The 56,685-nt window shown below is 62.2% G+C and carries 53 protein-coding genes (1 of these 53 only partly in view); 28 read left to right on the forward strand and 25 right to left on the reverse strand.

Going from position 1 to position 56,685, the window contains the following annotated elements:
• Window positions 1-204: hypothetical protein (locus IFT76_RS20750; RefSeq protein WP_206758358.1), on the forward strand; the 204-nt coding region annotated here is incomplete at its 5' end.
• Between the two features lie 9 nt (window positions 205-213).
• Here the strand turns inward: IFT76_RS20750 and IFT76_RS15590 are convergent.
• Window positions 214-1,434, reverse strand: a complete 1,221-nt coding sequence (locus tag IFT76_RS15590; protein WP_192059192.1) for a CaiB/BaiF CoA transferase family protein — start codon at window positions 1,432-1,434, stop codon at window positions 214-216.
• 12 nt (window positions 1,435-1,446) lie between these two features.
• Entirely contained in the window at window positions 1,447-2,619 is a 1,173-nt protein-coding gene (locus tag IFT76_RS15595) for an acyl-CoA dehydrogenase (RefSeq protein WP_185794571.1), read from the reverse strand.
• A 149-nt stretch (window positions 2,620-2,768) separates the two neighbouring features.
• Between IFT76_RS15595 and IFT76_RS15600 the strand changes: the two genes are divergently transcribed.
• The 13 genes from IFT76_RS15600 to IFT76_RS15660 all read left to right on the forward strand — a co-directional run bounded on the left by IFT76_RS15600 (window position 2,769) and on the right by IFT76_RS15660 (window position 16,158).
• Complete coding sequence (locus IFT76_RS15600; protein WP_192059194.1) at window positions 2,769-3,701, forward strand: LysR family transcriptional regulator; 933 nt, start codon at window positions 2,769-2,771, stop codon at window positions 3,699-3,701.
• Window positions 3,702-4,095: 394 nt separating this feature from the next.
• Window positions 4,096-5,217 (forward strand): Re/Si-specific NAD(P)(+) transhydrogenase subunit alpha, encoded by a 1,122-nt coding sequence (locus tag IFT76_RS15605; RefSeq protein ID WP_122480118.1) that lies wholly within the window; start codon window positions 4,096-4,098, stop codon window positions 5,215-5,217.
• 11 nt (window positions 5,218-5,228) lie between these two features.
• Window positions 5,229-5,555, forward strand: coding sequence for an NAD(P) transhydrogenase subunit alpha (locus IFT76_RS15610; protein ID WP_043191874.1), 327 nt, complete (start codon window positions 5,229-5,231; stop codon window positions 5,553-5,555).
• Complete coding sequence (locus IFT76_RS15615; RefSeq protein ID WP_122480117.1) at window positions 5,552-6,985, forward strand: NAD(P)(+) transhydrogenase (Re/Si-specific) subunit beta; 1,434 nt, start codon at window positions 5,552-5,554, stop codon at window positions 6,983-6,985. Before IFT76_RS15610 ends, IFT76_RS15615 begins: the two co-directional genes overlap by 4 nt.
• A 497-nt stretch (window positions 6,986-7,482) precedes the next feature.
• Entirely contained in the window at window positions 7,483-7,695 is a 213-nt protein-coding gene (locus IFT76_RS15620; protein WP_122714881.1) for a DUF1127 domain-containing protein, read from the forward strand.
• A gap of 253 nt (window positions 7,696-7,948) precedes the next feature.
• Complete coding sequence (locus tag IFT76_RS15625; RefSeq protein ID WP_192059195.1) at window positions 7,949-8,266, forward strand: DUF2388 domain-containing protein; 318 nt, start codon at window positions 7,949-7,951, stop codon at window positions 8,264-8,266.
• A 127-nt stretch (window positions 8,267-8,393) separates the two neighbouring features.
• Window positions 8,394-8,681, forward strand: coding sequence for a DUF2388 domain-containing protein (locus IFT76_RS15630; RefSeq protein ID WP_185794574.1), 288 nt, complete (start codon window positions 8,394-8,396; stop codon window positions 8,679-8,681).
• A 25-nt stretch (window positions 8,682-8,706) separates the two neighbouring features.
• Window positions 8,707-9,027, forward strand: coding sequence for a DUF2388 domain-containing protein (locus IFT76_RS15635; protein ID WP_122480114.1), 321 nt, complete (start codon window positions 8,707-8,709; stop codon window positions 9,025-9,027).
• Window positions 9,024-10,985, forward strand: coding sequence for a DUF7844 domain-containing protein (locus IFT76_RS15640; RefSeq protein WP_342214294.1), 1,962 nt, complete (start codon window positions 9,024-9,026; stop codon window positions 10,983-10,985). The genes IFT76_RS15635 and IFT76_RS15640 overlap by 4 nt, the downstream gene beginning before the upstream one ends.
• Before the next feature lie 363 nt (window positions 10,986-11,348).
• Complete coding sequence (locus tag IFT76_RS15645) at window positions 11,349-12,656, forward strand: CitMHS family transporter (RefSeq protein ID WP_122480113.1); 1,308 nt, start codon at window positions 11,349-11,351, stop codon at window positions 12,654-12,656.
• A gap of 107 nt (window positions 12,657-12,763) precedes the next feature.
• The gene (locus tag IFT76_RS15650; protein ID WP_122480112.1) at window positions 12,764-13,507 is read left to right on the forward strand and encodes a TerC family protein; all 744 of its coding nucleotides are present in this window, start codon (window positions 12,764-12,766) and stop codon (window positions 13,505-13,507) included.
• 119 nt (window positions 13,508-13,626) lie between these two features.
• The gene (locus tag IFT76_RS15655; protein ID WP_192059197.1) at window positions 13,627-15,060 is read left to right on the forward strand and encodes a M16 family metallopeptidase; all 1,434 of its coding nucleotides are present in this window, start codon (window positions 13,627-13,629) and stop codon (window positions 15,058-15,060) included.
• A gap of 57 nt (window positions 15,061-15,117) precedes the next feature.
• A complete protein-coding gene (locus IFT76_RS15660; RefSeq protein WP_185794576.1) occupies window positions 15,118-16,158 on the forward strand; it encodes a DUF5924 family protein in 1,041 nt (346 codons plus the stop codon).
• Here the strand turns inward: IFT76_RS15660 and IFT76_RS15665 are convergent.
• The 6 genes from IFT76_RS15665 to IFT76_RS15690 all read right to left on the reverse strand — a co-directional run bounded on the left by IFT76_RS15665 (window position 16,128) and on the right by IFT76_RS15690 (window position 21,558).
• Window positions 16,128-17,369: a nucleoside recognition domain-containing protein gene (locus IFT76_RS15665; protein WP_192059199.1), complete on the reverse strand. Its 1,242-nt coding sequence runs from the start codon at window positions 17,367-17,369 to the stop codon at window positions 16,128-16,130. The genes IFT76_RS15660 and IFT76_RS15665 overlap by 31 nt on opposite strands.
• Before the next feature lie 214 nt (window positions 17,370-17,583).
• Entirely contained in the window at window positions 17,584-18,897 is a 1,314-nt protein-coding gene (gene gltP / locus IFT76_RS15670) for a glutamate/aspartate:proton symporter GltP (RefSeq protein ID WP_122480108.1), read from the reverse strand.
• A gap of 620 nt (window positions 18,898-19,517) precedes the next feature.
• The gene (locus IFT76_RS15675; RefSeq protein ID WP_192059201.1) at window positions 19,518-19,988 is read right to left on the reverse strand and encodes an inhibitor of vertebrate lysozyme family protein; all 471 of its coding nucleotides are present in this window, start codon (window positions 19,986-19,988) and stop codon (window positions 19,518-19,520) included.
• Window positions 19,989-19,990: 2 nt separating this feature from the next.
• On the reverse strand, window positions 19,991-20,155 hold the full coding sequence (locus IFT76_RS15680; RefSeq protein ID WP_043191899.1) for a DUF1328 domain-containing protein: 165 nt from the start codon (window positions 20,153-20,155) through the stop codon (window positions 19,991-19,993).
• A gap of 60 nt (window positions 20,156-20,215) precedes the next feature.
• Entirely contained in the window at window positions 20,216-20,500 is a 285-nt protein-coding gene (locus IFT76_RS15685) for a hypothetical protein (RefSeq protein WP_192059204.1), read from the reverse strand.
• Window positions 20,501-20,682: 182 nt separating this feature from the next.
• The gene (locus IFT76_RS15690; protein ID WP_192059206.1) at window positions 20,683-21,558 is read right to left on the reverse strand and encodes a BON domain-containing protein; all 876 of its coding nucleotides are present in this window, start codon (window positions 21,556-21,558) and stop codon (window positions 20,683-20,685) included.
• Between the two features lie 210 nt (window positions 21,559-21,768).
• Between IFT76_RS15690 and algB the strand changes: the two genes are divergently transcribed.
• Together algB and IFT76_RS15700 are read left to right on the forward strand one after the other, a co-directional pair.
• Window positions 21,769-23,115: a sigma-54-dependent response regulator transcription factor AlgB gene (gene algB / locus IFT76_RS15695; protein WP_192059207.1), complete on the forward strand. Its 1,347-nt coding sequence runs from the start codon at window positions 21,769-21,771 to the stop codon at window positions 23,113-23,115.
• On the forward strand, window positions 23,112-24,899 hold the full coding sequence (locus IFT76_RS15700) for a KinB sensor domain-containing domain (protein WP_122480104.1): 1,788 nt from the start codon (window positions 23,112-23,114) through the stop codon (window positions 24,897-24,899). Before algB ends, IFT76_RS15700 begins: the two co-directional genes overlap by 4 nt.
• Before the next feature lie 26 nt (window positions 24,900-24,925).
• Here the strand turns inward: IFT76_RS15700 and IFT76_RS15705 are convergent, their stop codons facing one another.
• From IFT76_RS15705 to IFT76_RS15725, 5 genes are all read right to left on the reverse strand, one after another.
• The gene (locus IFT76_RS15705; RefSeq protein ID WP_192059209.1) at window positions 24,926-26,545 is read right to left on the reverse strand and encodes an EAL domain-containing protein; all 1,620 of its coding nucleotides are present in this window, start codon (window positions 26,543-26,545) and stop codon (window positions 24,926-24,928) included.
• 88 nt (window positions 26,546-26,633) lie between these two features.
• The gene (locus IFT76_RS15710) at window positions 26,634-27,407 is read right to left on the reverse strand and encodes an N-acetylmuramoyl-L-alanine amidase (RefSeq protein WP_192059211.1); all 774 of its coding nucleotides are present in this window, start codon (window positions 27,405-27,407) and stop codon (window positions 26,634-26,636) included.
• A 130-nt stretch (window positions 27,408-27,537) separates the two neighbouring features.
• Window positions 27,538-29,487, reverse strand: coding sequence for a GGDEF domain-containing protein (locus IFT76_RS15715; protein WP_192059213.1), 1,950 nt, complete (start codon window positions 29,485-29,487; stop codon window positions 27,538-27,540).
• A gap of 83 nt (window positions 29,488-29,570) precedes the next feature.
• Window positions 29,571-30,206 carry a thiol:disulfide interchange protein DsbA/DsbL gene (locus tag IFT76_RS15720; protein WP_192059215.1) on the reverse strand — a complete coding sequence of 212 codons (636 nt, stop codon included), beginning with the start codon at window positions 30,204-30,206 and terminating at the stop codon, window positions 29,571-29,573.
• A gap of 200 nt (window positions 30,207-30,406) precedes the next feature.
• Entirely contained in the window at window positions 30,407-31,012 is a 606-nt protein-coding gene (locus IFT76_RS15725) for a c-type cytochrome (RefSeq protein ID WP_192059218.1), read from the reverse strand.
• A gap of 178 nt (window positions 31,013-31,190) precedes the next feature.
• Here IFT76_RS15725 and yihA point away from each other — a divergent pair, with 178 nt between their 5' ends.
• Entirely contained in the window at window positions 31,191-31,829 is a 639-nt protein-coding gene (gene yihA / locus IFT76_RS15730) for a ribosome biogenesis GTP-binding protein YihA/YsxC (protein ID WP_122480098.1), read from the forward strand.
• A 415-nt stretch (window positions 31,830-32,244) separates the two neighbouring features.
• On the opposite strand, the gene polA is transcribed toward yihA, so the two are convergent.
• Complete coding sequence (gene polA / locus IFT76_RS15735; RefSeq protein ID WP_192059220.1) at window positions 32,245-35,010, reverse strand: DNA polymerase I; 2,766 nt, start codon at window positions 35,008-35,010, stop codon at window positions 32,245-32,247.
• Between the two features lie 89 nt (window positions 35,011-35,099).
• Between polA and IFT76_RS15740 the strand changes: the two genes are divergently transcribed.
• Together IFT76_RS15740 and IFT76_RS15745 are read left to right on the forward strand one after the other, a co-directional pair.
• Window positions 35,100-35,387, forward strand: coding sequence for a DUF2782 domain-containing protein (locus IFT76_RS15740; RefSeq protein ID WP_122480096.1), 288 nt, complete (start codon window positions 35,100-35,102; stop codon window positions 35,385-35,387).
• A 63-nt stretch (window positions 35,388-35,450) separates the two neighbouring features.
• Window positions 35,451-36,401: a homoserine kinase gene (locus tag IFT76_RS15745; RefSeq protein ID WP_185794585.1), complete on the forward strand. Its 951-nt coding sequence runs from the start codon at window positions 35,451-35,453 to the stop codon at window positions 36,399-36,401.
• A gap of 110 nt (window positions 36,402-36,511) precedes the next feature.
• On the opposite strand, the gene IFT76_RS15750 is transcribed toward IFT76_RS15745, so the two are convergent.
• The gene (locus tag IFT76_RS15750) at window positions 36,512-37,441 is read right to left on the reverse strand and encodes a zinc ABC transporter substrate-binding protein (protein ID WP_446731107.1); all 930 of its coding nucleotides are present in this window, start codon (window positions 37,439-37,441) and stop codon (window positions 36,512-36,514) included.
• Between the two features lie 57 nt (window positions 37,442-37,498).
• Here IFT76_RS15750 and IFT76_RS15755 point away from each other — a divergent pair, with 57 nt between their 5' ends.
• Genes IFT76_RS15755 through znuB form a run of 3 tightly spaced genes read left to right on the forward strand, consistent with a single transcriptional unit; the run spans window position 37,499 to window position 39,526 of the window.
• Window positions 37,499-37,981 (forward strand): Fur family transcriptional regulator, encoded by a 483-nt coding sequence (locus tag IFT76_RS15755; RefSeq protein WP_122480095.1) that lies wholly within the window; start codon window positions 37,499-37,501, stop codon window positions 37,979-37,981.
• Window positions 37,981-38,751 (forward strand): zinc ABC transporter ATP-binding protein ZnuC, encoded by a 771-nt coding sequence (gene znuC / locus IFT76_RS15760; protein WP_122480094.1) that lies wholly within the window; start codon window positions 37,981-37,983, stop codon window positions 38,749-38,751. The genes IFT76_RS15755 and znuC overlap by 1 nt, the downstream gene beginning before the upstream one ends.
• Window positions 38,744-39,526, forward strand: coding sequence for a zinc ABC transporter permease subunit ZnuB (znuB, locus tag IFT76_RS15765; protein WP_122480093.1), 783 nt, complete (start codon window positions 38,744-38,746; stop codon window positions 39,524-39,526). Before znuC ends, znuB begins: the two co-directional genes overlap by 8 nt.
• A 24-nt stretch (window positions 39,527-39,550) precedes the next feature.
• On the opposite strand, the gene IFT76_RS15770 is transcribed toward znuB, so the two are convergent.
• Together IFT76_RS15770 and relB are read right to left on the reverse strand one after the other, a co-directional pair.
• Window positions 39,551-39,817 carry a type II toxin-antitoxin system RelE family toxin gene (locus IFT76_RS15770; RefSeq protein WP_192059222.1) on the reverse strand — a complete coding sequence of 89 codons (267 nt, stop codon included), beginning with the start codon at window positions 39,815-39,817 and terminating at the stop codon, window positions 39,551-39,553.
• Entirely contained in the window at window positions 39,801-40,028 is a 228-nt protein-coding gene (gene relB / locus IFT76_RS15775; protein ID WP_192059223.1) for a type II toxin-antitoxin system RelB family antitoxin, read from the reverse strand. Before relB ends, IFT76_RS15770 begins: the two co-directional genes overlap by 17 nt.
• Window positions 40,029-40,210: 182 nt before the next feature.
• Between relB and IFT76_RS15780 the strand changes: the two genes are divergently transcribed.
• Window positions 40,211-40,918 (forward strand): PA5502 family lipoprotein, encoded by a 708-nt coding sequence (locus IFT76_RS15780; RefSeq protein ID WP_192059225.1) that lies wholly within the window; start codon window positions 40,211-40,213, stop codon window positions 40,916-40,918.
• Here IFT76_RS15780 and katE read toward each other — a convergent pair.
• A complete protein-coding gene (gene katE / locus IFT76_RS15785; RefSeq protein WP_192059227.1) occupies window positions 40,915-43,053 on the reverse strand; it encodes a catalase HPII in 2,139 nt (712 codons plus the stop codon). The two genes, IFT76_RS15780 and katE, sit on opposite strands and share 4 nt — an antisense overlap.
• 283 nt (window positions 43,054-43,336) lie before the next feature.
• Here katE and IFT76_RS15790 point away from each other — a divergent pair, with 283 nt between their 5' ends.
• The 3 genes from IFT76_RS15790 (at window position 43,337) to IFT76_RS15800 (ending at window position 45,865) form a co-directional block, all read left to right on the forward strand.
• Window positions 43,337-44,344, forward strand: coding sequence for a methionine ABC transporter ATP-binding protein (locus IFT76_RS15790; RefSeq protein ID WP_192055222.1), 1,008 nt, complete (start codon window positions 43,337-43,339; stop codon window positions 44,342-44,344).
• A complete protein-coding gene (locus IFT76_RS15795) occupies window positions 44,344-45,015 on the forward strand; it encodes a methionine ABC transporter permease (protein ID WP_122480089.1) in 672 nt (223 codons plus the stop codon). Before IFT76_RS15790 ends, IFT76_RS15795 begins: the two co-directional genes overlap by 1 nt.
• Before the next feature lie 76 nt (window positions 45,016-45,091).
• Window positions 45,092-45,865, forward strand: coding sequence for a MetQ/NlpA family ABC transporter substrate-binding protein (locus IFT76_RS15800; protein ID WP_122480088.1), 774 nt, complete (start codon window positions 45,092-45,094; stop codon window positions 45,863-45,865).
• Between the two features lie 28 nt (window positions 45,866-45,893).
• Here the strand turns inward: IFT76_RS15800 and IFT76_RS15805 are convergent, their stop codons facing one another.
• Entirely contained in the window at window positions 45,894-46,526 is a 633-nt protein-coding gene (locus IFT76_RS15805) for an SCO family protein (protein WP_192059229.1), read from the reverse strand.
• Window positions 46,527-46,700: 174 nt separating this feature from the next.
• Between IFT76_RS15805 and IFT76_RS15810 the strand changes: the two genes are divergently transcribed.
• Entirely contained in the window at window positions 46,701-47,348 is a 648-nt protein-coding gene (locus tag IFT76_RS15810) for a hypothetical protein (protein WP_192055216.1), read from the forward strand.
• Between the two features lie 65 nt (window positions 47,349-47,413).
• On the opposite strand, the gene IFT76_RS15815 is transcribed toward IFT76_RS15810, so the two are convergent.
• From IFT76_RS15815 to IFT76_RS15830, 4 genes are all read right to left on the reverse strand, one after another.
• Window positions 47,414-48,943 carry a SulP family inorganic anion transporter gene (locus IFT76_RS15815; RefSeq protein ID WP_122480085.1) on the reverse strand — a complete coding sequence of 510 codons (1,530 nt, stop codon included), beginning with the start codon at window positions 48,941-48,943 and terminating at the stop codon, window positions 47,414-47,416.
• A gap of 186 nt (window positions 48,944-49,129) precedes the next feature.
• Window positions 49,130-49,837: a carbonic anhydrase gene (locus tag IFT76_RS15820; protein WP_043191935.1), complete on the reverse strand. Its 708-nt coding sequence runs from the start codon at window positions 49,835-49,837 to the stop codon at window positions 49,130-49,132.
• Between the two features lie 407 nt (window positions 49,838-50,244).
• Window positions 50,245-51,579: a glucarate dehydratase gene (gene gudD / locus IFT76_RS15825; RefSeq protein ID WP_244647050.1), complete on the reverse strand. Its 1,335-nt coding sequence runs from the start codon at window positions 51,577-51,579 to the stop codon at window positions 50,245-50,247.
• Window positions 51,580-51,672: 93 nt separating this feature from the next.
• Window positions 51,673-53,019 (reverse strand): MFS transporter, encoded by a 1,347-nt coding sequence (locus IFT76_RS15830; RefSeq protein WP_446731035.1) that lies wholly within the window; start codon window positions 53,017-53,019, stop codon window positions 51,673-51,675.
• A gap of 267 nt (window positions 53,020-53,286) precedes the next feature.
• Between IFT76_RS15830 and IFT76_RS15835 the strand changes: the two genes are divergently transcribed.
• On the forward strand, window positions 53,287-53,973 hold the full coding sequence (locus IFT76_RS15835; RefSeq protein ID WP_185794595.1) for a FadR/GntR family transcriptional regulator: 687 nt from the start codon (window positions 53,287-53,289) through the stop codon (window positions 53,971-53,973).
• 201 nt (window positions 53,974-54,174) lie between these two features.
• On the opposite strand, the gene IFT76_RS15840 is transcribed toward IFT76_RS15835, so the two are convergent.
• Both IFT76_RS15840 and IFT76_RS15845 read right to left on the reverse strand, forming a co-directional pair.
• Complete coding sequence (locus tag IFT76_RS15840) at window positions 54,175-55,488, reverse strand: c-type cytochrome (protein ID WP_192059230.1); 1,314 nt, start codon at window positions 55,486-55,488, stop codon at window positions 54,175-54,177.
• 11 nt (window positions 55,489-55,499) lie between these two features.
• Window positions 55,500-56,685 carry the 3' portion of a GMC family oxidoreductase gene (locus tag IFT76_RS15845; protein ID WP_192059232.1) on the reverse strand. 599 nt of this gene lie beyond the right edge of the window, so only the last 1,186 of its 1,785 coding nucleotides appear in the window; its start codon lies beyond the right edge, outside the window; its stop codon occupies window positions 55,500-55,502.

A 56,685-nucleotide genomic window follows, 5' to 3' on the forward strand; every position in this document is an offset into this window, starting at 1 on the left:
CTGTCAACTGCCTTTTTCACCGCTTCCGACCTTGACGATCGAAACCTTTCCGAACCTTCTGAAACGGCCAACTCATTGATTAACAAGGAGTTTATCGTTTCGGCTGCGCCGGAAGTGGGGCGAATTATAGACACTACAGATCTGCCGTCAACCCCCAATTCGAAAAACCGTCATAACTCCGCGTCCAAGCGTTCTTCTCTATAAGAAGAACGACTACACCACACCTGCAGCGTGAAGCTGGTGATAGGTAAGGGCGTCCATGTTCAGCAGCTGCTGCAGTACTTCCTTGGTGTGTTCGCCCAGCAGAGGCGGCGCATGTCGGTACTCCACAGGGCTGGCACTGAGCCGCAGGGGACTGGCAACCGTAGGCACGGTGCCAGCCAGCGGATGCTGCATATGGATCGCAAGCTCCCTGGCCACTACCTGAGGGTCGGCGAATACCTGGGACAGGTCATTTATAGGCCCACAGGGCACACCGGCCACTTCGAGCTCGGCCACCCACTGCTCGGTGGTCTTGAACACCGTTGCCTGCCGGATTAGGGGGATCAGCTGCTTGCGGTTGGCGACTCTCTGCTGATTTGACGCGAATCGGGGATCGCTTGCCCATTCCGGATGACCCGCCACCCGCGCGAACTTGGCGAATTGGCTATCGTTGCCCACGGTCAGGATGAAGTCGCCATCGGCCGTGGGGAAATCCTGGTAAGGCACGATGTTCGGATGGGCATTGCCCAGACGCTCAGGCGCCACCCCTGTCGTGAGGTAGTTCATCGCTTGGTTGGCCAGGCAGGCTACTTGCACATCCAGCAGGGCCATGTCGATCTGTTGTCCACCGCCGCCCTTGTCGCGATGCGCCAGCGCGGCCAGCATGGCAACGGTTGAATAAAGGCCGGTGAGGATATCGGTCAGGGCCACGCCCACCTTGGCAGGCCCGGCTCCGGGTTCGCCGTCCGCCTTGCCGGTGAGGCTCATCAGGCCACCCATGCCTTGCACCATGAAGTCATAACCGGGGCGCGCTGCATAGGGGCCGGTCTGGCCAAAACCGGTGATGGAGCAGTAGATCAGTTGCGGGTTCACAGCGCTGAGTGATGCGTAGTCCAGGCCGTAGGCGGCGAGTCCGCCTACTTTGAAGTTTTCGATCAGAATGTCGGAGCCTGCAGCAAGGTCACGTACCAACTGCTGACCTTCGGGTCGGGTGAAGTCGATGGTGACCGAGCGCTTGTTGCGGTTGGCCGACAGGTAATAGGCGGCTTCACCCGTACTGTTGCCAGCGTGGTCGGCAAGGAACGGTGGCCCCCAGGCTCGGGTGTCATCACCCCGGCCTGGGCGCTCGACCTTGATGACCTCGGCGCCGAGGTCGGCCAGGATTTGCCCGGCCCATGGCCCGGCGAGTACCCGCGACAGGTCGAGAACACGAAGATGCGAAAGGGCGCCCATGACGACCTCCTATCAATAGAAGGCTTGCAGGCCGGTTTGCGCCCGGCCCAGGATCAGGGCATGTACGTCGTGAGTACCCTCGTAGGTATTGACCACTTCCAGATTGACCAGATGACGGGCGACGCCGAATTCATCGGATATACCGTTGCCGCCCAGCATATCCCTGGCCATGCGCGCGATATCCAGGGATTTGCCACAGGAGTTGCGCTTCATGATCGAGGTGATCTCCACCGCCGCCGTGCCTTCATCCTTCATGCGGCCCAAACGCAGGCAGCCTTGCAGGGCCAGAGTGATTTCGGTCTGCATGTCAGCCAGCTTTTTCTGGATGAGTTGGTTGGCTGCCAGTGGCCGACCGAATTGCTGGCGATCCAGGGTGTACTGCCTGGCGGTGTGCCAGCAGAACTCTGCAGCACCGAGCGCCCCCCACGAGATGCCATAGCGTGCCGAATTGAGGCACGTGAAGGGCCCCTTGAGACCACGTACATCGGGAAACATGTTTTCTTCCGGCACGAATACGTTGTCCATGACGATCTCGCCGGTGATGGACGCGCGCAGCCCGACCTTGCCGTGGATCGCAGGTGCACTGAGCCCGGCCCAGGCTTTTTCCAGAATGAAGCCGCGGATGTCTCCCGCATCGTCCTTGGCCCACACCACGAATACGTCGGCAATCGGACTGTTGGTGATCCACATCTTGCTACCGCTCATGCGGTAGCCGCCTTCGACCTTGCGCGCTCGCGTGACCATCGCCCCTGGATCCGAGCCATGGTCGGGCTCGGTCAGGCCGAAGCAGCCGATCCACTCACCGCTGGCCAATTTGGGAAGGTATTTCTGCTTTTGCGCCTGGGTACCGAATTCATTGATCGGCACCATGACCAACGACGACTGCACGCTCATCATCGAGCGATAGCCAGAGTCCACCCGCTCGACCTCACGGGCAATAAGGCCGTAGCACACATAGTTCAGGCCACTGCCGCCGAACTCTTCGGGGATGGTCGCACCGAGCAGACCCATCTCGCCCATCTCGCGAAAGATGGCAGGGTCGGTGGTTTCGTGGCGAAAGGCCTCCAGCACTCGCGGCATCAGCTTGCCTTGAGCGTATTGCTCGGCAGAGTCGCGCACCATGCGCTCTTCCTGCGTCAGTTGTTGGTCCAGCAGCAGTGGGTCGATCCAGTTGAAGCTTGCCATGTGCGCGTCCTCGGAAAAGCTGTATAGCCCGAGGGTAGGTGCTCATGCGCTGGTGAGCAAAGGAGTATTACGCATGAGCTTGTGATAATTTCTCACTTCAAGAACCTGCGCCAGGCAACATAGCCGGCAGTGATGTGAGGAACAGTTACATGCGTAGACGAATTCCCAGTACGGCGGCACTGATCTGTTTCGAAGCGGCGGCACGCCATGAGAGCTTTACCAAGGCGTCCCTGGAACTGTTCCTGACTCAGGGCGCGGTGTGTCGACAGATTGCCAACCTCGAGGAGTTTCTCGACGTGCGCCTGTTCCGGCGTTCGAAGCGTGGCGTGAAGCTAACCGAGGCTGGGCTGTCCTACAGCCGCCGGGTGGCCGCGCAGCTCGATGCTGTCGAGCGCGAGACACTGGCGGTGATGGGGCAGCAAGGTGCCAGCACCTTGGAGTTGGCGGTGGTGCCGACCTTCGGTACGCAGTGGCTGTTGCCACGCCTGAAGGACTTCCAGCGGCATCATCCGCAGATCACGGTCAACCTGACCAACCGAACTCGACCCTTTCTGTTCGCCGATACCGACTTCGATGCGGCGATCTACTTCGGTGATGGTGATTGGTCGGGGACGCAGACCAGCAGGCTGATGGAAGAGCATCCTGTCCCGGTATGCAGCCCGGCGCTGCTGCAGGGGCAACCAGCGCTGGCGCCAACACGCATTGCCGAGCTTGCGCTGTTGCAGCAAAGCACACGCCCCTATGCATGGCGGCAATGGTTTGCCAGCCTTGAGCTGAACGTGTCCCGCGACCTCAGTGGGCCGCGCTATGAACTATTCTCCATGCTGGCCCAGGCGGCGGTACATGAGATGGGGCTGGCGCTCATTCCTCCGTTCCTGATCCAGCGCGAGTTGCGCGAGGGCAGCCTGGTCATTGCCAACGCCCACGAATTGCGCAGTAGCAAGGCCTACTACCTTGCCGTGCCAGAAAGGCATCGCGAGCTGGCGGCGCTGCGGACCTTTCGCGACTGGTTGATGCAGCAGTCAGAGGATTATCGCCAACCCCTGCCACATGGACTGGAAATCGGTAGTGGCGAACGGTAGCAACCTACAGATGTACGTTTCTGGCGCGTTATTGAAAGCTTTGATAAACCGCGGTATTTCCGCTACAGCCGTTGAACTGCCTGCATCTGGCAGGTTTTTGACACGCTATCGCCCGCAGCCGATAAATATTTCGCAAAATATTTCGAGAAGCCCAGCCTCGCCTGCAACGCCCGTACTAGAAGGGCGGAAGCAGGAATGCTGTGACATTCGGTCACAGCATGACTTGTAGTGCCCAGAGTGTATCGCTCCATAACCTGTTGAAGCCGCTCGTCGGGGCCTGCAAAATGCCGCGGCCCGCCGCTCTCAGGCGGTATCGCGCTGATGGCGCTCTGGCACGATGGCCATAGCCAGGGCTTGGGTACGACCAGGAAAAAGATCCAGCAGGAGATATAACGTGCACATTGGTGTTCCTCTCGAAACGCAGCAGGGCGAAACACGTGTAGCCGCTACCCCGGAAACCATCAAGAAGCTGGTCGCTCAAGGCCATGCGGTGACGGTCGAACGTGGTGCGGGGGTTCTCGCCAGCGTGACCGACGATGCCTACCAGGCCGCTGGCGCGACCATTGGCAGTGCTGCCCAGGCATTTGCCACGCAACTGGTGCTCAAGGTCAATGCGCCCAGTGACGCAGAGCTGCAGCAGATGGCTGCCGGTACGGTGCTGCTGGGCATGCTCAACCCGTTCAACAACGAAGTGATCGCCAAGATGGCCGCGCGAGGCATCAGCGCCTTTGCCCTCGAGGCGGCTCCGCGCACTTCACGCGCACAAAGCCTGGACGTACTGTCTTCGCAAGCCAACATTGCCGGGTACAAATCGGTGTTGCTGGCCGCGCACCACTATCCGCGCTTCATGCCGATGCTGATGACTGCCGCCGGTACCGTCAAAGCTGCTCGCGTGCTGATTCTGGGTGCTGGCGTGGCGGGCTTGCAGGCCATCGCCACCGCCAAGCGCCTGGGCGCGGTGATCGAGGCCTCCGACGTGCGCCCGGCAGTCAAGGAGCAGATCGAATCGCTGGGCGCGAAGTTTCTCGATGTGCCGTACGAAACCGACGAAGAACGTGAATGTGCCGTCGGTACCGGCGGCTATGCCCGCCCCATGCCCGCCAGCTGGATGCAGCGTCAGGCGCAAGCGGTTCACGAGCGCGCCAAGCAGGCTGACATCGTCATCACTACCGCGCTGATTCCCGGGCGCAAAGCACCCACGCTGCTTGGCGCCGAGACGGTGGCGCAGATGAAGCCAGGCTCGGTGGTCATCGACCTGGCGGCGCTGCAGGGCGGCAACTGCCCGCTGACCGTGGCCGATCAGATCGTGGTGCACAACGGCGTGACCATCGTGGGCCCGACCAACCTTCCGGCGCAGGTGGGTGCCGATGCGTCGGCCTTGTATGCACGCAACCTGCTGGACTTCATGAAGCTGCTGTTCGACAAGGACGGGCAGTTCACCATCAACCTGGAAGACGACATCGTCGCCGCATGCTTGATGTGCCGCGATGGCCAGATCGTGCGCAAGAACGGCTGAGGACAATAACAATGGAAGACATGCTGATTTCCCACGGTATCTACAACCTGATCATTTTCGTGCTGGCCATCTATGTTGGCTACCACGTGGTCTGGAACGTGACACCCGCGCTGCATACTCCGCTGATGGCCGTGACCAATGCCATTTCGGCCATCGTCATCGTCGGCGCCATGCTCGCCGCAGCGCTCACCGTGACGCCACTGGGCAAGACCATGGGTACGCTGGCCGTTGCGCTGGCAGCGGTGAACGTATTCGGGGGGTTCCTGGTAACCCGGCGGATGCTGGAGATGTTCAAGAAGAAAGCACCGAAAGTGAAGGATGAGGCATCCAAACAATGAGCATGAACCTGGTTACGCTTCTTTATCTGGTGGCATCGGTCTGCTTCATCCAGGCGCTCAAAGGCTTGTCCCATCCGACCACGTCCCGGCGCGGCAATCTGTTCGGCATGCTCGGCATGACGCTGGCGGTGCTCACCACCGTCGGTCTGATCTACAAGCTGGGCGCAGAACTGGCCACCGCCGGGATTGGCTACGTGCTGGTCGGGTTGCTGGTTGGCGGTACTGCCGGGTCGATCATGGCCAAGCGCGTGGAAATGACCAAAATGCCGGAACTGGTGGCGTTCATGCACAGCATGATCGGGCTGGCAGCGGTGTTCATTGCCATTGCCGCCGTGGTCGAGCCGCAATCCCTGGGCATCGTCGCGCAGCTGGGCGATCCGATCCCGACCGGCAATCGCCTGGAGCTGTTCCTCGGCGCGGCAATCGGCGCCATCACTTTTTCCGGTTCGGTGATCGCCTTCGGCAAGCTGTCCGGAAAATACAAGTTCCGCCTGTTCCAGGGTGCCCCCGTGCAGTTCTCCGGGCAGCACAAGCTGAACCTGCTGATGGGTCTGGGCACCTTGCTGTGTGGCGTGATCTTCATGTTCACCGGCAGCTATGCCGCTTTCGGCCTGATGCTGGCACTGGCGTTCGTGCTGGGCGTGCTCTTGATCATCCCGATCGGCGGCGCGGACATGCCGGTGGTGGTGTCGATGCTCAACAGCTATTCGGGCTGGGCGGCGGCGGGCATCGGCTTCTCGCTCAACAACTCGATGCTGATCATCGCCGGATCGCTGGTGGGCTCCAGCGGCGCAATTCTTTCCTACATCATGTGCAAGGCCATGAACCGTTCGTTCTTCAATGTCATCGGCGGAGGCTTTGGTGCCGTTGCAGACGCAGGTCCGGCTGGCGCCAAGGAAGCGCGGCCGGTGAGATCGGGCTCGGCGGATGACGCCACGTTCCTGCTGACCAACGCCGACACCGTGATCATCGTGCCGGGTTACGGCCTGGCAGTGGCCCGCGCGCAACATGCGCTGAAAGAGCTGACGGAAAAACTGACCCACGCGGGAGTGACCGTCAAATATGCGATCCACCCGGTGGCTGGGCGCATGCCGGGGCACATGAACGTGCTGCTGGCCGAGGCCGAGGTGCCTTACGACCAGGTTTTCGAGATGGACGACATCAATTCCGAATTCGGTCAGGCAGACGTGGTACTGGTGCTGGGTGCCAACGACGTGGTCAATCCTGCCGCCAAGAACGATCCGAAGTCGCCCATCGCCGGCATGCCGATCCTGGAGGCGTTCAAGGCCAAGACCATCATCGTCAACAAGCGCTCGATGGCCAGTGGCTACGCGGGACTGGACAATGAGTTGTTCTACTTGGACAAGACCATGATGGTGTTCGGTGATGCGAAGAAGGTCATCGAGGACATGGTAAAGGCCGTGGAATAGCATTCCGAGCCCATGCACCTGATGGGCTGCCGTACTGAAAAACCCCGCCCCATGGCGGGGTTTTTCTTTAGGGAGGGAGAACAGATGGCAGAGCTGAACGAGCACTGCGGACCCGTAGGCGCTCGGCACTGCAATGGCGCACCGATCTACGTGAAATCAGTACCGGGTTGCACACCCACGCATACAGTTGCAGGCTGCAGCGACTGAGCTTTTGTGCAACGTGATCAGAGATCGCAGCGAATAAATTTAACTGTACTACTGTACTGGTAAAGAAATGAGAATCGAGGCACCCCAGAGCACTGGATTGACGATAAATGCATTAAATTGGTGCAGGCCCATACAGTTGCCTCATTCGAGAGCAAGACAGTTTGGTTTCACAGCTAACTGACTGCACACAATACAGGTGAACTGTGCCTACTGTTATGGACGGCGAGCGTGGAAAATGGGTACCAGATAAACCACTACTCAGCCCCGCCACAAGCGGAAGGATGTACATCATGGAACGTACCCTCAGTTCCGACCTGTTCCAGGCCAACACCCAAACCGCGCAAACTTCGGCTCCTCTGCGCTTCTTCGCCAACCTGATGCTCTGGCAGCGCCGTATCGCCAGCCGTCATCAACTGGCTCGTCTGGACGCTCGTCTGCTGGCCGATGCCGGTATCAGCGAAGCCCAGCGTTGCGAAGAGTTGAGCAAGCCGTTCTGGCGTTGATGCAACGCCCCGCTGGTAACAGAGCCTGAAGGCCGAACCAGCACCGAATTCAAGAAACCCGTCGCGGTCTACGCTGACGGGTTTTTTTTCGCCTGCGTGAAACAGGACAAGTACAGTTTTTGGTTATTAATTTATAACCATAACAGTTGAGTCATTGCGCTGCCGGTGTGGTCGGAGTGCTGGCGCCCGAGGCTTCCAGGCGCTCTAATAAGCTTTATTGCGCTCAAACCTCGTTCAGACCTGGAGATTCATCATGATCCGTAATCATTTGCTCAGTGCCGCCGTACTGTTGGCTCTGGCCAGTGGCGCACAGGCTTCAAGCTTCGTTGTCACCACCGATGCGCTGGTGCGTGGGGTCAACGCGTCGACCAACGCCACGTCGGACCTGTCTTCCTCGCTGCGTGACGACAAGATCGTCCGTGAAGCGCGCGATGACGCTGCAAGCTTCGTGGCCAGCCAAGGCGACATCCGCGGCGTGAAGCTGGAAAGTGCCTTTGCCCATATCCGCAAGGTTGCACCTCAGATGCAAGCCAGCGACACCCAACTTGCCCAGGCAATCCTTGCCATCTGATACGTTGCAGCGCGTGCTGCTCCAGATGAAAGAACCGGCAGGCTACCGGCTGCCGGACATCGGAGGTGGCTCTTGCGCAGGCGTTGGGCTAGCCTTGCCGTCCCAATTGCTCGACACCTGAAGCCCGATGCGTTATTTGCCATTCTTGCTTGCCCTCTGGGCGTCGTCGGCTGCGGCCTTCGATGTGAGCCTGCAGTCGTCGGTAATCACCTTGTATGTGACCAGCCAAGTCACCACGGCACCGTTCGATCGCAAGTTGATTCTGTCTGCCCGGGACGATGCTGCCTGCTTCGTCGCCAGCGGCGGCCAATGCCGCGGCGCACGGCTCGAAGCGGCCATGGCCGTCATTCGCCAGGCGCACCCTCGAATGGCTGCCGGCGACCTTGAACTGGCGCAGGCGATACTCGTCCAATAAACACCTCGTATTACGGAGAAGCTCCATGCGTACCCCGCTGATTGCCGCTACCCTCGGCCTGTTCCTGCTGGCCGATGTGGCCCAGGCCCAAACTGTCGTGGCCACCAGTAATATCATCGTCCGTGCATTTGGCCGGTCGATCGATTTCACTTCCGACACCACGACCTCGATCCGCGACGCCAAGGTGGTCCTGGAAGCGCGGGACGACGCGGCCAGCTATGTGGCCAGCCAGGGCAACATCCGTGGCGCGCAGCTGGAGGCCGCCTTCAATGCGCTGCGTGAGCGCGTTCCACAGGCGCGCACCGCCAGTGACCAGGACCTTGCCGAAGCCATTCTCGCACTGTGAGGCGATTGGCCCGCTGGCTGCTGACAGCAGGCCTTCTGCTGACGGCTGCGCAGGCTTCTGCCAGCCTGCAGCTGGTGCTTGACCGCAGCGGGCTGGATGCCCGGCAGGCCGATGCCAGCCAGGCACTGCTCGACGATGCGATGGCCGCATTGCCACCACAGTTCGTCGCGCAGCTGGACCGGCGTATCGACGTCAGCTGGTCATCGCGCATGCCCGACAATGCCTATGGCCAAGCGTCTCTGGTATCCAGCCTGGAATTGAACCTCAATCAATTGCAGGGGCTGGCCGACGGCTCTTCCGCTCAGCGGCAGACCAACCGTCCTCATGGCACAGTGCGCGAAGAGCTGTTGGCCACCGTGCTGCACGAACTCACGCATATCTATGATCGGGCGCGCCTGTGGACACCTGCGGACCGTGCACTGATCAACCGCTGCAACCGTCAGAATGCCAGCCTTGGCAAGATTGGCTTGCCCGATGAGTGCCGTGGCCAGGGTATGCGGCGCTTTACCCTGAGCGACGACCCGCGCCTGCTGGACCTGGCCGGTTGGCAGCAATACGTCGGACGCCGGGGCGAGCGCGAAGAGCAGAACCGTCAGATCGTACGCAGTCCCGACATCTACGAAGTCAGCAGTCCGAAGGAATTCGTCGCGGTCAACATGGAGTACTTTCTCCTCGACCCGGCTTATGCCTGCCGTCGGCCGGCATTGTTCGACTACTTCAAGGCGCGTTTCAACTGGGCGCCGGCGCGCCAGCAAAGCTGCGCCGAAGGCCTGCCTTACCTGAATGCCGGCAGCGACTTCGGCAAGACACCCTTGGGCAAGATCGATCCGCAACGTGTCTACGCGGTGGACTACCTGCTTGCCGAAGCCAATCAGAACCTCGCCAGCCGTTGGGGGCACAGCATGCTGCGCCTGGTCATCTGTGCCCCGGGACGTCCGCGGGGGCCGGACTGCCGACTGGATCTGGAGCAGCACCTGGTGCTGTCGTACCGGGCATTCGTCAATGATGTGCAGCTGTCCACATGGGGCGGTCTGATGGGGCAATACCCGTCGCGACTGTTCGTGTTGCCGCTGTCCCAGGTGATCGACGAGTACACCAAGACCGAGTTGCGCAGCCTGGCGTCGGTGCCGCTCAAGCTGGACCGCGCCGAGATCGAGTCGCTGGTGCGGCATGCCGCGGAAATGCATTGGAGCTACGACGGCAGCTATTACTTCCTGTCCAACAATTGTGCAGTGGAGAACCTCAAGCTGCTGCGTAGCGGTACCCATGATCCGAGGCTCCAGGGCATCGACAGTATCTTGCCCAACGGTTTGCTCGAGGTGCTGGAAGGGCGCGGGCTGGCCGATGGCAGTGTGCTCGATGATCCGCGTGAAGCATTGCGGCTGGGGTATCGGTTCGATTCCTATCGCGATCGTTACCAGGCCATGTTCGAGGTGCTGCGCAAGCATCTGCCCATCCCGCAGCAGACCGTCGAGGATTGGTTGGCGCAGACCGCTCAGCAGCGACGGCCCTGGTTTGCCCAGGCTGACCTGCGCACCAGTGCTGCGCTGTTGCTGCTGGAGCAGGCCAGTTACCGGCGCCAGTTGCTGTTGGCGCAGGATGAGGTGAAGCAACGCTATCTGGGCGCCCGCGAGTTGGGGGATGGCAGCGTGGCCAACGCCAATCAGATGCTGCAGGAAATACTGGCCAATAGCGGTTTTCTCAGCCGACCGGCGGAACTGCTCGACAACGGTGGCTACGGGTTGCCGCAGACGGCGGAGTGGCAGCGGCTGGAATCGGAAAGCAGTCAGCGCCAGCAACGGTTGCAGCGCTTGAGTACCGACTTGGACAAGGAGGTGAGGGCGCTGCTGACCCCTGAGCGGGCTGCGGAGATTGCGGCCAGTGAAGCGAATCTGAAGCAGGTGGGGGAACACCTGCGCGAGTTGCACAAGGCGGCGGGTGGGTTGGTATTGCCTTGAGATCGAGGGGGCGCCATTCGCGGGCAGAGCTCGCTCCCACAGGGGACGGTGTCGTTTTGAGGAGCAGGGCATGAGCATTCGCGAGCAGCGCCCGCTCCCACAAGGACAATTGTATCGTTTTGAATGGCGAAAGGTTGTTGAAAGCTTGCCGACATAGGATCGACTCACCCCCGGCGTAAGACCGGCCGGCCAGATGGCAGCACTCAGGTGCGCTTTCGGCCTCTTGAACAACAACAATGGTGAAACCGATGTCCCTGATTATCCCAAACCGCAGTGCCACCCTTCCCATACTCCCGGCTCGTGCCATTCCTCGCTGAACCTTCCGTTCTTCGTCCTTAGCCGCGCTGTGCCTGGAGTATTCCCATGCTGACATTCCTTGGCTTTGCCATGGTCATCACGTTCATGTTCCTGATCATGACCAAGCGCCTTTCTGCGCTGATCGCCTTGATCATCGTGCCTATCCTGTTCGCTCTGTTCGGTGGTTTCGCACCGGAAATCGGCCCGATGATGCTTGCGGGCATCACCAAGCTTGCGCCGACCGGCGTGATGCTGATGTTCGCCATCCTGTATTTCGCCCTGATGATCGATTCGGGGTTGTTCGACCCGGCAGTGCGCAAGATCCTCAAGCTGGTCAAGGGCGACCCGCTGAAAGTGTCGGTCGGCACGGCCGTACTGGCGTTGATCGTTTCGCTGGACGGTGACGGCGCGACCACCTACATGATCTGCGTTGCCGCCATGCTGCCGCTGTACCAGCGCATCGGCATGAGCCCAAGGATCATGGCCGGTTTGATCATTCTGGCAGGCGGGGTCATGAATATGACGCCGTGGGGTGGTCCGACCGCGCGCGCTGCTAGTGCCCTGCATGTCGACCCTTCGGACATCTTCGTGCCGATGATCCCGGCCATGGCGGTCGGTGTGGTCGCCATCCTGGTGATTGCCTACATGTACGGCAAGCGCGAGCGCGTTCGTCTGGGCGAGCTGCACCTGCCTGGCGACGAGATCGACCACAGCGAAATCAGCGTGTCGCAGTTCCCTGACGCACGCCGGCCCAAGCTGATCTGGTTCAACGGCGGCTTGACCCTGCTGCTGATGATCACCCTGATCATGGGCCTGCTGCCTCTGCCGGTGCTGTTCATGGTCGCGTTCAGTATTGCCATGATCGTCAACTACCCGTGCCTGGAAGCACAGAAGGAACGTGTCGCGGCCCACGCCGGCAGCGTTCTGGCCGTGGTCGGATTGATCTTCGCCGCCGGTATCTTCACCGGCATCCTGACCGGCACCGGCATGGTCGATGCCATGTCCAAGAGCCTGCTGGCCGTGATTCCGGATGCCATGGGCCCGTACCTGGCCGTGATCACCGCGCTGGTCAGCATGCCGTTCACCTTCTTCATGTCCAACGATGCCTTCTACTACGGCGTATTGCCGGTACTGGCCGAAGCCGCGGCGCACTACGGCATCTCGCCGGTGGAAATGGCCCGTGCCTCGATCGTCGGACAACCCGTACACCTGCTCAGCCCGCTGGTACCCTCTACCTACCTGCTGGTTGCACTGGCCGGTATCGAGTTCGGTGACCACCAGCGCTTCACCCTCAAGTGGGCAGTACTGGTTTGCCTGTGCATAATGTTCGCCGCGCTGGCAATGGGGATCTTTCCTCTGTTCAGCAGTCTATAAATTCTATTCGCGAGCCAGGCCGGACGCCGTCGCGCCGCTACCCCATGGTAGCGGCGCTTTAGCATCCGGCCTTGCGCCGCCCTGACATTCAACACGAAGGACTTCACATGGAATGGTTCACCAACCCGGAAATCTGGGTTGCTTTCTTGACCCTGACGGCACTTGAAATCGTGCTGGGCATCGACAACATCATCATGATCTCGATTCTGGTGAGCCGCATGCCCAAGCACATGCAGGCACGCACACGGATTTTCGGCCTGGCGCTGGCCATGGTCACGCGCATTCTGCTGCTGCTTTCGATCACCTGGGTCATGCGCCTGACCGCCGACCTGTTCGTAGTGTTCGGCCAGGGTATCTCCGGACGTGACCTGATTCTGTTCTTCGGTGGTCTGTTCCTGTTGTGGAAAAGCTCGCAAGAGATCTACCACGGCATGGAAGGCGAAGAAGAGGGCGGTGACGAGGTTGCAGGCAAGGGTGGCAACTTCATCTACACCATTATCCAGATCGCCATCATCGACATCGTGTTCTCGCTGGACTCGGTCATCACCGCGGTGGGCATGGTGTCCCATGTACCGGTCATGGTCGCTGCCATCGTCGTTGCGGTATTGGTGATGATGGTCGCTTCGGGCACCATCAGTCGCTTCATCGACCAGCATCCATCGCTGAAGATGCTGGCGTTGTCGTTCCTGTTGGTGGTCGGTACCGTACTGATCGCCGAAGCGTTCGACGTGCATGTACCCAAGGGCTACGTCTATTTCGCCATGGCGTTCTCGTTGGCTGTGGAAGCCGTGAACATCAAGATGCGTACTGCCATGGCCCGCAAGCGTCGCGAGTCCCAGGAAGAGTCCTGAGCCTGGAAAGCCGCGCGTTGCACTGGCAGCGTGCGGTAGTGGCCAGCAATGTGCTATGAACGACTGACCGGCCAGGGGGTCTGTTCCATTGACTTGGTCGATTTCAATGGAAGGGATTCATGCACGAGCGGGTGAAAAGCGCTCCCGGCACACAGCATCGTCTGCTGTGCCTGTGGCTCCTGGCGGCGACGCTGTTGTGCGCCGGCCGTGAAGCCGTGGCGCTGGACCGCTTCCAGGTCGAAGGGTATCTGTTGCCCAACGGCCTGCAACTGCTGCTCAAACCTGGCGACGAGCGTGCCCACGTGTCGATTCGCCTGGTGGTTGGCGTTGGTTTCGACGACTTCTCCTGCACTGATCAAGAACTGCCCCACCTGCTCGAGCATCTTCTGTTCAGCGGTATCGACGAGCACGGCGAAGGCGGTCTCGAAGAACGCATGCAGGCGCTGGGCGGCGAATGGAATGCGTTCACCAGCAGTGCCGACACCACCTTCGTCATCGAAGCGCCAGCGCACAACCAGCGCAAGGTACTCGACCTGCTGCTGGCTGCCGTCACTCGGACCACCATCGACGAAAAAGCCCTGGCCAGCGCCAAGCGCATCATCGAGCACGAAGACGGCGGCCATCATTCCCACCTGCAGCGCTTGCTCGACAAGCCCGCTCGGGACAGCGATGCCAGCAGTCAGTTGGCTATCGAGTTGGGCCTCAAGTGTCCGCAACCCGCCGAAGTCGCCGACCTCACGCTGGCGCAGGTACGTGATGTCCGGCAAAACTGGTATGCACCGAACAACATGAGCCTGATCGTGGTAGGGGGCTTGGATAAGCTGCTGCCGGCCTATCTGGAGCGTACCTGGGGTGCGCTGGATGCGGTGGAACCCAGCGACCATCAGGACCTGCGTTCGGTCACCCATGCGGCCGAGCCGCAGGCTGAACTGACCCGCGGTTGGCTGGGCGAGGACGCCAAGCTTCATCTGTACTTCGTCGAACCGGTGCTTGAAACCGCGCATCCCGCTACCCTGGACCTGCTGCAGATGTATCTGGAATGGGAGCTTTACCGCGAACTGCGGCTTGCCCACGGCCTGTCGTACGGACCCTGGGTGGCCCGCGAGTCGTACGGCGACAGCGGCCTGCTGAGCCTGAACGCCGATGTGGATCGAGCCGATATCGGTCAGACCGGCCTGGTCATGGGGCAGATGATCGCGCGTCTGCGCGACAACGGTGTGGACGCGGAGACCTTCAAGCGCCTGAAGAATCTTGCGATCGCCCGGCAAGCCTGGGCGGCGCAAGGCAACGTGGCGCTGGCCGACTACTATTGGGGAGCACTGGCCGACTATACCGACGGCCGCTTCGCCAGCCCGGCGCGGCAGTTGGCTCAGGTCACCGTCGAGGACGCCAACACTGCCTTGCGTCAGATGGTAGGGACGCAGGGGTATATCCGTGTCGAAAAACCCCTGCTCAGCTATGACGAGCTCTATCGGATCGCCTGGGCGGTGTTGATCGGCATGGCAGCATTGCTGGTGGGGCTGATCGTCTGGCGGCGCGCGAAACGACGTTGATCGCTGCCGAGGCGGTATCCTGAATACCGTTTCATTGTCTATTTTCTATGGAAGACCATGCCGTACTTCGTTCAGCGCCTCATCGACCTTATCAAACGCTACCCGGGTGTGATCGCACTGGGCGGCTTCCTGTCCGGCATCGGCAGCTTCGTGCTGGTCGATCGCCAGGCCGGCCTGGCCAGCTGGATCGCAGTGGTGATGCTGCTGACCTGGATCTGGTTGATGCTGGAGAACACCTTCACCCAGTTGTTCACCCGCTTGTTCAAGCGTGAGATACCCACGCCGGTGCTGCGCTACGCGACCCAGATGATCCACCAGGAAAGCCTGTTCTTCGTTCTGCCTTTCTTCTATATCACCACCACCTGGAACAGCGGCCAGCTGGTGTTTACCGGCCTGCTGACGCTGGCCGGGCTGGTGTCGATCATCGACCCGCTGTACTACAAGTGGGTCGCGCCCCGGCGCTGGCTGTTCATGGCGCTGCACACTTTCACACTGTTCGCGGCGTTGCTCACGGCGCTGCCGATCATCCTGCACCTGACCACCGATGAAAGTTTCAAGCTGGCGCTGGCCACCGCCATGCTGCTGGCCTTTCCGAGCCTGGCCGTCAGTTTCCCGATCAACCATTGGCGTCGCGGCGTGGCGCTGGTCTTGGCGACCTTGATGATCGGCGGTGCTGGATGGCTGCTGCGCTCCTGGGTGCCGCCGGCCACGCTATGGCTGACCGAGGTGGCGGTGACCACCGAGCTGGACAACCGCAGCCGCACCCATGGCGACAGCCTGGATACGGTCAGCGCGGCACAGTTGCGCAGCAGCGGGCTGTACGCCTACACCGCCATCAATGCTCCACGAGGCTTGGACGAGCGTATCTATCATGTGTGGCAGCAGAACGGCACCGAGGTCGATCGCATCGCCCTGGACATCCACGGCGGGCGCAAGGAGGGCTATCGCGCCTGGAGCCACAAGCAGAATTTCCCCGGCAACGTCGCGGGGAAATGGCAGGTGCGGGTGTTGACCGAGGATGGTCAGATCGTCGGCGTGCTGCGCTTCACGGTGACCGACGACGCGGTTCAGGCCGCCGTGGCACCGAAGAACCAGTAGCAGACCACGATGGCGGCGATGACTCCGGCCAGGTCCGCCAGCAGTGCACAGCCGACCGCATGACGCGCACGCTGGATGCCCACGGCACCGAAGTACACGGCCAGCACATAGAACGTGGTCTCGGTGCTACCCTGAATGGTCGCCGCAACCAGGGCCGGAAAGCTGTCCACGCCATGGGACTGCATGGTCTCGATCAGCATCGCGCGCGCGGCACTGCCGGAAAACGGCTTGACCAGCGCGGTCGGCAGGGCGTCGACGAACCGGGTGTCCATGCCCAGCCATTCGACCAGGTGACGAATACCGTCCAGACCCAGCTCCAGGGCGCCCGAAGCGCGCAGCACACCTACCGCGCAGAGCATGGCGACCAGATACGGCAGCAGGCTCTTGGCAACGTCGAAACCTTCCTTGGCGCCTTCCACGAAGGCCTCGTAGACCTGAACCTTGCGCAGCGCGCCGATGACCAGAAACAGGATGATCAGGCCAAACAGCGTGAGGTTGCCCAGGATCGAGGACAGCCCCGCCAGGGCTGTAGCCGAGAGGGTGCCCAGGAACGCCATGAACACGCCAAGCAGCAGCGCACCGGGAATCAGATAGGCCAGCACCACTGGATCCCACAGCCGCAGACGTTGCATCACGGCCACTGCCAGCAGCCCGGCGAGGGTACTGGCCGAGGTGGCCAGGAGAATCGGCAGGAACACCAGGGTCGGGTCGAGGGCGCCTTGCTGGGCGCGGTACATGAAGATCGATACCGGCAGCAGGGTCAGCGACGAGGCGTTGAGTACCAGAAACAGGATCTGCGCGTTGCTGGCGGTGGTCGCACTGGGGTTGAGTTCCTGTAGCGAGCGCATGGCCTTGAGGCCGATCGGGGTTGCGGCGTTGTCCAGGCCCAGGCCGTTGGCAGCGAAGTTCATGGTGATCAGCCCCAGTGCCGGATGGCCGCGTGGCACCTCGGGCATCAGTCGGCTGAACAGCGGCCCCAGGACCTTGGCCAGCCAATCGACGATACCGGCCTTCTCGGCAATCTTCAGGAAGCCCAGCCACAAGGTGAGGGTGCCGAACAGCAGGACCATTACTTCTACCGACAGCTTGGCCATGGCGAACAGGCTTTCGACCATGGCCGCGAAGATGCCAGCGTTGCCCCCTACCAGCCATTGGCCGAAGGCCGAAATCGCGGCGATCAGAAAGAAGCTGAGCCACAGGCCGTTCAGCATGGGTATTCCCTCGTTCGAAGATGCGCGGATGATAGCCCAAAGCGAGGTTGGATTCTGCCCCGCAGGGCAGCGTGGTGTGTCAGGGTTTTCGCGTGAGGCCGGACGTGGCTTGCACCGCTGCTACAGGGTACGAGCCGCGTCGCCGGGTAGGCTGCGGATGCAGGTATCATCGCGGCGCGCCGCCGCGGGCAGAGCCCGCTCCCACAGAGCCGCGTCAGGGGGCGACGCGGTCTTTGCTGCGCCAGTGCGGCAGGGAGTTCCAGTAGCGCTCGCCCTTGGCATCGTCGTACATGCCTTCCCAACGCGAGATCACCAGCACGGCCAAGGCATTGCCGATGACGTTGAGCGCGGTACGGGCCATGTCCATGATGCGGTCGACGCCGGCTATGAAGGCCAGGCCTTCAAGCGGAATGCCTACGCTGCCCAGGGTCGCCAGCAAGACCACGAACGACACGCCCGGCACGCCTGCAATGCCTTTGGAAGTGACCATCAGGGTCAGTACCAGCATCAGTTGTTGCCCGATCGACAGGTCAATGCCATACAGCTGGGCAATGAACAGCGCCGCGATGCTTTGATAGAGGGTAGAGCCGTCGAGGTTGAACGAGTAGCCGGTGGGCACCACGAAGCTGCTGATGGCCTTCGGTGCGCCATACGCTTCCATCTTCTCGATCACGCGCGGCAGGACGGTTTCCGAACTGGCCGTGGAATACGCCAGTACCAGCTCGTCCTTGAAGATGCGGAACAGCTTGAAGACCGAGAAGCCGAACAGGCGCGCGATGACACCGAGCACGACGATGGCGAAGAACAGGATCGCCGCATACACCAGCACCACCAGTTTGGCCAAGGGCAGCAGTGAAGCGAAGCCAAAGTTGGCCACCGTGACGGCAATCAGCGCGAAAACCCCGATTGGGGCGTAGTTCATGATCATGTGAGTGACCTTGAACATGCTTTCCGATACGCCCTGAAAGACTTTGACCAGAGGCTCCCGGGTTTCACCTGGCAGACTCGACAGGCCCAGGCCGAACAGTACCGAGAAGAAGATGATCGGCAGCATGTCGCCGCGAACGATCGACGCAAAGATGTTGGACGGAATCAGGTTGAGCAGGGTGGCAACGAACGCATGGTCATGCTGCACCTCAGCCGTGGTTTTCTGATACTGCGAGATATCCACGGTGCCCAAGGTACTCATGTCGATACCCAGTCCAGGCTGGAACAAGTTGGCAAGGCCCAGGCCAACCAGAATGGCAATGGTGGTCACCACTTCGAAATAGAGGATGGTCTTTACGCCAATGCGGCCGAGCTTTTTCGCATCGCCCACGCCGGCAATGCCGACGATCAGAGAAGAGATCACGATGGGGATCACGATCATCTTGATCAGGCGGATGAAGATGTCGCCTGCGGGCTGCAGGATATTGCCGATCCACCAGGCCTTCTCGGCACTGAAGTGGTTGAGCACTGCACCCAGTGCGATGCCCAGTACCAAGCCGATGAGTATTTGCCAGGCGAGGCTCAGTTTTGCCTTCTTCATGTCGTTACCCTTTTTCCAAGTCAACTCGTGATGCCTGTTCGCAAGCCGAACGGTCATCCGTAGAGGTTTCTTCACGCCGTGGTGAAACGCTTTGGCGAACGAAAAAAGGCGCAACTATTCCGATGCACTGCGGCAGCGTCTAATGCCGGATGCGACTACCCTATGCAAACTCGGCATAACGCGATTGAGTGATCTACTGCCTTTGATATGTGCGTTCGGATAGACGACTGGCCATGCCGAAGCAATTGGCAGGTTTGCCGAAAAGGGGGTGCAGAAAAACCAACGACGTTCGCGAAACCGAACGCGGGGAATTTTCTGCTGGAAAAAGATGAAACAAGATGGAAGGCAGCTCGACGCTGCAAAGATAGGCTCTGCGCAAGCCGGGCACGTAATGATCGTACACCGCTTGCGCAGCAGCTGTTGCCTGACCCGGCCCGGTTCGGAGGTCCTCCCTGTACCCCTAGGTCACTCCGAACCGACTGCATTCAGAACAACCCGACCCCATGGTCATGACCGCCACCTTCTGAGTGCCGGCCATTCGGACCAGGATGACCCGGTCCAATCTGTAGATCTTTGACGCACTGCCGTGATGGCGCAAACCATCACGGCATCACAGGAAGTCAGTACCAGTCAGGGTCTTTCTTCAACTGCTCCATGAGCATCTGCTGCATGCCCTCGTCGGGCTTGCCGAGAAAGCGATAGGTCGCGTGACGCGTCGGCGACTTATCGGCAGGCAAGCCGGCAGGTACCTGGACATACAATGCGTAGGCATCTTCCTTGTCCATGCTGAAGGCTACGAGCAGTCGCCCGCTTTTGCAGCTCTCAGCGGTTTCACACAGCGGCCCCACCAGGTAATTGTCGCCGTCCTCAGGGACTGCAGACATCTGCTGGGGCGAAACGCCTGACAGATTGATGATCCAGTCCGGAACACGTTCCTCGGACTTGATCACCGACTGCCAGGTATCGCGGTACTCGGTGCTCGAACCCAGTAGCTCGCTGACGCGAGCCTGACCGTCATTGGCGGCCATTGCCATGCTGCTGCCGACCAGCGACAGCGCCATGCCTATACCCTTGAGGGTCATGCTGGTCATGGTCAGCCTCGACCGCGACGGCCAAAGATGAACGAGACGACGAACAGCACCAGGAATACTACGAACAGGATCTTGGCGATGCCTGCTGCGGTGCCGGCGATACCACCGAAGCCCAGGACGGCGGCGATGATGGCGATGATCAGGAATGTGACTGCCCAACTCAGCATGGTGTATCTCCTTTACGATTTGTCGTGTTTTATCGGTTGATCAGATGCGTTGCCAGTACCTCAGAACACCCAACTGCGAATGTGTTCAACCGGCTCGTTCGCTTGTACGCGTTCAATGTTTCCAGATTGCTGACGCCCGACCCAATGCGCACTGGCTGGATTGAGGTGCGCGGTGTCGACCAGACGCTCCTGAGGTGGCAAAAGAAGTTCCTGCTGCTGGGCAGATGCCCAGCCTGCATACAGCTGCACCGCCAGCAGGGTCACCAGCGTCGCCAGAACCAGAAACAATGCTTGGCGCATCGATTGGGACAGGGCGGACGCTTGAGCTGCTTGAGGACGGTTCATCCGGAAACTCCTTGCACTGGGATAACGACTGAATACGTGTTCTTGAAACAAGTATTGCAGCCTGCATGCCAACCTCTTATCTCCGATTAAACTCTTTAAAATCAGTAGGTTGCATTAATAGACGTTCAATACTCAATAGCAACCTGCACGATAACGCGCCTGGGCTCGGGCGATTTGCACGATCACAGTATTGGCTTGGACACTTTCAACAGATCGGCATCCACGCCACGGACACCGCGGATGTTGCGTGCCACCTCGACCGCCAGGGTTTTCTGCTCGGAACTGGCGACGTCACCTTTGAGCGCTACCATGCCCGTGCGCGTCTCGACATCGATGCTCAGCCCGTCCAGATCGCGATTGAGCAAAAGGCTCGCCTTGATCTTGCTGGTCACCCAAGTATCGCTCAAGGCTTCTTCGGTCTTCTTGGCCTTGGTCTCGGCCCGCGTCGTCGCCGTATCCGCTGCACCCAGGCTGATCAGGTTGTTCACCTGATAGACGCCATCGGTATTGGTCGCCAGGCTGCCAGCCAGTTGCTTGGCATCGGCAGTCTGCGCCTGGCCCTTGAGCGTCACGACACCGTCGCTGGTGGTGACGACGATATCCAGTGCCTGGGTACTGGTGTTCCACAGCAACTTGGACTTGACGATTGCCGTGAGCGTGGCGTCTTCCAGATGCTGGGCGAATTGCTGACGCTGATTGACGTGCTCAACCAGTTCCGGATTGAGGGTCAGGCGGTTATCGACCTTGTCGATGCCTTGGGTATTGAGGGCTACCTGCTCGGCAAGCTCGCGGTCGACCTGGTCTTCCACAGCGCCGGTCAACGTAGCGGTGCCCTCACGGACCTGCACGCCGAACTCGAAGCCGTTGAGCTGTCGATTCAAAGCCAGCGCCGTCCAGATGGAGCCCTCCTGGCGTGCTGCCTGCAGCCTGCTCTCGAGGCTGGATGATTCACCATCGTGTTTCTCGAGATTGGCAGGGGTGGCTGCCGAGACCAATGTCGACAGGCCTACCAGACCTGCGATGACGCTTGCCAACGTGAGTCGCTTGATACCGCGCATTCCTACTCTCCTCCCATTGAAGACGATCGGTTGATATCGCAAGGCATATGCCAAACTTTTTACTTACTGAAAGCTCAGATATTTCATACAGTTAGAAATGTAATCAGCTAATAGCTACCATGCAGCCTGCCGAATCAATCAGAATCGACCATGCAACCTGCCCGATTTGTCCGGGACTAACCAAGAATTTTCTCTGAGGAGCGTAGGAACATGGAATCTGGCACGGAGCATAAAGGCCGCATTCTGCTGGTGGACGATGAGTCCGCCATCCTGCGTACCTTCCGCTATTGCCTGGAAGACGAAGGCTACAGCGTGGCGACGGCCAACAGCGCGAATCAGGCAGACACCTTGATGCAGCGGCAGGTGTTCGACCTGTGCTTCCTCGACCTGCGCCTGGGCGAGGACAACGGCCTGGATGTACTGGCACAGATGCGTGTGCAGGCACCATGGATGCGTGTGGTGATCGTCACCGCGCACTCGGCGGTGGATACCGCCGTCGATGCAATTCAGGCCGGCGCCGCCGACTATCTGGTCAAGCCCTGCAGCCCCGATCAGTTGCGCCTGGCGACCGCCAAGCAATTGGAAGTACGTCAATTGTCGGCTCGGCTCGAAGCGCTCGAAGGCGAGGTGCGCAAGCCCAAGGACGGCCTTGATTCACACAGCCCCGCCATGATGGTCGTGCTGGAAACCGCGCGCCAGGTGGCGGTGACCGATGCCAACATCCTCATTCTTGGCGAATCGGGTACCGGCAAGGGCGAGCTGGCACGCGCCATTCATGGCTGGAGCAAGCGCGCCAAGAAAAGCTGCGTAACCATCAACTGCCCGTCGCTGACTGCCGAGTTGATGGAAAGCGAACTCTTCGGCCACAGTCGCGGTGCTTTCACCGGTGCCAGTGAAAGCACTTTGGGTCGCGTCAACCAGGCCGATGGCGGGACTCTGTTTCTCGACGAGATCGGCGATTTTCCCTTGACCTTGCAGCCCAAGTTGCTGCGTTTCATTCAGGACAAGGAATACGAGCGGGTAGGTGACCCCGTGACGCGGCGCGCCGATGTGCGCATCCTGGCGGCGACCAACCTCAACCTCGAGGACATGGTTCGCGAGGGCCGTTTTCGCGAGGATCTGCTGTACCGCCTGAACGTGATCACCCTGCACCTGCCGCCGCTGCGCGAGCGCAGCGAGGATATCCTGACCCTGGCCGATCGTTTTCTCGCGCGCTTCGTCAAGGAGTACGCGCGGCCAGCAAGAGGCTTCAGCGAGGAGGCACGGGCGGCGCTGCTCAACTATCGCTGGCCGGGAAATATCCGCGAGCTGCGCAACGTGATCGAACGGGCGAGCATCATCTGCCCTCAGGAGCGCGTCGAGGTCAGCCATCTGGGCATGGCCGAGCAGCCCGTCAACAATGCACCGCGCATCGGCGCGGCGCTGAGCCTGGACGAACTGGAAAAGGCCCACATCGGTGCCGTCCTGGCCACCAGTGATACCTTGGATCAGGCCGCCAAAACCCTGGGTATCGATGCCTCGACGCTTTATCGCAAACGCAAACAGTACAACCTATGAAACTGGCCATGAAGCTGCACACCCGGCTGTTTCTCAGCATCTCGGCGCTGATTACAGTCGCGTTGCTGGGGCTGGTGTTGGGTCTGGTCAGCGTGATGCAGATGGCTGCTTCGCAGGAAAGCATGCTGCGCAGCCACTTCACCACGCTGGACCTGGGGCTCAAGATGCGCCAGAGCCTGGGCGATCAATTGGTCATGATGCTGGAGCCCGATCCGGACGTCGCGGGCATCGGCCAGTCACAGGAGCAATTCAAAGCGCTGCTCGATGAAGGCATCGCCCATGAGCAAAGCCACAATGCTCACTACGGATTTCTCCAGTCCGCCGAAAACTTCCAGGCCTTTGTCGAGCAATACCGGGCCACGGCCACGCAACACCTGCCGTTGAGCCATAACCCGCCGCTGAGCCAGGCATTCAATACCCTGCGCACGAGCCTGATCGATTCGTACAAGAACACCCTGCAAAGTATCGCCGCGCTGGAGCACGAGTCCCACCAACGGGCGATGTGGGTATCGGGTTTGCTCGGCCTGGTGGGCCTGGCGGTGCTGATCGTCGGCTTTTTTACCGCACACGGTATCGCGCGCCGTTTCGGCGGGCCCATCGAGGCCTTGGCCAAGGCGGCGGACGACATCAGCCAAGGCAATTTCGATGTGCAGCTACCCGTTTCACCGGCAGCAGAACTGAATCGGCTGGCCAGCCGCTTCGCCACCATGGCCCACGCGCTGCGTCAGCATCAGGCCACCAATGTCGATGAGCTTCGCGCTGGGCAACAGCGCCTGCAAGCGGTGCTGGACAGCATCGACGACGGCCTGCTGATGATTGATCGACAAGGCCAGCTGGAGCATTTGAACCCGGTTGCGCAGCGTCAGCTGGGCTGGGAAGACCACCGCCTGGGCCTGGGGCTGGGCGAAGCGCTTGGCAGGCCCGATCTGGACGAACAACTGAATTTGATCCTGCGCGGTGGCAGCCTGGAGCGTGCGCTGGACGACCTGAGCTTCGAAGTCGATGGTGAAGCGCGTCTGCTTTCGTACAGCCTGACGCCGGTGACCCATACCCAAGGCAATATCCTCGGCGCGGTCATGGTGCTGCACGATGTAACCGAGCAGCGCGCATTCGCACGCGTACGCAGCGAATTCGTCCTGCGCGCCTCCCACGAGTTGCGCACGCCGGTAACGGGCATGCACATGGCCTTTGGGCTGCTGCAGGAGCGCGTGCATTTCCCAGAGCAGAGTCGCGAGGCCGATCTGCTCATGACGGTCAACGAAGAAATGCAGCGTTTGATGCAACTGATCAACGACCTGCTCAACTTTTCGCGTTACCAGAACGGCCTGCAGAAGCTGGTGCTGGCGCCGTGTGCGCTGGATGACCTGTTGCAGCGCGCCTACGAGCGCTTCGCCAGCCGCGCCCATGAGCTGGGTATCCAGCTGACCATCGAGTTGGCCGAAGGGCTGCCACGCCTGCACGTGGACGCAGGGCAACTGGATCGGGTGCTGGACAACTTGCTGGAAAACGCCCTGCGGCACACAGCGGAAAATGGCCATATCCGCTTGCAGGCACGCCGCCATGCCGAGCGCGTGATCATCAGCGTCGAGGACAACGGCGAAGGCATCGCCTACGGCCAGCAGGGGCGTATTTTCGAGCCTTTCGTACAGGTCGGGCGCAAGAAGGGCGGTGCCGGACTGGGCCTGGCGCTGTGCAAGGAGATCGTGCAGTTGCACGGTGGCCGCATGGGGGTCTACTCAAGACCCGGCCAGGGCACCCAGTTCTATATGACCCTGTCGATCTAGCGCGATGGCCTGGGTGCCTTGCGCCCTCAGGCCTCGTCGCCGGCGCGCCGACCAGCGCGGCGCCGGCCCTTGGTGATCAGTTCCTTGAACTGTCGCGCATTCAGTGCCTGCGCGAACAACCAACCCTGACCGTAGTCGACGCCCTCGCTTTCGAGCAGCAGCGCTTGCGCCTCGTGCTCGATGCCTTCGGCGATCACCCGCAGATCCAGAGCATGAGCCATGCGAATGATATGGGGCGCCACGCCACTGCTTTCGACGTCATCGCCCAGGGCATCGATGAACGCCTTGTCGATCTTGAGGCAGTCCACAGGCAGGCTTTGCAGGTATGCCAGGCTGCAGTAACCGGTGCCGAAATCATCGATCAATACCGTATGGCCCACGTCGCGAAGGGCCTGAAGGTTTTCCCGCGCCACGTCGACGTCGATCAGGGAACGTTCGGTCACCTCGAAGGCGATCTGCTCGGGCGCCACGCGGTAGATGGAGAGCAGCCGGGCCACCACCTCGCCGATGCGCGGCACGGTGACATCGCACGCCGCCAGATTCACTGAAATGTACAAATGCGGGTTGGCTCGCAAGAGGTGGCTGAGCTGCTCGAGCGACTGCTGCAGGACGAAGTCGGTGATCTGGCGGATCTGGCCGCTGTGTTCCGCCAGCGGAATGAACAGCTCCGGGCTGGTGAGCGTACCGTCGGGGCGACGCCAGCGCACCAAGGCCTCGGCACCGACGCAGCGACGATTGCTCAGGTCGAAGATCGGCTGGTAGAGCACCTGCAGTTCGCCCCGACGCAACGCACCGTGCAGCTCGCCGCCCATCGAGCGGCGCTGGGTGATCAGTTGCAGAACCAGCCAGCCGATGCACAGGGCCACCACCAGGCTGACAGGAAACAGCAGCCACAGCGGGGTATCGAATATGGGCAGTTCCTTGCTGCGCGGAGCGATCAGCACCAACTGGAAGTCCGGGGACTTGGTCGACATGCGGTAGATCAACCGGTCCGAAGTGACCTGCAGGGCATCGACCGCATCGGCACGCCAACCCGATACCGGCGGCCATGGCTGCTCTGAACCCAGCACCGGGATCGCCCGGCGCCCCTGGTCGAGCACCACCAACAGGCTGCCACCGGCGGGCAGGTCGACCACGTCGCTCAGATGCCCCCGCGAGGTCGAAACCCGGAACGGCCCGCGGCCAAGCATCAGCGCGGCCCAGTTGTCATTGCGCTGAGTGGTGGTGTTGAGCCAGTAACTGTAGGTAGAACCCTGGATGTCCGGCGGTCGACCCAGGCTGGCGACGTCCCTGCCGCGGCGGTTGGAGCAGCGCTGGGCGCCGTCGATGAACGCGGCTTCGAAGACGAAGCGGTTGTCGAAGCCGATCTTTTCCAGGGCATCCATCATCTGCGGGCCGCAATGGCGCACAGGTTGAGCCTGCAACGCATCGACCCCCTCGCGCAGCTGACCGAACACCTGCTCCAGGCGGATCAGGAAGCGTTCGCCGCTGGCATTCATCTGCTGCCGTTCGTTGAGCTGAACCTGGTGCATGATCAGCGCGAAACTGGCCGCGAACAGCAGCAGCGCGCTGGCCAGGGCGGCAAGCGTTGCCAGCGCCCAGGGGCGGTACAGAAGACTGCGGAGCTGCGGGAAAACGGCGGCCATCGAGGATCATCCAGTCGGGGGCATCAATGTATAGCAACCAGATGGCGATTGGCCCGCGCTTTCGAGCATATCGACGTGAAATCGGTTGTTACCTGCTGATGAGCGCCTGCAGGATTGCGGCGCTTTGTGCATCGGGCTCGCCGTCGAAGCGTTGCGGACGAAAGTGCATCTGGAAGGCTGCAATCACGTGTCGCGTGGCGACGTCCAGCTCGCCGCTCTGGACCACCTCGTAACCCACTCGGGCCAACTGCTGCTGATACCAGGCGATACTCGGCGGGCTGACCTGGAAGCGCGCCTGGTAGCGTGCCACGGCCTTCGCGTCGGGCCACATGCCCAGACCGTGTTCGGCCAGGCGTTGCCAGGGAAACATCGGCCCCGGATCGGTCTTGCGCAGCGGCGCGATGTCGCTGTGGCCGATGATGTTGCGCGGCGCGATGCCGTTGCGCTGGACGATATCCTTGAGCAGGGCGATCACGGCCTGGATCTGCGCTTCGCTGTAGGGGTACCAGACCCGGCCGTTCGGGGTGTCCTTGTAGCCGGGGTTGACGATTTCGATGCCGATGGAGCTGGAGTTGAGCCAGGTGCGGCCGTCCCATTGGCTTTCGCCGGCATGCCAGGCACGGCGGCTCTCGTCCACCAACTGGTAGACGGTGGCCGGCTGGTCGCCGATCAGGTAGTGGCTGCTGACTTCACCATGAGTGAGCAATTGCAGCGAACGCGGCAGATCGGCCGAGGTGTAGTGCAGCACCACGAACTGCACGCGGTTGTCATGGTTCGCGGACGGGTGACTGCGATCGATGCTCAAGCCGTTGGAGCAACCGGCCAGTACCAGCAGGGAGAGGGCGACAAGGAGCAACTTCATAGGGAGATCACATGCAGGTTCGGGAACAGGGCATCAGCATAGCGTAGCCGGTTGTCTGGATTCAGCGGGCATGCGTTACGTCGCGTTGCCGAATGTTGCGCGCGCGTCCGCGGCGGGATGCGCGGGATCCTCAGGGAGCCGGTTCGATCTGGTTGCGTCCCGCTTCCTTGGCGCGGTAGAGCGCCTGATCCGCGCGCTTGAGCACCTGACTGGCATTCTCACCGGGTTTGAACACCGCTACGCCAGCCGACATCGTCACGCTCACGCGCTCGCCCTTGAAATGAAAAGGGCATTGTTCGACGGCAGCACGCAGGCGTTCGAGCAGACGGCTGCCGCCGCCCAGATCGCTGCCCGGCATCAGCAGGGCGAACTCTTCGCCACCGAAGCGGGCGATGAAATCGTCACCGCGCAAGCCTTTGCGCAGCACGTTGGCGATGATCTTCAAGACCTTGTCGCCGGCCTGATGACCAAAGGTGTCGTTGATCGACTTGAAGTGATCGAGGTCAAGTATGGCCAGCAGCAGGCCATTGCCGGTCTGCTGCGAGCGGACATGCTCCAGGACCAGTCGCTCGCTCCAGGCAGCTCGGTTAGGCAGGCCGGTGAGCGGATCGAGCAAGGCCTTGTTGCGCTGCTGCTCGAGCTTGTCGCGGTAGTCGAGGGCCTCGCGTTCCATGCTCGTCACACGCTCGCCCAAGCCCTGCAGGCGCGCGGTGATTTCCTGTTCGCGTGCCTCGCGCTGCAGGCGGTGCTGCTCCATGCTGGCCAGCAAGCCCTCGAGCCGGCTTTCCAGCACCTGCTTGAGGCCGTCGATATCGACAGCGCCACGCATGCTCGTCTGCAACCCGTCGACGTGTTCACGCAGCACGTCGTCCAATGCCAGGGCGGCGTTGCGCGAGTCGGCATGGTCGCCATGGGTCAGCTGCAACTGACGCTGGAAATTCTCCAGGCGCTGGTTGAGCTGTTGCAGGTAGCGTTCGAACTCCTGCTGACTGCCGTCGTTGACGGCCAGCATCAATACGGCGAGCTCATCGAGCACCGGCAGCAGCTCGTACCAGTTCAGCCCGCGCTGGATGCGCGCGTGCATGGCCTGGGCCTGGGCCATGTAGCGCTCGGGCAAGGTCAACTCACTGAGCAGCTCGAGCAGGGTGGTTTCGATATGGCTGGCAACGCTGCTGTACGGCGGTTCAAGGCTGGCCGGCAAGGCATAGAAAGCCTGTTCATCGGTCAGGCCGCTGTCGAGCACCTGCAGCTGTTCAGCGGGCTTCTCGGTGGGCTGCTCGACCAAGGGCGATGCCACGGGGTCTGCAGCGCCAAGCGCGGGTGCTTCACTGGCAGTATTGCTCGCTGGCAGGCGCAGGTCGGCCACTGCCAAGGCAACAGCGAGCGGGGCAGACTGCGGCGCCGGCTCGTCTGCAATGGCTACGGGGGCCGCGTGAGCGTCGGACACTGCAGTGTCAGATTCCGCAGTGACAGGATCAGGCGTCGAGCCGGCCATTGCCGGTGCATCCTGCGCTGCGGGCACGGGCATGGACTGCACAGGGCTGGCGTCGGCCGGATCGGGGCTGCCGAACAAGCGCTGCAGCAGGCCCGCCCGCTGCGCGCGCAAGGGTCGGTCGAGGGTATTGAGCGCCTGCTCCTGCAAACCACTGAGCTCACTGAGCAGCAAGGGCATCTCGCGCGCCTGTCCAGCCCGCTCTTCAAGGCCCTGGGCGAGCTTTTTCAAAGGTTTGCTGACATCGCGCGGCAGCGGCAGCGACTGCAGTTGCGTAACCAGAGCCCCCAGCGCGGTGCCTATCTGCTGCACCCGGGACTGTCGGCGCTTCTCGGACTCCAGCACGGCAATTTCCAGACGCGGAATCAGCGCCGCCAGCCGAGCGTCCATGTCGTCGCCACGCAGCACCTCGCGCATCTCCTTCATGCAGACATCCACCGCCCGGTCGCTGCCTTCGGCCGCAAGGCTGCTGCGCACCAAGCCTCGACGCAGCAGGTCGAGACGGGCGTTCCAGCGCCGCTCGAGCTTTTCCTGCTGGTCAATGCTTTGCAGGTATTTCTCTTTCCAGCGCTGGCTGTCGTCACTCATGACAAGGATTGCTCGTTGACCTGCAGCTCACACCCACCCGCGATGGGTGCGCTGCGAAAACGTCGTATCGCGGGTGATGCCGCTTACTTGGCGGCACGTTCCTTGGCAATCAGCTGGTCAGCCACGCTCAGGGTCTGCTCGGGACCGCCGGCGGTGCCCAGGTCAAAGCGGTACTTGCCGTTGACGATCATGGTCGGCACGCCGGAGATTTCATACTTCTTGGCCAGCTCCTTGGCCTTGGCGATCTGGCCCTTGATGGCGAAAGAGTTGAAGGTCTGCAGGAATTTTTCCTTGTCCACGCCCTGGGTGGCGACGAATTCGGCCATGTCCTCGGGTTTGATCAGCGGCTTGTGTTCCTTCTGGATGGCATTGAATACGGCGTTGTGGACCTTGTGCTCCACACCCATGGCTTCCAGGGTCAGGAACAGCTGGCCATGGGCATCCCACGGGCCGCCGAACATGGCTGGAATACGGACGAAATTGACGTCGGCCGGGAGCTTCTCGACCCAAGGGTTGATGGTCGGCTCGAACGCGTAGCAATGCGGGCAGCCGTACCAGAACATCTCGACGACTTCGATCTTGCCGGGCTCGGCGACGGCTACCGGGCTGTTCAGTTGAACGTAGGTCTTGCCGGCTTCCAGCGGCACATCCGCCGCCTGGGCGGTCACGCCCATGGCACTGGCGACAACGAGGAAGGCGCCGAAAATCAGATTACGCATGCGTGACTCCTGAGCAGTTTCATACAAGGGACGGATCGGTGCCAGCACCGGACCTGCCTGATCGAGGTGGCTAGTGTAACGGCAGTGATGTCAAAAAAGGGTGGACGAGGAGGGCCTTTGCGCTATTTTCATGGCCCAATAGATGTAACCAGGCGTAAGCCGCCCGCGAAGGCCCGCACCTGGCCAAAGCTTGAACGTGTTCAGCGCAGGGCCTGAATATAAGTGGCCAGGGCTGCAATATCGTCATCGCTGAGCCTGCCCGCAATGTCGTGCATGATCGCGGCAACATCGCCCTCTTGGCGAAAAGCGGTCAGCCGCTTGATCAGGTACGGTGCATGCTGACCCCGCAGCTGTGGAAAGCCGGCCAGTGCGGTACCGGCACCCTCGGGAGCGTGGCAGCCGCTGCAGGCAGGTACACCCAGCGCCGGGTCGCCACTGCGGTAGAGGTCCTGCCCACGCTGCGCCAAGCCGGCGTCGACTTCCGTGGGGGCGGGCGTCTGCTCGGCGTACCAGGCGGCGATGTCGAGCAGATCCTGGTCGCTCAGCTCAGCCAGCGTGCCGGCCATTTCCGGGACCACGCGACGGTTTTCGCGGATGTCCAGCAACTGCTCGTTCAGGTAGCGCTCGCCCTGGCCGGCCAGCTTCGGAAAGATCGGCACCAGGCTGTTACCGTTCGGGCCGTGGCACGCCGCGCACAGTGTCGTCAGTGGCTGCCCTCGGGCGCTGTCGCCCGTCGTGCCGGCAGCACTTGCCGCGCTGCTGGCCAGCAGCGCGCAGAGCAGGCCCATCACACGCATTGCGCTCATCGACTGATCCAACCAAGGTGAAGTTCTCGACCTGCCGCACCGTACGGCCGGCCTGGGCGCATTATGCCCGCACGCAGGCCATTGCCGGCAAAATCACCCACATATTGTCCAGCCCTATATACTTCGCTGCATCGTTCTTGCGGCTGCTGCATCGGGCCCTGCCTCTACCGGAAATCACATGCAACTCAAAAACCCCATCCTGGGCCTGTGCCAACAGGCTACCTTTTCGCTCAGCGCCGCCAAGGTCGAGCAGTGCCCCGATGACGAAGGGTTCGAGGTCGCGTTCGCTGGCCGCTCCAATGCCGGCAAGTCCAGCGCCTTGAACACCCTGACCCACGCCAGCCTGGCACGGACCTCGAAAACCCCAGGGCGCACGCAGCTGCTCAACTTCTTCAATCTGGACGAGGAGCGGCGCCTGGTCGACTTGCCCGGCTACGGCTACGCCAAGGTTCCGATCCCGCTCAAGCTGCACTGGCAGCGCCACCTGGAAGCGTATCTGGGCAGTCGTGAAAGCCTCAAGGGGCTGATTCTGATGATGGACATCCGCCATCCGATGACCGACTTCGACCTGTTGATGCTCGACTGGTCGGTGGCCAGCCACATGCCCATGCACATTCTGCTGACCAAGGCCGACAAGCTGACCTACGGCGCAGCCAAGAATACCCTGCTCAAGGTTCAGGCCGAGATCCACAAGGGGTGGGGCGACGCCGTCAGCATCCAGCTGTTCTCCGCGCCCAAGCGCCTTGGCCTGGAAGATGCCTACACGGTGCTGGCACGCTGGATGGAGCTGCCGGACAAGAACACCGCCGAGGCCTGAGCCCGGAGTGAGAAAATCCGGGCAAAAAAAACCCCGGACTTCGTATGGGGAGGGGGAAGTCTGGGGCTCAAGGTCCGAACCGCTGAGGGTCCGGATATCTGCCAACACTTAACACAACATAGGAGCATCGAAAGGCTTCACTAGCCAATCCCAACGTCTGACTGGGACAGGCCGGGGGAGTTCCTTGGCAGATGCAAACTATTTGCGATAAGTCGTTGGTTTCATGTGGGGTTCAGGTTTCTCATCTGGCGTGGATTCAGCGTGTGCCCCTTCGCGGCCGCTGACCGCTCCTACAGAAAGCATGAGCATCCGTAGGCATGGTCGGCGACCGCGAAGCAGCAACACCGCGCCGAACCAGTGCGCAAAAGTCCGTAGGAGCGGTCAGCGGCCGCGAAGCCGTCAACCCGGCTTCGAATCAGTGCGCCTCGTCCCAGTTGGAACCCACGCCGACTTCCACCAGCAAGGGCACGTCGAGTTGCGCGGCGCCGCTCATGTACGGGCGGATCTGGGTGCCGATCTGCTCGACCAGGTCCTCGCGCACTTCCAGCACCAATTCATCGTGCACTTGCAGGATGACGCGTGCGTCCAGCCCGCTTTCGGCCAGCCAGTTGTCCACCGCAACCATGGCGCGCTTGATGATATCGGCAGCCGTACCCTGCATCGGCGCGTTGATCGCGGTGCGTTCGGCCCCGCGGCGCAGGGCGGGGTTCTTGGCGTTGATGTCCGGCACGTACAGGCGACGCCCGAACAGGGTTTCGACGAAGCCCTGTTCGGCGGCCTGGGCGCGGGTGCGCTCCATGTACTCGAGCACGCCCGGATACTGGGCGAAATAGCGGTCGATATAGGCCTGCGACTGCTTGCGGTCGACGCCGATCTGCTTGGCCAGGCCGAACGCGCTCATGCCGTAGATCAAGCCAAAGTTGATCGCCTTGGCACTGCGCCGCTGGTCGGTGGTGACCTGCGCCAGGTCTACCCCGAACACTTCCGCAGCCGTGGCCCGGTGCACGTCCAGATCGTTCTGGAAGGCATGCAGCAAGCCTTCGTCCTTGGCCAGGTGGGCCATGATGCGCAGCTCGATCTGCGAGTAGTCGGCCGCCAGCAGGCGATACCCGGGCGCCGCGATGAAAGCCTGACGGATGCGCCGACCCTCGGCCGTGCGGATGGGGATGTTCTGCAGGTTCGGGTCACTGGACGACAGGCGTCCAGTGGCGGCGACCGCTTGATGGTAGGACGTGTGGATGCGCCCGGTGCGCGGGTTGATCTGCTCGGGCAGGCGGTCGGTGTAGGTGCTCTTGAGCTTGCTCATGGAACGGTACTGCATGAGCACCTTGGGCAACGGATAGTCCTGCTCGGCCAGTTCGGCGAGCACCGCTTCGGCCGTGGAGGCTTGGCCCTTGGCTGTCTTGGAGATGATCGGCAAGCCGAGTTTCTCGTAGAGAATCACCCCCAATTGCTTGGGTGATCCCAGGTTGAATTCCTCGCCGGCGATCTCGAACGCTTCGCGCTCCAGGGCAACCATCTTTTCACCCAGTTCCACGCTCTGGATACCCAGCAGCTTGGCATCGACCAGCGCGCCCTGGCGCTCGATCCGTGCCAGCACCGGCACCAGCGGCATTTCGATGTCCTGCAGCACGGGCAACAGGCTGGGCACTGCATCCAGCTTGGCCTGGAACAGTTGATGCAGGCGCAGGGTGATGTCGGCGTCTTCGGCGGCGTAGGGGCCGGCCTGTTCCAGCGCGATCTGGTCGAAGGTCAGCTGCTTGGCGCCCTTGCCTGCGATGTCGGCGAACTTGATCGTGGTGTGGTTCAGGTACTTGAAGGCGAGGCTGTCCATGTCGTGCCGAGTGGCGGTGGAGTCGAGCACGTAGGATTCGAGCATGGTGTCGAAGGCCACGCCCCGAACCTCGATGCCGTTGTCCTGGACGCCGCCGATGGCACAGTTGGCGAGGATGTTGATGTCGTACTTGGCGTGCTGGCCGACCTTGAGCTTGCGCGGATCCTCGAGCAGCGGCTTGAGCGCCAGCAGCACGGTATCGCGGTCGAGCTGTTCGGGCACGCCCATGTAGGAGTGCGTGAGCGGAATGTAGGCGGCTTCGTGGGGTTCGACCGCGAAGGAGATGCCTACCAGCTGCGCGCGCTGGGCATCCAGGCCGGTGGTCTCGGTGTCGAAGGCGAACAGGCTGGCCTGTTCGAGCTTCTGCAGCCAGACATCGAAGCGAGCCTGGTCGAGAATCGTTTCGTAGCGTACTTCGATGGCCGCGACCGGCTCCTGCGCCGGCGCCAGTTCTTCGCCGGCGCGCCGGGCTTCACGCTCGACGTCTTCGATCCAGCTGCGGAACTCCAGCTCGCTGTAGATGGCAAGCAGTGCATCGCGATCCGGCTCGCTGCACATCAGTTGGTCGACTTCCACGTCCAGCGGTACGTCGATCTTGATGGTGGCCAGTTCATACGAGAGGAAAGCCATTGCCCGGTGCTCTTCCAGCTTGGCGGGCAGCGCCTTGGCGCCGCGAATGGCCAGGGCCGGGACCTTGTCGAGGTTCTCGTAGAGTTCCTTGAGGCCGCCGCCGATGCCGGTCAGCAGGCCCTGAGCGGTTTTTTCGCCCACGCCCGGCACGCCGGGGATGTTGTCGACCTTGTCACCCATCAGGGCCAGGAAGTCGATGATGTGCTCGGGACCGACGCCGAACTTCTCCTTGACGCCGGCGATGTCCAGCACGCTGCCGGTCATGGTGTTGACCAGGGTGATGTGGCCGTCGACCAGTTGCGCCATGTCCTTGTCACCCGTGGAAATGACCACCGGGCGATCGGCTGCCGCGCTGCTGCGGGCCAGGGTGCCGATGACGTCGTCAGCCTCGACGTTATCCACGCACAGCAATGGATAGCCCAGGGCCCGGACGCAGGCGTGCAGTGGCTCGACCTGTACCCGCAGGTCGTCGGGCATGCTCGGGCGGTTGGCCTTGTAGTCGCCGTAGAGGGCATCGCGGAACGTCCCGCCCTTGGCGTCGAAGACCACCGCGAACGGGCTGTCCGGATACTGCCGACGCAGGCTCTTGAGCATGTTCAGCACGCCCTTCACCGCACCCGTGGGCATGCCCTTGGAGGTGGCCAGCGGCGGCAGTGCGTGGAACGCCCGGTACAGATAGGAAGAACCGTCCACCAGGACGAGAGGAGCTTTGCTCATGAGCAGAATCAACCTTTTCGGCGAGCCCGGCGTTAGAATGCCCGGAGCTGTGACAACGAGAACTGTGACAACAAAGGGACAAGGTTATCATGCGTAACGTAAAACACCTGTTGCTCGCGGCTCTGCTGCTGACCAGCCCGCTGATGACCCTGGCTGCGGACGACGCGCCTTCGGCCGATCCGGACGTGACCATTCGCCAGGACGGCGACAAGACCATCCAGGAGTATCGCCAGAACGGCTTCCTGTATGCGATCAAGATCACTCCGAAGCACGGCAAGCCGTATTTCCTGGTGCGTGCCGATGGCACCGATGACAATTTCATCCGCTCCGACCAGCCGGACATGCTGATCCCGGCCTGGAAAATCTTCGAGTGGTGAGGCTGTAACCTTCAATTCAACCGGGCGCCGCCCTTGCGGCGCCAGTATGGGCAAATCTACGACATGTCTGTGTTTACACCCTTGACCCGCGCCGAGCTCGAAACCTTTCTGGCCCCCTATGGCCTTGGCCGTCTGCGGGACTTCCAGGGAATTGCCGCCGGTACCGAGAACAGCAACTTCTTCATCAGCCTGGAGCAGGGTGAGTACGTGCTGACGCTGGTCGAGCGCGGGCCGACCCAGGATTTGCCGTTCTTCATCGAACTGCTCGATGTACTGCACGACGCTCGGCTGTCGGTGCCCTATGCCTTGCGCACCACCGAGGGCGTGGCGCTGCGCACGCTTGCAGGCAAGCCGGCCCTGCTGCAGCCGCGCCTCGACGGTCGCCATGTGCAGGCGCCGAACAACCAGCACTGTGTGCAGGTGGGCGAGTTGCTGGGGCACATTCACACCGCCACCCTCGACGCACCGTTGGTGCGCCGCACCGACCGTGGCCTGGACTGGATGCTAGAAGAGGGCGAGAAGCTGGTCGCCGACCTGGATACTGCAGCCGCGGCGTTGCTGCGTCCGGCCCTGGCCGAGATCCAGGCGCATCACGCACAGATTCTGGCACTGCCACAGGCCAACCTGCACGGCGACCTGTTCCGTGACAACGTGATGTTCGAGGGCACCCACCTGACGGGTGTGATCGACTTCTACAACGCCTGCTCCGGGCCGATGCTGTATGACCTGGCGATTACCGTGAACGACTGGTGCTCGGATGAGCACGGTACCCTCGATGCGCCACGCGCGCGGGCATTGCTGGGTGCCTACGCAGCCCTGCGGCCATTCACTGCGGCAGAGGCACAGCTGTGGCCACTGATGTTGCGTGTGGCGTGCGTGCGGTTCTGGCTGTCGCGCCTGATCGCGGCGCAGTCGTTTGCCGGGATGGATGTGTTGATCCATGATCCCAAGGAGTTTCAGGACCGGTTGGCGCTGCGGCAGAAAGTTGGGGTGCCGTTGCCGTTTGCTTTTTAGGGCTTGAGACCGTGGGGCGGCCTTCGCGGGCAGAGCCCGCTCCCACAGGAACCTGCGTCTAGCCTGAACCTTCTCTCACAGGGCAGGGGTTCAGGCATGTGGGAGGAGCTTCAGAGCTTTTCCAGGCAGCCGGCGAGGTTGTCGGCCAGATTGCCCAGCAGGGTTTCGTAGCCGGTTGCGGTGGCTTCTTCGAAGCCGCCCAGAGCGTCCAGCTCGGCCAGGGTCACCGGCAGCCCGGCAGTCAGGGTCTGCGCCAGCTTGGGGCGCATCGGCGGCTCGCTGAACACGCACGTCTTGCCCACTTCCTGCAGGCGCTGACGCATCGCGGCAACATGCTGTGCGCCGGGTTGTACTTCGGCGGCCACGGCGAATACACCCGCATGTTTGAGGCCGTAGGCCTCCTCGAAATAATCGAACGCCTCGTGGAAGACGAAGTAGGGCTTGCCCTGAATGCCAGCCACCCGAGCGGCCAGACGTTTGTCCAAGGCCTGCAGGCGTTGCGTGAAGGCGGTCAGGTTGGCCTGGTAGCGCGGCGCATTGGCAGGGTCGGCAGCGGACAGGTCGGCGGCCATGCGCGTGGCGATCACCCGGGCATTGACCGTCGAGAGCCACAGGTGGGCGTCCAGGGTGCCCGGGCGATGGTCGTGATCGTGGTCCGATGCTTCCTCGTCATGGCCGTGGCTGTCTTCGGCAAAATGCCGCAGGTGCATGCCCGGCAGCGTCTGGATCGAGACCGTCGGCTTCTGCCGAGTCTGCAGCACGCGCGGCAGAAAACCTTCCATGTCCGGGCCGATCCAGTACAGCAGATCGGCGTCGGCCACCCGCCGCACGTCCGATGGCCGCAGGGCGTAATGGTGCGGCGAGGCACCGGGCGGCAGCAGCACTTCGGGCTGGCCGACACCGTCCTGCACGGCGGCCGCAATCAGCTGCACCGGCTTGATGCTGGTCAATACCCGCACTTGCGCCTGTGCCGGCAGGGCGGTCAGGCACGCGGCGAGCAAACCGATGGAAAGAGCAAAAATACGAACCACAATGAACACTCTCGGGGGCAAGAACAGGTAACATAATAACGTCTCTATCAGAATTCGTCGCCGCTCATGTCCAAAACACCGCTGGCCAGCCGTCCCCACGACCACTCACATTGCGTGCACCACGCACTGAGCGAAGCCGATGCCTTGTGCCTGAAACAAGGCCTGCGCCTGACCGCCTTGCGTCGTCGCGTGCTGGAACTGGTCTGGCAAAGCCACAAGCCACTGGGTGCCTACGACATCCTCGCCGTGCTCAGCGAACAGGACGGCCGCCGCGCAGCGCCCCCCACGGTCTACCGCGCCCTGGATTTTCTGCTCGACAACAACCTGGTGCACCGCATTGCCTCGCTCAACGCCTTCATTGGCTGCAACCATCCCGAGCATGCGCATCAGGGCCAGTTCCTGATCTGCCGCGCCTGCCACGTGGCCGTGGAGCTAGAGCACAAGACCATCAGCGACGCCATCGTCGAAAGCGCCCTGGGTGTCGGCTTCGTCGTCGAGGGGCAAACCGTGGAAGTGGTCGGCCTGTGCGCGGCCTGTCAGGGGGCGTGATGAGCGAAGCCTTGATCCGCCTGGACCAGGTCACGGTGGCATTCGCCGGCCAGCGGGTGCTCGATGACATCCACTTGTGCGTGCAGCCCGGCGAAATCGTGACGCTGATCGGCCCCAATGGCGCCGGCAAGACCACCCTGGTGCGTGCCGTGCTCGGGTTGCTCAAGCCCGATTCGGGCAGCGTGTGGCGCAAGCCGCGACTGCGCATCGGCTACATGCCGCAGAAGCTGCACGTGGATCCGACCCTGCCGCTGTCGGTCCTGCGCTTTTTGCGCCTGGTGCCGGGTGTGGACCGTGCCCGCGCTCTGGCGGCGCTGGAAGAAGTAGGCGCCGCGCAGACCATCGACAGCCCGATCCAGACGGTGTCCGGCGGTGAGATGCAGCGGGTGCTGCTGGCCCGGGCACTGTTGCGCGAGCCGGAACTGCTGGTGCTCGACGAGCCGGTGCAAGGCGTCGACGTGGCCGGCCAGGCCGAACTGTATGCCCTGATCACGCGCCTGCGCGAACGCCACGGCTGCGGTGTGCTGATGGTTTCCCACGACTTGCACCTGGTCATGAGCACCACCGACCAGGTGGTCTGCCTGAACCGGCATGTCTGCTGCTCCGGGCACCCTGCGCAGGTCAGCGGTGATCCGGCGTTCGTCGAGCTGTTCGGCAGCCACGCTCCCAGCCTGGCCATCTATCACCACCATCACGACCATGCCCATGACCTGCACGGCAGCGTGGTCAGTGACACTCATGTACACGGAGACAGCTGCAAGCATGGCTGATTTTTTACTGTATGCCTTGCTGGCGGGGCTTTCCCTGGCAGTGGTGGCGGGACCGCTGGGCTCGTTCGTGGTGTGGCGGCGCATGGCCTATTTCGGCGACACCTTGTCCCACGCGGCCTTGCTGGGCGTGGCCCTGGGCTTCGTGCTCGACATCAGCCCGGCACTGGCGGTCACGGTAGGCTGCCTGCTGCTGGCGATACTGCTGGTGACCCTGCAGCAACGCCAGCCGCTGGCCTCGGACACGCTGTTGGGGATACTCGCGCCCAGCACCCTGTCGCTGGGTCTGGTGGTGCTGAGCTTCATGCACGACGTGCGCATCGACCTGATGGGTTATCTGTTTGGTGACCTGCTGGCGATCAGTCCGACCGATTTGTATTGGATCATCGGTGGCAGTGTGGCCGTGCTCGCGCTGTTGATCGCCCTGTGGCGGCCGTTGCTGGCAATCACCGTTCACGAAGAGCTGGCACGGATCGAAGGACTGCCCGTGGCGGGCCTGCGCATGGCCTTGATGCTGCTGATTGCGGTGGTGATCGCGGTGGCGATGAAGATCGTCGGGGTGTTGCTGATCACCTCATTGCTGATCATCCCGGCGGCAGCCGCACAGCGGCATGCGCGCTCCCCCGAGCAGATGGCGCTGGGTGCCAGTGTGCTGGGGGTGATCGCGGTGTGTGCCGGGCTGGCGCTCTCGTGGTTCAAGGACACGCCGGCCGGGCCATCGATCGTGGTCAGTGCGGCGCTGTTGTTTCTGCTGAGTTTTGCGTTGCCCAAGCGGTAGTGGAGTGGCTGGCGCGAGTCGCTGTTATCTGTACACCTCGCGTCGATTGCCCAGCTGTACGACCAGCACTCGCAGCGCTCCGTCCTGGATATCGCAAACCACTCGGAAATCCCCAATCCGATATCGCCACAAACCGCCCAGCGGACCCGTCAGCGCTTTGCCCGTGCTGCGCGGGTCATCCCGACCGCCAATGCGCTCGTCCATGAAGTCGAGGATTCGCCTGGCTGTCTGTTTGTCGAGTTTGCGTAACTGGGTTCTGGCCGTATCGGTGTAATCAATCGTCCAGGCCAAGGTCTTTCCTTACGTCCGCTGACGAATGCACGGTTTCCCGACCTTTGCGAACCCGCTCCAAGACTTCCGCCGCAAGATAGTAGTCCTCAAGGTCACTCAGGCCATTGTCGATGATTTGACGCAAGTAATAGGCTTTGGTCCGCCCAGTGCTGCTCGCCAGGAAATCGAGACGCTGCTCGGTTTCAGGGGCAAGGCGAATGGAAGTTGCCATGTCGAGGGCTCCTGTGTAATACCTGTATTCACTGTATCACAAAGCGGTGTCTGGACACGGCACAGACCCCGCTTGCTTCTGCCAAAGAGTCGTGGCTCTAGCGATTTTCGGCGTCCATATTTTCGCCGACATCCCCACGGTGTAGACTTGGCCGTTTTTTGGGCAAATAGAGAGTCGTAGCAATGAAGCCGTTCGTCTCCCGTTACCTGCTACTTGCCACACTTTCCCTGGTGTTGACCGCTTGCCAGACCTCACCGGCCGACCACGCCGCTGATGCGGGTCCGGATGCCTGGCAGCAGCTGGAAACGAACATTGCCAGCAGCGAACTGGCCACGGCCGAGGATCAACTGGTCAAGCTGCAGGCGCAGGCCCCGCAGGACCCGCGCCTCACCGAGGCGCAGCGGCAGCTGGCTGAAGCCTACCTGCAGCGCAGCCAGGTGATGCTGCAGAAAGGTGACGTCAACGCTGCCGCCACTGCGCTGGGCCGTGCCCGCGTGCTGATGCCCCAGGCACCGGCGCTCACCGGTGGCGTCAACGGCGCCATCGCCCAGGCGCGCAAGTCTGAACTGGAGAAAGCCGAAGCCGCCCTGAAAGCTGCCGAAGCCAGGCCCAAGGCCCTGGTGCTGGATCCGAACGCCAGCGTTTCAGCGGTGCCGTTGAAGATGCACAGCGCGCCGCAGCTGCGCGCGCAGATGCGCGACATCGCAACCGACGTCGTTCATTACCAATGCGATGTGATCATTCAGGTGGCCCAACCGGGCGAATATCGCCGGCTGGAAGCGCTGCTCAAGCAGCGCGTCAGCGAACAGTTGCCAGAGATGCAACTGAAGGTCGGTCGCCGTGTGGTCCACGGACAACCGACCCAAGTGGTGCTTATACCGCGCCGTTAAGCCGGAATGGCTTTGGCGGCCGGCTCGCGATCCCACACGCGGTGCTTGGCGATGGCGGCGATGAACGCCTTGATGGTGCTGTCATCGTCACCTACCAGCAGCCCGGCATCTTCCTTCAGGCGCAGCGCTTCGAGCAGCGCCTTGCCATCCTTGCTGATACAGATTGCCTTGAGGTGCTTGTAGGCCTCGAGCAGGTAGTGCAATGCCACGCCATCGGCGCTCAGCGCCTTGATCGAATCGGCGCCGCCCGGCACCCACACCGCATCGAAAGCCACCGAAGGCAGGCCTTCCTGGGAAGCGTCGACGGCCAGGGTCTTGCCATCGGCCGTCTTGACCGGTGCGCTGGTAGGGCCCAGCACCTTGGCATGCGCGCCTTCGGCCTTGAGCGCCTTCTGCAGCGCAGCGACTGCATTGCCGTCCACGCCGTTGGCAACCAGAATGGCGACCTTGCGGCTCTTGATGTCGCCGGACAACAGGTTCATCTGGCTCAGCGCAGGCGATTCCTTCAGCGAGGAAGGCTTGACCGATACGGTGCCCTTGGTAGGCGCCGGCAGACCCAGGTTGGCCGCAACGCGCGAAGCCAGTTCCAGATCGATGTTGGCCAGAATCTCGTTGACCTGACGGGCACGGATGTACTCGCGCTCGACCTTGCCCAACTCGAAGCTGTAGGCCGCGATGATGTGCTCTTTCTCGGCATGGCTCATGCTGTTGAAGAACAGCGTGGCCTGGGAGAAGTGGTCGGAGAACGATTCGCTGCGCTCGCGGACCTTGTGCGCATCGACACGCTCGGGATAGGTCTCGAAGCCGCCGTCGATGGGTGCCGATGGGGTTTCCTTCGGCCAGCCGCCGTCGATCGAGTTCGGCTCGTAGGAAGCACGGCCCTTGTCGATACGGGTGCGATGCTGGGCATCACGCTGACCGTTGTGGTTCGGCGCGATCGGGCGGTTGATCGGGATCTCGTGGAAGTTCGGCCCACCGAGGCGGCTGATCTGGGTATCGGTGTAGGAGAACAGACGGCCCTGCAGCAGTGGGTCGTTGCTGAAGTCGATGCCAGGCACGATGTGGCCCGGGCAGAACGCGACCTGTTCGGTCTCGGCGAAGTAGTTGTCCGGGTTGCGATCCAGCACCATGCGGCCCAGTGGAGTGACCGGGACCAACTCTTCGGGAATGATCTTGGTAGGGTCGAGCAGGTCGAATTCGAACTTGTGCTCGTCTTCTTCCGGCACGATCTGCACGCCCAGTTCCCATTCCGGGTAGTCGCCCATCTCGATGGATTCCCACAGGTCACGGCGGTGGAAATCGGTGTCCTTGCCGGCCAGTTTCTGCGCCTCGTCCCAGACCAGCGAGCAGGTACCGAACTTGGGCTTCCAGTGGAACTTGACGAATGTGCCTTTGCCCTCGCCATTGACGAAGCGGAAGGTATGGATACCGAAGCCCTGCATGGTGCGCAGGCTTTTCGGAATGGCGCGGTCGGACATGGTCCACAGCACCATGTGCGCCGACTCAGGCACCAACGAGACGAAGTCCCAGAAGGTGTCGTGGGCGGAGCCGCCGGTCGGGATCTCGTTGTGCGGCTCAGGCTTCACCGCGTGGACGAAGTCGGGGAACTTGATCGCGTCCTGGATGAAGAAGATCGGCATGTTGTTGCCGACCAGGTCGAAGTTGCCTTCGTCGGTGTACAGCTTGACCGCAAAACCACGCACGTCGCGCACGGTGTCGCCCGAGCCACGCGGGCCCTGCACGGTGGAAAAGCGCACGAAGACCGGGGTCTTTTTCGACGGGTCGCGCAGGAAGCCGGCCTTGGTCAGCGCCGAGTGGTCTTCGTAGGTTTCGAAGAAACCGTGGGCCGCGGTGCCGCGGGCGTGGACGATACGCTCCGGGATGCGTTCGTGGTCGAAGTGCGTGATCTTCTCACGCATGATGAAGTCTTCGAGCAGCGACGGACCGCGCGGGCCAGCCTTGAGGGTGTTCTGGTTGTCGCTGATTTTCACGCCATGGTTGGTGCGCAGCGCCTGTCCGGTGCCATCGGCACGGAACTGCTCGAGCGATTCGAGCTTGGCGTTGGTGTTCTGGCGATCCAGGGTATCGGTGCCAGCGGCTTCGCTCTTGCCGGTAGGGGGGGTCTTGTTGCTCATCGGGCCTTAACTCCTTGGTTCACGGCAGTCCGTGGACGGACTCTGATAAGTACCCTCACCTGATCACGGCAGGCATGGGCCAGGGATACTCAGCAAGTGACCGGACGAATTGCGTGGACGTTCCTTTTTTTTCGCGAACGGTGGGTGGGCGAGCCTTTAGTCGCGTTATTGCCAAATCGCAGGTCGCCGCGAAAATAAATGCTAAATGCCACGGGATGCCTGGGCTAAAATGCGCGCCCGGCTACCCGCTGCCCCCATTCATGCGCCCCACAAGGTTCGCTACGTGATCGAGTTCCAAGATGTCCACAAGACCTACCGCGTGGCCGGTAGGGAAATTCCCGCGCTGCACCCCACCCGGCTCACGGTGCCGGCAGGCCAGGTGTTCGGCCTCATCGGCCACTCGGGCGCGGGCAAAAGCACGCTGCTGCGCCTGATCAACCGTCTGGAGAACCCCAGCGGCGGCACCATCATCGTCGACGGTGAAGACGTCACTGCCTTCGACGCCGACGCCCTGCGCGGTTTCCGGCAACAGGTCGGCATGATCTTCCAGCATTTCAATCTGCTGGCGTCCAAGACCGTCGCCGACAACGTGGCGATGCCGCTGAACCTGGCCGGCCGTCTGTCGCGCAAGGAAATCGACCAGCGCGTGGCCCAGTTGCTCGAGCGGGTGGGCTTGTCCGACCACGCACGCAAATACCCGGCGCAGCTATCGGGCGGACAGAAGCAGCGCGTCGGCATCGCCCGCGCCCTGTCGACCAACCCGAAGATCCTGCTCTGCGACGAGGCCACCAGCGCGCTGGACCCGCAGACCACGGCCTCGGTATTGCAGTTGCTGGCCGAGATCAACCGCGAACTGCAATTGACCATCGTGCTGATCACCCATGAAATGGATGTGATTCGCCGGGTCTGCGACCAGGTCGCGGTGATGGACGCCGGGCGCATCGTCGAGCAAGGCACGGTGGCCGACGTGTTCCTGCACCCGCAACATCCAACCACGCGTCGCTTCGTCCAGGAAGACGAGCAGGTCGACGAGAACGAGCAGCGCAGCGACTTCGCTCATGTGGCGGGGCGGATCGTGCGCCTGACGTTCCAGGGCGAGGCCACCTATGCGCCGCTGCTGGGCACGGTGGCACGCGAGACCGGTGTCGACTACAGCATCCTGGCCGGTCGTATCGACCGCATCAAGGATACCCCCTATGGCCAGTTGACCTTGGCTATCACGGGCGGCGACATGGAAGCGGCCTTCGCTCGCTTCACCGCAGCCGACGTTCACATGGAGGTGCTGCGCTGATGGACCTGATCAACTTCTTCGCCAGTGTCGACTGGAGCGAAATCTGGCAGGCCACCCTGGATACGCTGGTGATGCTCGGCACCTCGCTGCTGTTCACCATCCTGCTGGGGCTGCCGCTGGGTGTCGTGCTGTTCCTCACCAGCCCACGGCAGATGTTCGAAAAGCCACGCTTGTACGCGGTGCTTTCGTTCATCGTCAACGTGGTCCGCTCGCTGCCGTTCATCATCCTGATCATCTTGCTCATCCCGGCCACGGTGGTGTTGGTAGGCACCTCGCTGGGGGTGGCCGGTGCAATTCCGCCATTGGTCATCGGCACCGTGCCATTCTTTGCCCGCCTGGTTGAAACCGCCCTGCGCGAGGTCGACCGCGGCATCATCGAGGCGACCCAGGCCATGGGCGCCACGACGCGGCAGATCATCACCCGGGCGCTGGTGCCCGAGGCCATGCCGGGGATCATCGCGGCCATCACCGTGACGACCATCACTTTGGTGTCCTACACCGCGATGGCCGGTGTGGTGGGCGCCGGAGGCCTGGGCGACCTGGCGATTCGCTACGGCTACCAGCGCTTTCAGGACAACGTGATGTACGTCACGGTGATCATTCTGATTCTGATGGTCCAATTGCTGCAGATGCTCGGCGACCGTCTGGTCGTGCATTTCTCGCGCAAATGATTCATGCCTCGCACCTCATTCATGCCTGGTAAATAGTTCACAGTCAGGCCCGCAGGGGCCGACAAGGAAACCGAAGATGAAAAGACTACTGGCCGCCATGGCCGCCGTCGCTGCACTGTCCGTCCAAGCCAACGAAACCCTGAGCGTGGCAGCCACTGCAGTGCCTCACGCGGAGATTCTCGAGTTCGTCAAACCGCAGCTGGCCGAACAGGGCGTGGACCTCAACATCAAGGTGTTCACCGACTACATCCAGCCCAACGTCCAGGTGGCGCAGAAAGCCATGGACGCCAACTTCTTCCAGCACCAGCCTTACCTGGATGAGTTCAACAAGGGCAAGGGTACCGACCTGGTCGCCGTGACCGGCGTCCATCTGGAGCCGCTGGGCGCCTATTCCAGCAAGATCAAGACCCTCGACGAGCTGGGCAACGGCGCCAACGTAGTGGTGCCCAACGACGCCACCAACGGCGGCCGCGCGCTGCTGCTGTTGCAGAAGTACGGGCTGATCCGCCTCAAGGACCAGAGCAACATCCTGGCGACCACCAAGGACATCGTCGAGAACCCCAAGGGCTTAAAGATCCGCGAGCTGGAGGCAGCGACCATCCCGCGCGTGCTGACCCAGGTCGACCTGGCCCTGATCAACACCAACTATGCCCTGGAAGCCAAGCTGGATCCGTCCAAGGACGCGCTGTTCATCGAAGGCAGCGATTCGCCGTACGTGAACATCCTGGTGGCACGCCCCGACAACAAGGATGCGCCGGCCATGCAGAAGCTGGCAGCCGCGCTGCACAGCCCCGAGCTCAAGCAATTCATCACCGAGAAGTACAAGGGTGCAGTATTGCCGGCCTTCTAAGCCCGTGACGGCTTGACTCGCGCGTCCCTCAATCGCCCGCGACCAGCCCTGGAAGCTGGGCGATCATCTTGGCATTGTCGATCGGCCCGCGGATGAACCCACGTTGGCGCCCATCCGGCCCGATCAACGCCAGGTTGGCACTGTGCTCCACCAGGTAATTGGGCTTGCGCGTGTCGGCCGCGATGAATGGAATGCTGATGGCCCTGGCCAGTGTCTGCAGAGTGTCGACCGGCGCCACCCACCCCTGGAATCCCGCCTTGAAATAACCCAGGTATTGCTTGAGCCGCTCGGGCGTGTCGCGGTGCGGGTCGACGCTGATCAGCACCACTTGCAGGCGCTCGCGCGTGGCGTCCGGTAGCTGGTTCTGCACATCGCGCAGGTTGGCCAGCGTGGTGGGGCAGATATCCGGGCAGAACGTGTAGCCGAAGAACAGCAGCGACCATTTACCCTGCAGCCGGGTCAGGTCGACCACCGATCCGTTCTCGTCGGTCATGTGCAGGGCAGGCATCGCGCGGCTTTGCGCCAACAGGATGATGCCCGCATCGACCAGCCCGGCGCGGTCGGGTTGACGCTGTCCACTGAGCAGTTGATGAACGCTCAGCCCGATCAGCAGGGCAAGGGCGCCGGCAAGGGTAAACACGATTTTCTGCGTTCGGGTCATGGGCCTGGGATCGAGAGACGTTGGAGGAGGCGACGTTATCAGGCGAGCCGCAGCGAGGGTAGTGGTCAAGCGCCGTTATGAAATGTGTCCTGATTATGACAAATGCGTCTTAGCCTTCCCGATGGGCCAGCTATCGTTCCCACTTCACTTGCGTGACACTCGCCTGGAGCCTTCATGAACACCGCCGCATTGCGCGAGCAGATTCAACGTGCAACCGAACACGAGGCCGCTACCGGCCACCTGCATCAACGCCTGGAAAAACAGTTGCCGCAGCTGCACCCGGCCATCGACCTGGCCGAGGGCGGTGGTGTCGCTTTGTGGCGCTTCGTCAGCGCCTACATCGAGGAAGTCCCGCAGTTGCTCGATGCGGCCAGCGAAGTCGCCGGCAAGGCCGGAATCGAGTCGCAGATCAAACCGGTACTGAAGATAGCCGAGGAGTATTTTCTGCGTCCGCCCGGAATTGTGGCCGGCCAGGAGGGGCTGGATGGCCTGCTCGACGAAGCCTACCTGGCGCATCGCCTGGTCGAGGAAGTGAACGACCTGTACATCCGCCACCTGGGCCAGCCACTGATACCGCTGGACATGACCGTGGCCAACCTGATCGCTCACCAGTTGATCGGTGAAACGTTCGCCAACCAGCTGGATGAAGTCGTGCATCACTCGATGGCTCAGATGCTCTGTGACGAGCGCTTCGAGCTGCCGTCGGTGCTGGCCTATCGCGACAAGCTGATCAGCCCTGAAACCGGCGCGGCGTGGCAGCAATGGCCGTGCATGTCGCGGCGCCTGGGTATTGGCCTGGACCTGAACTCAGCCAGTTCCTGAGGGCCTGCACGGGGCCTGGCGAGCGGTCGTCGCCAGGCCCCGTGCAGCCGGTCTGCGCGGTCGTGCTAGCTGCCGAAGCCTGCCGTGGTGCGCAGCCGACCCTCGATACGCCGCTTCAGCCCGCGGCTTTCGATGACCATCCGCGAGCCCTTGCTCTGGTTGGCCCGACCCCAGTCTTCCAGCAGCTCCAGGCATGAGTGGTCGATGTAGTTCAACCCGGCCAGTGGCACATGCACGGTCGTACCCTCCGGAATGCTCGCCAGGGCCTTGGTCAGGGCCGGTACCTTGAGAAAGGTCGCCGAGCCCACCATGCGCAGTTCCACTTCACCCGGTGCCTGGTCGATCAGGGTGATCTTCAGACGTGCCGCCTTGAAGGCCAGCTTCAGCAAGGTCAGGGCGAAACCCAGCAGCACACCGGTGAGCAGGTCGGTGAAGACGATTGCCAGCGCCGTGGCCGCGTAGGTGAACATCGGCATCCGGCCGTAGCGGCCCAGGCCCTTGAAGGCCTTGAAGTCGACCAGCTTGACGCCGGTGAAGACCAGCACGCCCGCCAGGCTAGCGACCGGGATGCTTTGCAGCAGGCTGGACAGCAGAACCACGAACCCCAGCAGCCAGACACCGTGCAGGATCGCCGACATGCGTGTCTGTGCGCCGGCCTGGACATTGGCCGAGCTGCGCACGATCACGCCGGTCATGGGCAGCGCGCCCAGAATGCCGCAGAGCATGTTGCCTACACCTTGTGCCGACAGCTCGCGGTCGAAATCCGAACGCTGGCCGTTGTGCATGCGGTCGACCGCTGCTGCCGAGAGCAGGGTTTCGGCACTGGCGATGAAGGCCACGGCGATCGCGGCGATGAGCAGGGCAGGATCGGCCAGGTTGAGCAGGTCTGCCGGGCGCAGCCAGTCGATGGCTTCCGCCAGGTTCGCCGGCACTTCGACACGCTTGACCGGCATCGCGAAGAACAGGCTGAGGCCCGTCGCCAGGCCTACACCGAGCAAGGCACCGGGCACGAAGCGCAGTTTTTGCGGGCGCAGCTTTTCCCACGCATACATCACGGCAATGGTCAGCAGGCCCAGCAAGCCAGCCTGCCAGCCCAGCCCGCCACCGATGCTGGGGATGGCCTGGCCGACCACGGCGGGAAATTCGATCAGGTTGCTCAAGCCCGAGGGTTGCGGCGCCCGGTCGAGCATTACATGCACCTGGGACAGCACGATCAGTACGCCGATGCCGGCGAGCATGCCGTAGACCACTGCCGGTGCGGTGACGCGGAACCAGCAGCCGAGCTTGAAGCGCCCGGCCAACAGTTGCAGCAGGCCGGCCAGCAGCAGGATCGGCCCGAGCATGGCCATGCCATGCTGGCGAACCAGCTCGAAGACCAACACCGCCAGGCCGGCGGCGGGACCACTGACCTGCAACGGCGACCCGGCCAGGAATCCGACCACGATACCGCCGATGATGCCGGTGATCAGGCCTTTGGAAGGCGGCATTCCCGAGGCGATGGCGATACCCATGCACAACGGCAGCGCAACCAGAAACACCACGACCGAGGCGAGCAACTCGCGCGGCAACACTGCTTTCATCTGTGCAATATTCACGTTCAATCTCCTGCAAGCATTCAGGCGAGCCGGGCCGCACTTTTCGACAGGCAGCAGCGTGCCTGCCCAATCCCCTGCGGCCCAGCCAACGCGGCTGGGTACAGGTGGATTCGGCAAGCGAACGATGAGGTGTGCTGTCGACAGATTACGGCCAGGCGGGCCCTGTCATACGAATGACGCGGCTACCTAGAACCGGCCCTTGGGCGTCGCGCTCGGGGTCGTGGTCATTCTGTCGAGGGGACGGAAGCAGTCCTGTTCGGCGTCGTAGGCCTTGATCTCGCTGGTTTCGATGTTGTAGATCCAACCGTGGATGAACAACTGGCCGCTGGCCATGCGCGAGGCTACCGATGGGTGCGTGCGCAGGTGCTGCAGCTGGGAAATAACGTTTTCTTCGGTCAGCACTTTCATGCTTTCGGCTTCGTTGGCGCAGTTGCAGTTGTCTTCGACGACCGTGCGGGCCACTTCCGAATGGCGCAGCCAGGCCTTGACCGTTGGCATCTTTTCCAGCGAAGCCGGGTTGAGCACGGCACGCATGGCGCCACAGTCGGAGTGGCCGCAGACGATGACGTGCTGCACGCCCAGCGCCAGGATGGCGTATTCCAGCGCTGTGGAAACGCCGCCGTTCATTTGCCCGTAGGGCGGTACGACGTTACCGACGTTGCGGGTGACGAACAGGTCGCCGGGGGAGCTTTGGGTGATCAGTTCAGGGACGATTCGCGAGTCGGCACAGGTGATGAACATGGCCCGTGGCGCTTGCGCAGTGGCAAGCTTCTTGAACAATTCCTGTTGCTGGGGGAAGACGTCATGATGGAAATGCAGGAAGCCGTCGACGATCTGCTTCAGGGAGGCTTCAGCCGTATCGGCATGGCTCGGTGTAGGATCCTTGTCGCTCATGATTCATCCTCTTGCTGGATTTGAGATGGTTCCCAGTTTACCGGGTAAAAATTCCCACAGCTCATGGCTGGATGAGACGATTCACACAGGATTATGACTCGTGAGTCATTTGTCACTAACCCTACCGGTGAAAACTTAACTGAACCTGAATCGAGGCGTCTATTGCGCGGGGATGAGGGTTGTCGAGACGATGAACGGTGTTACAGGAGCACGCGGTCCCTGTAGCAGCGGCGCGAGCCGCGTCAGGCGTCACCGCGTTCTCCCAGATGCACCACATGGACCGCCGACGCGGCTCGCGCCGCTGCTACAGGGATCATGCGATCCGCAACCACGGTGCAAGCCGCTCCGGTGTCGGCTGTAGCAGCGGCGCAAGCCGCGTCATGAGGGCATACGGTGCAGCTGGCGGTTCAACGCACCAGGCAGGGACGCTTGTTGTCGAACTGCCAACCCGAGATCAGGTATTGCATGGCGATGCCGTCATCGCGCGCGCCGAGGCCCTTGGCCTTGTACAGCTCGTGGGCCTTGGCCACTTCGTCCATGTCGATGTCCACGCCCAGGCCCGGTTTGGCCGGCACCTTAACGAAGCCATCGACGATCTGCAGCGGCTCTTTGGTCAGACGCTGGCCGTCCTGCCAGATCCAGTGCGTGTCGATCGCGGTGATCTCACCCGGCGCCGCAGCCGCCACCTGGGTGAACATGGCCAGGGAAATGTCGAAGTGGTTGTTGGAGTGCGAGCCCCAGGTCAGCCCCCAGTCGTTGCACATCTGCGCCACCCGCACCGACCCCTGCATGGTCCAGAAATGTGGGTCGGCCAGCGGGATGTCCACCGACTGCAGCTGGATGGCATGACCCATCTCGCGCCAATCGGTGGCAATCATGTTGGTGGCGGTGGGCAGGCCCGTGGCACGGCGGAACTCGGCCATGACTTCACGCCCCGAGTAGCCGTTCTCCGCGCCGCATGGGTCCTCGGCGTAGGCCAGTACATGGTGCTGGTCACGGCACAGGCCGATCGCCTCCTTCAATGACCAGGCACCGTTGGGGTCCAGGGTGATGCGCGCCTCGGGGAAGCGCTCGGCCAGTGCCGTCACCGCCTCGATCTCCTCGGCACCGCGCAGCACGCCACCCTTGAGCTTGAAGTCATTGAAGCCGTACTTGGCCTTGGCCGCTTCGGCCAATCGCACTACCGCCTCGGGGGTCATTGCCTTTTCATGGCGCAGGCGGCTCCAGTCGTCGCCGGCGTCCGGCTCGCTGCGGTAGGCCAGGTCGGTCTGACCACGATCACCGACGTAGAACAGGTAGCCCAGCATCTTCACGGCGTCGCGCTGCTGGCCTTCACCCAGCAGCGCCGCCACCGGCACCTCGAGGAACTGCCCGAGCAGGTCGAGCAGGGCCGCTTCCATGGCCGTCACGGCATGGATGGTGATGCGCAGGTCGAAGGTCTGCAGGCCCCGCCCGGCGCTGTCACGGGCGGCGAAGGTGGTGCGCATGCGGTTGAGGATTTGCTGGTACTGGCCGATGGGCTGGCCCACCACCAGGCTGCGGGCGTCTTCCAGGGTTTCACGAATGCGCTCGCCCCCAGGCACCTCGCCAACCCCGGTGTTACCCGCACTGTCCTTGAGAATCACGATGTTGCGGGTGAAGAACGGGCCGTGGGCGCCGCTGAGATTGAGCAGCATGCTGTCGTGCCCGGCAACCGGGATGACTTGCAGGCTGGTGACGACAGGAGCGTTGTGCGCGGTCATATTGTTTTCCTTCTCCATGTTGTTGTCCTTGTCATTGAATCCACGCCAGGCGCCGCATGGGCCTGGCGAAAACAGTGCAGGCCGGCGTGCCCGTCACAGCGGCCGGGCCTGCGCGGGTTCGGCCAGGCCATTGGCAGGCTTGCCGGGCTTGGGCTGGGTACGCGCGAAGAACACCACGATCGCGGCCAGCACCGAGGTACCGGCCAGGCCGTACAGCCCGCCCTGAATGGAGCCCGTGCTCTGCTCCAGAAAGCCGAAGGTGGCCGGTGCGACGAAGCCACCCAGGTTGCCCACCGAGTTGACCAGGGCGATCACCGCCGCTGCGATGCGTGCATCCAGGTACGCCTGGGGAATCGGCCAGAACAGCGACGAGGCCGACTTGAAACCGATCGCGGCGAAACACACGGCGACGAAGGCGAACACCGGCCCACCGGTAGTCGACATGAACATCCCGGCGGCGGCGATCAGCAAGGCCGTGGCCACCCATGCCTGCTGGAACTTGAACTTGCCGGACAGGGCCGCGAAGCCGTACATGGCAATGATCGAGATCAGCCAGGGTATGGAATTGAGGAAGCCCACCTGCAGGTCGTCCAGGCCGCCCATTTTCTTGATGATGCTGGGCAGCCAGAAGGTCGCCGCATAGATGGTCAGCTGGATGCAGAAGTAGATCAGGCAGAACAGCAGGATCTGGCGATCCCTGAGCAGGGTGCCCAAGGTAGGCTTGACGGTGTGCATGGCATCACGTTCGCGCTGTTCGCGGTCAATCTCGCCCACCAGCGTGTCTTTCTCTTCCTGGGTCAGCCATTTGGCGTCGTGAACCTTGGAATCCAGCCAGAACCAGACGAAGAAGCACAACAGCACCGAGGCCAGGCCTTCGATCAGGAACATCCACTGCCAGCCGTGCATGCCCAGCCCTTCGATCTGCAACAGGGCACCGGCCAGTGGTCCGGAAATCAGCGAGGCCAGGGCCGAACCGCTGAGGAAGATGGCAATCGCCTTGCCACGCTCGACCCCAGGCAACCAGCGGGTGAAGTAGTAGATCACTCCCGGGAAGAAACCGGCTTCGGCGATCCCCAGCAGAAAGCGCAGGATGTAGAAATGGGTTTCGTTCTGAATGAACGCCATCATCGTCGCGACGATGCCCCAGGTGAACATGATCCGCGTCAGCCAGACCCGTGCGCCGACTTTCTGCAACAGCATGTTGGACGGCACTTCGAACAGGGCATAGCCGATGAAGAACAATCCGGCGCCGAATCCGTAGGCTGCCGCACCGATGCCCAGGTCATGCTCCAGGTGCGTGCGCACGAAGCCGATGTTGACCCGATCGATGTAGTTGACGATAAACATGATGACGAACAGCGGAAGTACGTGACGCTTCACTTTCGAGACGGCGCGGGCCAGGACGGCATCGCCGGTTGCAACGTTTGAATTGCTCACAATTCAAATCTCCCACTGATTGTTTTTATGCGGGTAGTGTGTGGATCGATCGGCAGCTGTGCGCTCGGTCGGCAGACATCATACAACTCAGCATCATTAAAACTCAACGCTTATGCAGGCTTTAAGCATGCCATCCGTCGTTGTCATACATCTTGGGCGGGCAGGTGGCGATGTCGATGGTCATTCCGCGAAACCCGTACCGGGCCCGGTGCAATGCCTGAGTGATACACCCAAGGTATGATCGGATTTTTCCTCGAGGGGGGCTCATCGATGTCCAAGCGACCCAACAGCCTGGCCCATGTGCTGGTCGAGGCCTTGAGCCAGCAGATCCGCCTGGGCACCTTGGCGCCAGGGGCCAAACTGCCGTCGGAGGGCGCCATCGTGGCAGAGCACGGGGTCAGCAGGACCGTGGTGCGCGAAGCCTTGTCACGCTTGCAGGCGTCCGGGCTGGTGGAGGCCCGGCATGGCGTCGGCACCTTCGTGTTGCAGCGCGAGCCGGCCCATGGCCTGCGCTTGAACGTCGATACGGCGCTCAGCGTACGCGGCATCCTGGAATTGCGCCTGGGCCTGGAAACCCAGGCGGCGGCTTTGGCGGCCAAGCGTCGCAGCGACGCTCAACTGGAACGCATGCGCAAGGCGCTGGATGACTATCAACGCTCGCTGGCCAACAACGACAGTTGCGTGGAGGAAGACAAACGCTTTCACCTGCTGATTGCCGAGGCGACCGGCAATACGTATTTCACCGACATCATGCAGCACCTGGGCGATGCGATGATTCCGCGCACTCGGCTCAACGCGCTGGAGAAGGGCGATGCCGATCTGTCCCAGCTGGGGCAGTTGGCGAACCTCGAGCATGAAGCGATCTACCAGGCCATTCGCAAGCAGGATGCCGACGCCGCGCGGGCGGCGATGTGGCTGCATTTGAGCAACAGCCGTGATCGTTTCAATGCCGATTGAAGGGAAGGCCTTTTACTGAAGGGTTTCGGTGAGGGCCTCTTCGCGGGCAGAGACCCGCTCCCACAGGAGTAGAACGCCTTTTTACTGAAGGGTGTCAGTGAGGCCCTTTCGCGGGCAGAGACCCGCTCCCACAAGGATGGTCACCCATTCACATACCTGTGGGAGCGAGCCCTCTGCCCGCGAAGAGGCCGGCTGCCTCGATCAATGGCTGGTGGACTGGCCCAGGTCATCGCCGGAAGTGTGTTTCATGTCGTCACCGCGCATCTGCTTGACGTCGCTGGCCGACACCGCCGAGCCCTGATTGCCCCAGCTGGTGCGGATGAAGTTCACCACGTCGGCCACTTCCTGGTCGGACAGGCGCCAGGCGAAGGCAGGCATGGTGAACGTCGACGGCGCCGTGTGCGTCGCTGGCAACGTGCCCCCGGCCAGTACGATATGGATCAACGAACTGGCATCCTCGGTCTGCAGCACCGGGTTGCCGGCCAAGGCCGGGAACACCCGGGTATAGCCCTGGCCATCGGTCCGATGACAGGCTGCGCAGTTGTCGATGTACAGCCCGGCGCCGACCTTGCTGTCGTCGCCCTTCCACAGCGCATCGGCCACGCGCGCATCGTATTCATGCGGCTTGTCGGCCCGGTCCACTGCCGGAAGCGTCTTCAGGTAGCGGGCAATTGCGGTCAGGTCTTCATGGCTCATGTACTGCATGCTGTGCTCGACCACGTCGCTCATGCCGCCGAACACCGCGCTGCGGTCGCTGCGGCCGGTCTTGAGAAACTGCACCAGTTGCTCTTCGCTCCAGCTGCCCAGGCCGTCCTTGTGATCGCCGCGCAGGCTCTTGGCGATCCAGCCTTCGAGCGGTGCGCTGCCAGCCAGGAAGTCGGCGCTGTCGGCGGCGCTGAGGGCCTTCTCCTGCATGGTGATCGCCCGCGGCGTATGGCAGGCGCCGCAGTGCCCGAGCCCTTCGACCAGATAGGCGCCGCGGCTGATCACCGGATCCGAGCCCGGCGGTGGCTGATAGGCACTGACCTTGGGCGCGAACAGACCACGCCAGATCGCCAACGGCCAGCGCATGCTCAACGGCCAGGGAATGTCGGTGGCCTTGTTCGGCTCGGCCACCGGCGCCACACCCTTCATGAAGTAGGCATACAGGGCCTGCATGTCGGCATCGCTGACCCGCGCATACGACGGGTAGGGCATGGCCGGGTACAGGCTGCTGCCGTTCTTGCCGATACCGTGGCGCACGGCCTTGTCGAAGTCGTCGAAACTGTAATTGCCGATGCCGTCGCCGTGCGGCGTGATATTGGTCGAGTAGACCGTGCCGATCGGGGTTTCCATGCCCAGTCCACCCGCGAATGGCGCACCGCCCTTGGCGGTATGGCAAGCCACGCAATCACCGGCACGGGCCAGGTAGCGACCCTGCTCGATCAGGGCGTCGTCGGGCTCGGCGGCCCAGGCCGGCAGACTGGTCGACAGGCAGGCCAGCAAGGTCAACGCAGCGATCTGGATAACGTTCATCTCTGCGCTCCTTATGCCTGCACCAGCGGGCCGGGGTTCTTCAGGTACTGCTCGCGAATGGCCCGCGCCGACCAGTAGGTCAATGCCGCCACCAAGCCAGTGGGGTTGTAGCCAAGGCCCTGAGGAAAGGCCGAGGCGCCTGGAACGAACACGTTAGGCACATCCCAGCACTGCAGATAGCGGTTGATCGCGCTGGTCTTGGGGTCGGTGCCCATGATCGCGCCGCCGTTGAGGTGGGTGGTCTGGTAGGAGGCAGTGTTGAAATGCTCGCCGACCATCTTGCCGAGCAGGGCAATGGCCTTGGGGTTCATGGCCTGGGCGACCTTGCTCATTTTCTCGACCATGAAGCGGTTCATCTTGATGTCGTTTTCCTGCCAGTCGAAGGTCATGCGCAGCAACGGCAGGCCATAGGCATCGCGGTACACCGGGTCCAGGTCCAGGTAGTTGCCGCGATAGGACTGATGGGCGCCGTGGGCATCCATCGACACCTGATGGGTGTAGTAGTCGGCAGTGGCCTTCTTCCAGGCACTGCCCCAGGCAGGCGTACCGGGTGGATTGGCCGTGCCGGCGATGGGCCGGCTGCCGGCCTGGTTGACCCACATCGGCGAGCCGCCGACGAAGCCATGGGGGCCATGGTCGAAGTTGTCGGCGTTGAAGTCGTCGAACGCCACGCCGTTGCCACCGGCACCGATGAAGTTGTTGGTGTGGGTGTCCTTGTCGAAGAAAGCCTTGATGGTGGCCATGTTCTGATAGGCGAAATTCTTGCCGACCACACCTTCGCCGGTCTTGGGGTCGTAAGGCTGGCCGATGCCGGAGAGCAGCATCAAGCGCACGTTGTTGAACTGGAAGGCTGCGAGGATCACCAGGTCCGCCGGTTGCTCGACCTCACGGCCCTGGGCATCGACGTAGGTCACCCCGGTTGCCTTGCGCTTGCTGCTGTCCAGGTTGACCCGCAGCACGTGGGCATTGGTGCGCAGCTCGAAGGTGTCGACCTGACGCAACGCCGGCAGAATGTTCACGTTCGGTGACGCCTTGGAATACATGTAGCAGACATAGCCGCTGCAGAAGCCGCAGAAGTTGCAGGGGCCCATCTGCGCACCATAGGGGTTGGTATACGGCCCCGAGGTATTGGCCGAGGGCAGGTTGTACGGCTTGTAACCGACCTCGGCCGCAGCCTTCTGGAACAGCTGCGCCGAC

Origin of the sequence: Pseudomonas sp. CFBP 13727 (assembly GCF_014841915.1) — a bacterium.
Classification (GTDB): Bacteria; Pseudomonadota; Gammaproteobacteria; order Pseudomonadales; family Pseudomonadaceae; genus Aquipseudomonas; species Aquipseudomonas baltica.

Bases quoted from the DNA above. Each gene is read 5' to 3' on its own strand.
- polA (WP_192059220.1), bottom strand. From the start codon at position 35,010: ATGAGCAAAGCTCCTCTCGTCCTGGTGGACGGTTCTTCCTATCTGTAC.
- znuC (WP_122480094.1), top strand. From the start codon at position 37,981: ATGAGCGAAGCCTTGATCCGCCTGGACCAGGTCACGGTGGCATTCGCC.
- IFT76_RS15725 (WP_192059218.1), bottom strand. From the start codon at position 31,012: ATGAGCGCAATGCGTGTGATGGGCCTGCTCTGCGCGCTGCTGGCCAGC.
- IFT76_RS15675 (WP_192059201.1), bottom strand. From the start codon at position 19,988: ATGACCAGCATGACCCTCAAGGGTATAGGCATGGCGCTGTCGCTGGTC.
- IFT76_RS15625 (WP_192059195.1), top strand. From the start codon at position 7,949: ATGATCCGTAATCATTTGCTCAGTGCCGCCGTACTGTTGGCTCTGGCC.
- IFT76_RS15650 (WP_122480112.1), top strand. From the start codon at position 12,764: ATGGAATGGTTCACCAACCCGGAAATCTGGGTTGCTTTCTTGACCCTG.
- IFT76_RS15745 (WP_185794585.1), top strand. From the start codon at position 35,451: ATGTCTGTGTTTACACCCTTGACCCGCGCCGAGCTCGAAACCTTTCTG.
- IFT76_RS15805 (WP_192059229.1), bottom strand. From the start codon at position 46,526: ATGACCCGAACGCAGAAAATCGTGTTTACCCTTGCCGGCGCCCTTGCC.
- IFT76_RS15780 (WP_192059225.1), top strand. From the start codon at position 40,211: ATGAAGCCGTTCGTCTCCCGTTACCTGCTACTTGCCACACTTTCCCTG.
- IFT76_RS15660 (WP_185794576.1), top strand. From the start codon at position 15,118: ATGCCGTACTTCGTTCAGCGCCTCATCGACCTTATCAAACGCTACCCG.
- IFT76_RS15835 (WP_185794595.1), top strand. From the start codon at position 53,287: ATGTCCAAGCGACCCAACAGCCTGGCCCATGTGCTGGTCGAGGCCTTG.
- IFT76_RS15655 (WP_192059197.1), top strand. From the start codon at position 13,627: ATGCACGAGCGGGTGAAAAGCGCTCCCGGCACACAGCATCGTCTGCTG.
- IFT76_RS15600 (WP_192059194.1), top strand. From the start codon at position 2,769: ATGCGTAGACGAATTCCCAGTACGGCGGCACTGATCTGTTTCGAAGCG.
- IFT76_RS15610 (WP_043191874.1), top strand. From the start codon at position 5,229: ATGGAAGACATGCTGATTTCCCACGGTATCTACAACCTGATCATTTTC.
- IFT76_RS15595 (WP_185794571.1), bottom strand. From the start codon at position 2,619: ATGGCAAGCTTCAACTGGATCGACCCACTGCTGCTGGACCAACAACTG.
- katE (WP_192059227.1), bottom strand. From the start codon at position 43,053: ATGAGCAACAAGACCCCCCCTACCGGCAAGAGCGAAGCCGCTGGCACC.
- IFT76_RS15755 (WP_122480095.1), top strand. From the start codon at position 37,499: ATGTCCAAAACACCGCTGGCCAGCCGTCCCCACGACCACTCACATTGC.
- IFT76_RS15705 (WP_192059209.1), bottom strand. From the start codon at position 26,545: ATGGCCGCCGTTTTCCCGCAGCTCCGCAGTCTTCTGTACCGCCCCTGG.
- IFT76_RS15820 (WP_043191935.1), bottom strand. From the start codon at position 49,837: ATGAGCGACAAGGATCCTACACCGAGCCATGCCGATACGGCTGAAGCC.
- IFT76_RS15810 (WP_192055216.1), top strand. From the start codon at position 46,701: ATGAACACCGCCGCATTGCGCGAGCAGATTCAACGTGCAACCGAACAC.
- IFT76_RS15715 (WP_192059213.1), bottom strand. From the start codon at position 29,487: ATGAGTGACGACAGCCAGCGCTGGAAAGAGAAATACCTGCAAAGCATT.
- gudD (WP_244647050.1), bottom strand. From the start codon at position 51,579: ATGACCGCGCACAACGCTCCTGTCGTCACCAGCCTGCAAGTCATCCCG.
- IFT76_RS15720 (WP_192059215.1), bottom strand. From the start codon at position 30,206: ATGCGTAATCTGATTTTCGGCGCCTTCCTCGTTGTCGCCAGTGCCATG.
- IFT76_RS15740 (WP_122480096.1), top strand. From the start codon at position 35,100: ATGCGTAACGTAAAACACCTGTTGCTCGCGGCTCTGCTGCTGACCAGC.
- relB (WP_192059223.1), bottom strand. From the start codon at position 40,028: ATGGCAACTTCCATTCGCCTTGCCCCTGAAACCGAGCAGCGTCTCGAT.
- IFT76_RS15630 (WP_185794574.1), top strand. From the start codon at position 8,394: ATGCGTTATTTGCCATTCTTGCTTGCCCTCTGGGCGTCGTCGGCTGCG.
- IFT76_RS15800 (WP_122480088.1), top strand. From the start codon at position 45,092: ATGAAAAGACTACTGGCCGCCATGGCCGCCGTCGCTGCACTGTCCGTC.
- IFT76_RS15645 (WP_122480113.1), top strand. From the start codon at position 11,349: ATGCTGACATTCCTTGGCTTTGCCATGGTCATCACGTTCATGTTCCTG.
- IFT76_RS15700 (WP_122480104.1), top strand. From the start codon at position 23,112: ATGAAACTGGCCATGAAGCTGCACACCCGGCTGTTTCTCAGCATCTCG.
- IFT76_RS15615 (WP_122480117.1), top strand. From the start codon at position 5,552: ATGAGCATGAACCTGGTTACGCTTCTTTATCTGGTGGCATCGGTCTGC.
- IFT76_RS15620 (WP_122714881.1), top strand. From the start codon at position 7,483: ATGGAACGTACCCTCAGTTCCGACCTGTTCCAGGCCAACACCCAAACC.
- gltP (WP_122480108.1), bottom strand. From the start codon at position 18,897: ATGAAGAAGGCAAAACTGAGCCTCGCCTGGCAAATACTCATCGGCTTG.
- yihA (WP_122480098.1), top strand. From the start codon at position 31,191: ATGCAACTCAAAAACCCCATCCTGGGCCTGTGCCAACAGGCTACCTTT.
- IFT76_RS15690 (WP_192059206.1), bottom strand. From the start codon at position 21,558: ATGCGCGGTATCAAGCGACTCACGTTGGCAAGCGTCATCGCAGGTCTG.
- IFT76_RS15710 (WP_192059211.1), bottom strand. From the start codon at position 27,407: ATGAAGTTGCTCCTTGTCGCCCTCTCCCTGCTGGTACTGGCCGGTTGC.
- IFT76_RS15840 (WP_192059230.1), bottom strand. From the start codon at position 55,488: ATGAACGTTATCCAGATCGCTGCGTTGACCTTGCTGGCCTGCCTGTCG.
- IFT76_RS15635 (WP_122480114.1), top strand. From the start codon at position 8,707: ATGCGTACCCCGCTGATTGCCGCTACCCTCGGCCTGTTCCTGCTGGCC.
- IFT76_RS15590 (WP_192059192.1), bottom strand. From the start codon at position 1,434: ATGGGCGCCCTTTCGCATCTTCGTGTTCTCGACCTGTCGCGGGTACTC.
- IFT76_RS15680 (WP_043191899.1), bottom strand. From the start codon at position 20,155: ATGCTGAGTTGGGCAGTCACATTCCTGATCATCGCCATCATCGCCGCC.
- IFT76_RS15795 (WP_122480089.1), top strand. From the start codon at position 44,344: ATGGACCTGATCAACTTCTTCGCCAGTGTCGACTGGAGCGAAATCTGG.
- algB (WP_192059207.1), top strand. From the start codon at position 21,769: ATGGAATCTGGCACGGAGCATAAAGGCCGCATTCTGCTGGTGGACGAT.
- IFT76_RS15665 (WP_192059199.1), bottom strand. From the start codon at position 17,369: ATGCTGAACGGCCTGTGGCTCAGCTTCTTTCTGATCGCCGCGATTTCG.
- znuB (WP_122480093.1), top strand. From the start codon at position 38,744: ATGGCTGATTTTTTACTGTATGCCTTGCTGGCGGGGCTTTCCCTGGCA.
- IFT76_RS15685 (WP_192059204.1), bottom strand. From the start codon at position 20,500: ATGAACCGTCCTCAAGCAGCTCAAGCGTCCGCCCTGTCCCAATCGATG.